Raw genomic sequence first — 57671 nt, 5'->3', positions numbered from 1 at the left:
CCTTCTCGAGCTCGAAGTAGCTGTAGCCGGCATGCCACGGGATCTGCGGCGGCGCGACCGGCATGGCGCGCAGCATTATGCCCGGCAGCTGCAGCTGGACCAGATCGCGGATTTTTGAGACTGGTGCGATCTTCATCTGGGCCGGGAAATGGGTTTGCAGGTGTTCGCCTGGCACGTTGGCTTTTACCGCCAGCACGAAGCCAAACTCACGCACCATGCTGGTTTCAGGCACCGTGGCGATGTTCAGGCCATGAGAGCGCTCGTTAAGCGGCAGCTGGATCGCGTGGTCTTCCATCACCAGCGACAGTCCCTGACGCAGCATCAGCATCAGTTTGCTGAAGCAGTTTGCCAGATCGTCATGATCGTAAATCGGCAGCACGCTTTCCGCGGTGCGTTGCGAAGTCCAGGTGGTGAGCTCGGTGGCAAACGGCAGCCAGCTGCGCCACAGCGTTTCCGGGTGCACCAGCGGGAGGGTTTTTAAATGAGACACCTCACCCAGATGACGGTTAACCAGCGACAGCAGCGTAAACTCGATCATTTCAGAGGTGTTGAAGCGGCCGGGCTGGCGCAGACGACCGCCAATCTGCTGGCTGCGCTGCACCAGCAAGCCGTGCAGATCGTTAATCATGCTGTAGATCTGCGGGCTGTTGTTGGCGTTCAGCATCGGCGGGATGTAGCTGTTATCGAGCCGCACGTGGTTGTCGTTACGTTTCTCAGCCACAAACGCCACGCCGATGGCGGTCCATTCAGCGGTGAGATCTTTTTCCAGCATCAGGGTCAGACGCAGGCGGCCAAACTGGACGGTGGCATCCCCCACCGACATGGCGTTATCGTCTTCCACCTCTTGCTCGAACGCGATAAAGCGCGCCAGTGAGGCTGGCTCTTCGCTAAAAATCACCTCTTCTTTCTCGCCACGACGAACCGGCAGCGCGAGCACCACCTTTTCATTGGTGAGGTTGTCAGGAATTTTCAGCGGCACAGGACCGTTGCGCCCGTTACGCACCTGGAAGAAGGTGCCGTCCGGCAACAACCCGCTGCAGTAGCTCAGGGCAATGCATCCCTGGCGAAGCATCGCTTCATCCAGTTCAACGTCGAGAAAGCCCCACAGATAAGAACGCTGCAGCGCACCCCATTCACGAACATGGTTGAGCAGATAACTTTCAGTCCGCTGAAAATGGTGTGGACGCAGGAACATGCCTTCGGTCCAGACGACCTTTTCTGCTTTGGTCATGATGATGTGTTTCCTGTTATGAAGCGCGTTACTGGCTGATGACCCGAATGCCGTTCACGTCGAGAAAGACGTTGGCCTGAAGCTCATCTGCGGACCATTTCCAGAACTGGTAGATATGATTTTCGCCAGGCACAGGCAGAGGGAGTGAAACGCGCCATTTTTTGCCATCCAGCATCTGATATTCCGCCATCACACCGATGTAGCGGGCCTCCGGAGAGCTTTGCCCGCTGAGGGTTTTAGACAGTTGTCCCGGCATCAGGAAGAAAACATCGCTGTTCAGCAAATTCGCGCCAAGCGTGGCTGACGCGTTGTTTTGCAGGGAGTAGAAGTCGCTGGACATAAAATCCGCATCGGATTTCAGCAACAACACCCGAACCTTAAGCGGCGCAGATTCATTGATTTGTGGATGGGCCTGAAACTGCAGATTGTAGCGGGAAGGGTCGCTGTGTGAAGACGACGTACAACCACTGACAAGGGCGAAAACCACCGCGTAAAAGAGTAACCACAGCGTATGAAAATTTTTATTATTCATAAAAATGCGCTCATGACGCCGTTAGTTCAGGATCCAGGTACCGTTAGCGCTGTCTTTGCAGGCTTTGCTGTTACCATCGACATCAACACAGGTCGCTTTTTTACGCACCTTAGGACGAATGGCCTGTTTACGCACGGCAGCTTCATACTGATCGGCTTTAATCACGGCACGCATCGGGACGTAACCAATCAGCTGATCGTTACCTTCATCGGCAAGCGCCATCCAGTAGTGTTCAACCTGCCCCAGCACCACGTACGTTTTTCCGGTATCGAGCGTGCGGATAACCTTGCCGCCAAAGTCAGGACGGCTCATCAGGGAGGCCGGATACATGGCACGATACGGTGCGTTGACCGGCGTGAACTCCGTCGGCGGCGTCACCGCATGACGGTGGGTTAAGGTCACGCCGTTGACCTGGCTGGTCTCGATCGTATCGTCATTGATCACAGGTTTCTGCGGCGCTTTACAGCCCGCCACCGCCATTACAAACAGAAGTGAAAACAGTACGCGCATTTTCATATGCTTTTCCGTAGCGATATTTCGATGATGGAGAAAAGGGGATGGAGTTTGACTTAAGTGCTATTGTTAAAATAGCCAGGATAATTTCGGGGCGTTACTGGTTTACGGGCATAGCTACCGCACGAGCCCTTCAGAATAAGGCCCTGTGTCTTCCTGACATATTTTGACAAACGGTAAACAAGTTTACATGAGCTTCGCATCAATTCAATATTTACCGCCACGGAAGTGGTGGTTAATGAAGCAGTCGGAAAATTATAGGATTAATCTGATCAAATGGCGTGAAATGTCTTACATGCGCTTATTTCCCCACCAACGCTCATTCTAATACACTGTTTTAAAAAGGAAAAACACCAAAAGAGAACCAGTTTCATTAACCCAATACGGCTATTATCGCCACTACCATAATTAGTAGAATTCCCGTATTCGTGATGTCAGAAAAATATATCGACGATGAATTATTTGTTGCACTAACAGGGCATCTTTAATATTTAACGCCATTCGCGATCGCCATTCAGACATTTCCTTTATGCTGCGCGGCGTTAATTTCACAGCTCAAAATAAGTTATATTTCATGTTGTGATAATTCACCACTTAGACATAAATTATATCCATTAATCATTAAGCCCGAGTAAACCTTTCCGGCTTTATCTCCAGTGAAAAATGCGCTTCATCCCAGGCCGGGCGTGATGAATGGCTTTTCCCTACCCTCATCTGTTTCATTCGAAATTTTAATGATGCTACATCCGCCGTGCTCGTTGCCATTTATCGCACCTACCGCTTGATAGATAAGATTTATTATTAAAATGATAAAATTTCGTTATAATTTCTTTAAATCTTTAAGCAACACGTCAGATAATCCACTGAATTAAATAACATTTTAGATAAGTCATTTTGCAGTGCCGCCTCACCTGCGTGAGCCGGGCGTCATTGCTGTTACTTATTGCCATTTCAGTGGTTTTCGTGATGCCGCCGTTGTAAGACTGAACAGATCAGGAGTTGGTATGAACAAGAAAAGACGCTCTGTACCCGGTATCAGACATTATGCGGGTCCTGCCGGAGGCTGGGGCGCGTTGAAGGCCACTGCCATCGCGGTACGTACCCAAATGGATACCTTTGATGCCCCGGCGACGCTGCTGCGCACCAATCAACCTGACGGTTTTGACTGCCCGGGCTGCGCGTGGCCTGATAAAGAACACAAATCAACGTTCCAGTTTTGTGAGAACGGTGCCAAAGCAGTGACCTGGGAAGCGACCACCAAACGCGTGACCCCGGCGTTTCTGGCCGAAAACAGCGTCACCTCGCTGCTGGCAAAATCGGACTTTGAACTGGAAGGATACGGTCGGCTGACGCATCCCCTGCGCTATGACAGGGAAAGCGACACCTTCAGGCCTGTGGAATGGGACGAGGCGTTTCAACGCATTGGCGAGGTGATGCGCGGGCTCGACCCGGACCAGGTTGAGTTCTATACCTCCGGACGGGCGTCGAACGAAGCGGCGTATCTGTTCCAGCTGTTTGCCCGGGAATACGGCACCAATAACTTCCCCGACTGCTCGAATATGTGTCATGAAGCCACCAGCGTCGGTTTGCCACGTTCGATTGGCATCGGCAAAGGCACCGTCTCGCTGGACGATTTCGACAAGACTGAACTGGTGATCTCCATCGGCCATAACCCCGGCACCAACCATCCGCGCATGATGGGCACCCTTCATGAGCTGTCCCGGCGCAATGTGCCAATCATCGTTTTTAACCCGTTACGCGAGCGCGCGCTGGAACGTTTTGCGGATCCGCAGAGCGTGATTGAAATGGCGACCTACGGCTCCACGGATATCGCTTCAACCTATTTCCAGGTGAAGGCCGGGGGCGATGCCGCCGCGCTGAAAGGTCTTGCCAAACATCTGCTGGAAATGGAGGCCGAACGCGGCGGCGTGCTCGACCATGCCTTTATTGCGGAACACACCCAGGGCTTTGAGGCGTTTGCCGCGGATATCGCACAAACCCGCTGGGAGGATATTGAGCGCGAGTCGGGTCTGAGCCAGGCAGCGCTCAAAAAGGTCGCCGGGGCCTATGCGAAATCGAATGCCACCATCATTACCTACGGGATGGGGATTACCCAGCACAATAAAGGGACGGCCAATGTCCGCCTGATCGCTGACGTGCTGCTGCTGCGCGGCAATATTGGCAAACCCGGCGCGGGAATATGCCCGCTGCGCGGCCATTCAAACGTGCAGGGAAACCGCACCGTCGGGATTAGCGAGAAGCCCACACCGGCCTTCCTGAACCGTCTGAAGGAGGTGTTCGGTTTTGAGCCGCCATCTCACCATGGGCATGACGCGGTGCAGGCGACGCAGGCGATGATCGACGGCAGGGCAAAAGCGCTTATCTGCCTCGGCGGTAATTTTGCGGTGGCGATGCCCGACCATGAACGCGGTTTTCCGGCGATGGGCACTCTGGATCTGAGCGTCCACATCGGCACCAAGCTGAACCGTACGCATCTGCTGGTGGGTAAAGAGACGTTTATCCTGCCTTGTCTGGGTCGTACCGAGCTGGATATGCAGGCAACCGGCCGTCAGTCCATCACCGTTGAAGACTCGATGTCGATGGTGCATGCCTCTTCCGGCAAGCTGAAACCCGCCTCACCGTTGCTCCGGTCTGAACCGGCTATCGTCGCCGGTATGGCGAAAGCGACCCTGCCGGCCACGCGCGTGGACTGGATGACGCTGGTTGAGGATTACGACCGCATCCGCGATCTGATCGAGCAGACCATTCCAGGCTTTGAGCACTATAACGCGCGGATCCGCGTTCCCGGCGGTTTTCGGATGCCGCTGCCGCCAACGCAACGTATCTGGCCAACGGCGACGGGAAAAGCGATGTTCTCGGTATTCGACGGTGTTCACGAGAACGCCAGCGGTGAGGGTGAGCACGTTCTGCGCCTGATCACCCTGCGCAGTCACGACCAGTACAACACCACCATTTACGCCCTCGACGACCGCTATCGTGGCGTGTTTGGTCGCCGCGACGTGCTGTTTATGAACGAGGATGATATGGCGCAATCAGGGCTGGAACACGGCGACCGGGTGGATATCGAAACCGCCCTGCCCGGCAGCGTGCAGCGTCTGGAAGACATCACCGTGGTGGCGTACAGCATCGCCCCGGGCTCTGTCGGCGCCTACTACCCGGAGGCCAACGTACTGGTCCCGCTCAATTATCTGGACAAGGACAGCGGTACGCCGTCTTATAAATCGGTTCCGGTTCGCATCACCCTGCGCTCAAAAGAGATCCGCATGCTGTAACGCCGTTCGCGCAGAGAAAAAGATGGATATTAAACAGTTAAAATATTTAATCGCACTCGACGAGACCCGGCACTTTGGTAAAGCGGCCGCCCAGTGCAACATCACCCAGCCGACCCTCTCCATGCGTATCCGCAACCTGGAGGAGGAGCTGGGGCTGGTGCTGATTGTGCGCGGACAGCGCTTTGAAGGGTTTACGCCGGAGGGGGAACGCATTCTCGCGTGGGCTCGCGCGCTGCTGGCGGCGCACGACGGGTTACAGGCGGAAGCGTCGCTGTGCAAAGGCCAGGTGGTGGGTGAATTACGCCTGGGGATGGTGCCGCTGGCGAGCGTGGATCCGATGATCTTCATTCGCCTGCTGACGCAAAAATACCCGGAGCTGACCTACAGCCTCTATTCCATGTCCTCGGCGCAGATTGCCGATGGCGTCAGCCGCAACCAGCTCGAACTGGGGATTTGCTACCTGAACAGCATCGACACCAGCCTGTTCGACATTATCCAGTTGCCCAAAACGAAGATGGGCCTGCTGCACGACACCCGCCATTTCCGGTTAAGCCAGGAGAGACTGACCTGGCCCGATCTGACGGCGTTTCCGCTGGGGTTTCTGACGAAGGGGATGCACTACCGGGCGCATATGGAGGCCAGCTTCCAGTCTGCCGGCATCGAACCGACGTCGGTGTTTGAAAGCGACTCCACGTACCAGATCATTCAGGCGGTTCAGAGCGGCGTGTGCTGTGCCGTGATGCCGCTGAACAACGGGCTGGAAGAGTTGAACAGCCATTTCAGGATAGTCCCGATTGCCGACGCGGATATCGAGGCCCCTGTCGGCCTGATTATGCGCCGACAGAAACCCGTCTCCTCGCTGGCGCTGCGCTGCTTTAACGACGCGCAGGGGATTTTTCAGTCGGACAGTACGGCGTAAGCCTGACGCGTCACCACGCTAAAACCGCCGATCAACACCGCGTCGCAAACGGCCCGGTGTGCTGGTGAACTCACCAGCGCGTGGAGCGCATCGCGAATGGCGTTCAGGGTTTCAGGCGAGGTGTGATGCGAGGTGATGAGCGGCAACCCAGGCGTCAGGGGGGTGCGGTCAATGACCGCCAGCCCCGCAAGCCGTTCCGGCTCGTGATGCTGGAGCAATGCCCAGGTAACGCAGTCGATGGCCGCGATATCCCCTGCCCCGCGTTTGACCTCAATCAGCGACTGGCGATGGCTGCCGCTAAAGGACGTTTGCGCGAAAAACGGGCCGTCCTTCACCAGGGGAGCCACTTTTTTTCGCAGCGCATGATAGCCGGACTGCGAGTCGGCCGAATTACAGACCGCCCGGCGTCCGCGAAAATCAGCCAGCGAGAGATGCCGATCCTCCGCACGCACCGCCAGCACGCTGCGGTACTGATACCCTTCACAACCGGGTGCCGTGTAGTGAAAACAGCCAACCACCTGCACGTCAGGGAGCCGCGTGACCAGCGGATAACCACAGGTCTGGCTGAGAATAAGCCCGGGCTGTTGCCAGTGCGTCAGCAGTTCAGACTCCGGCCAGTCCGGGTCACCCTCGACGGGCACACCGCGCGCGGCCAGCAAACCTTTTACCGTCCGCCTGAGCGCGCGGGTGTCAGCGCGATCTACCGCGTACATGGGAAACGCCAGCAGGTTACTCATACTTCTCCCCTTGTTGAGCTCCGGGATGAACGGTGACATCGACGGGCGCGGCCCAGAACTGACGTAACCATTCGCCATAGCCCCTGACGAGAAAACCGTGGTTTCGCTCCCGGTACGCCTCCCGGTTCTGCTGGTAGATACGCTTCAGCGCGTACCAGGGGACGCCAGGTAAATCATGGTGTACTGAATGGTAGTTGAGATTTAAAAACAGCATCCGCCAGAACAGCCCGGCCTCGTTGATGACGGAGCGCGCGAACGGGTCATCGGCCGCACGGTGTTCGTAAAACGATCGGACCTTGGTCAGCGCCAGCGCCGGATAACTGACCGCCAGCACAAACCAGACGGGGGAAAAACCGACGTGCGTCATCCAGGCGAAGAGTGCCGCCAGCAGCGTGATGTGAACCAGCCACATCGTCATCGCCCGAAGCTGTAGATAACGAAACGCCGCGACGGCGCTGCCCAGCGTCTGCAGAATATCCAGCAGCGGCGCCAGCAGCAGCCGTCCGGCAAAGGTGTTTCGGGCGCGGATCGCATGCTTCTGCCAGGGGGAAAAGCGCGCCCAGCTCTCCTTGGTAAAATAGTACGACTCCGGATCATCCACCGGATGGGTCAGGCTATCGTGCCGGTGGTGGGCCAGATGAGAATCCCGGTACAGGCCATACGGATACCACACCGCCAGCGGGAGCGTGCCAAACAGCTGGTTAAGCCAGGCAAAACGCGTGGGGTGTCCGTGGATCAGTTCATGCTGCAGGGACATGTACCAGGCGGTAAACCCTGTCAGCAGCAGCGTGGCGGGCAGCAGGCCGAGCGTTTGCCAGAACGCCAGCGTGGCAAACCAGCCCGCATAAATCGTCACGATCAACAGCCAGGTGGGCAGTTCGCTTCGCCACAGAAATCCCGATGCGAGATGGTGGATTTGATTGCGTTGTTGCGGATGTAAATAGAGGGAGCTTCGTTTACCCATTCCTTCAGACGCCGTTTCGCCAGAGACAGTGCCCTGACGATCGGGGATAACATCTGAAATCACAAACAACTTAAATCGCTTTGCTTTGCCAGAAACGTGAAGTGCGGGCGCACTTGACTTATTTTGTAATAAAGGTACTTTTCAGGACATGAAGAAGATCCTGATTATTGTTCCTGACGGCGGCATGCTGTTTGAAGCCGCCGGTATCGCCGACATTCTGATGCAGGCCAACCGGCTGCACCCGGAAGGACTGGCGAAGCCCTGCTATCGCATCATCATTGCGACCACCCAACCGCACCAGGTGATCCACGGCCAGTCCGGCCTCAATCTGCTGGCGGACTATCGCCTGCCGGACCTGGATCCCCGTGAGCCGCTGGATACCATCATCATTACCGGTCGCGGGGTGAACGAGCAGGAGAGCCTCGCCGTGGTGGACTGGCTGCATCTCGCCGCCCCCCATGCGCGGCGGATCGCCTCCATTTGCGGCGGTGCGATGCTGCTGGCCCAGAGCGGCTTGCTGGACGGTCGTCGCGCGACCACCCACTGGCGGCTGCTGGAGACCATGCAGGCTCAGTACCCGTCAATCCGGGTCGAAGGCGGCCCGCTGTATATTCAGGACGGTCCCATCTGGACCTCCGGCGGCGTGAGTTCCGGGTTTGATCTGACCCTGGCGCTGGTGGAAGACGACTACGGATTTACCCTCGCCCGCGACGTGGCGCAGGATATGGTGATGTATCTGCGCCGCCCCGGAGGGCAGCTGCAGTTCAGTCGCTACAACCTGCAGCAGCCCGGCACATCGGGTCCGATAAGCGAGCTGCAGGCCTGGATGCTGCAGAACCTCACCGCCGACCTGTGTGGAAACTCTGGCTGAAAAAGCGGCGATGAGCCCGCGCAATTTCACCCGCGTATTTACCCGTGAGACGGGCGTCTCGCCTGCCCGCTACGTGACCGAAGCGCGTCTGGCCGCGGCCCGCCAGCTGCTTGAGCAGACCAGCGATCCCCTTGAGCGCATTGCTGAGCAAAGCGGGTTTGGCACCAGTATCAATTTGCGGCGCGTGTTCGAGAAACAGCTCCACCTCACCCCGGGCGAGTATCGCCAGCGATTTCACTGCCGGAAAATGGCGTAATCTGATCCTTTTTTGTCGTTTACGCCATCCCGCCTGAGGCCTACAGTGACTCCAGACAACAGAGATAAGGAGTGCACCATGGTTAAGGTCGGTATTAACGGTTTCGGCCGTATCGGACGTAATTTCCTGCGCGCGGCGCTGGGCAACCCGGATCTGCAGATTGTGGCTATTAACGATCTGACGGACAGCAAGACCCTCGCCCATCTGCTGAAACATGACTCCCTGCTGGGGAAACTGCCCGCTCCCGTTGAAGCGGCCGACGGCGCGCTGCAGGTCGACGGACAGCGGATCACCGTATTCAGCGAACGCGATCCGGCGAATATCCCGTGGCGTGATGTCGGCGTGGACGTGGTGATTGAGGCCACCGGCTTCTTTACGGAACGGGAAAAAGCGGCGGTACATATCACCCACGGTGGCGCAAAACGCGTCATTATCTCCGCCCCCGGAAAGAACGACGACCTGACGATTGTTATGGGCGTCAATCATGACCAGTACGATCCCGCCCGGCACGTTGTGGTGAGTAACGGGAGTTGCACCACCAACGGTCTGGCACCGGCGGCTCAGGTGCTGCATCAGCAGTTCGGGATTGAGCATGGCCTGATGAACACGACGCATGCCTACACCAACAGCCAGGCGCTGCACGACCAGCCAGAGAAGGATCTGCGCGGCGCGCGCGCGGCGGCGCTGTCGATTGTGCCTTATTCCAGCGGCGCGGCGAAAGCGCTGGGGAAAGTGATCCCCTCCCTGGACGGTAAGCTGACCGGGTATTCCCTGCGCGTGCCGGTTCCAGTGGTGTCGATTGTCGACTTAACGGTGACGCTGAGCCGTAACGTGACCGTCGAAGAGGTAAATGAGGCCTTCCGCCACGCGGCCGCCAGTGGCCCGCTGAAAGGTATTCTGGGGTACAGCGATGAACCGCTGGTCTCCAGTGATTACCAGGGTGATCCGCGCTCCTCAATTATTGACGGGCTTTCCACGCTGGTGATTGGCGGGAATATGGTGAAAATCCTCGCGTGGTATGACAACGAATGGGGATTCTCAAACCGTCTGGTGGATCTGGCGGTGTGGATGGATAAGAAAGGGTTGTGAGTCTTGAGCCGGGTGGCGTTAACGCTCACCCGGCAAATTCATCACTCCGCCTTAACCTTCACGCCCATAAATACAATCACCATCGCCGTCACCAGCAGGAAACCGCTGCCGGCGAAGACGCCTGTGGCACCGTTGAGATCAAACACCGCCCCGCCACCGGCCGCACCGGCGCTTATCGCCAGCTGGATTGAGGCGACCAGCAGCCCCCCTGCACTTTCGGCTTCATCCGGTACGGTGGTAGCAAGCCAGGTTGACCAGCCCACCGGAACCAGACCAAAGGCAAAGCCCCACAGCGCAACCAGTAAGCCGTCCAGCATGGCCAGATGACCAAACGCCACCATGGTCAGCGCCAGTACGCCCATGGCGAATGGCACCAAAGCGAGCGTCAGATGCAGATTGCGTGACAGCAGATGCCCGGCAACCGACGTCCCCAAAAAGTTGGCGATACCAAAGCCCAGCAGGATCAGCGAGATACTCTCCACGCCCACCTGACCAACCGTTTCCAGGAACGGACGCAGGTAGGTAAAGAAGGCAAAGTGGCCGCTGAAGATCAGGATGGTCGCCAGCATGCCGCCGATCATCCCCGGACGACGCAGCACACGGAACAGCGTCCCAAGACTGCCGCTGCTCTCAGGTTTCATGGAGGGCAGCACCCACAGCTGCCACAGCAGCGCCAGCATGCTCGGCAGAATGCAGAGAATAAACACGTTGCGCCAGCCAATCAGGCTGCCAAGATAGCTGCCCAGCGGCGCCGCGACCACCGTGGCAATCGATACGCTGGAGAAGATCACCGCCAGCGCCTTCGGCACTTTATCGGCAGGAACCAGACGCATCGTCGTGGCCGTCGACATCGCCCAGAATCCCCCGATGGCAATTCCCAGCAGCAGGCGTCCCATCAGCAGGACGTGCAGCGTGGGCGCAAAGGCCACCAGCAGACTGGAGATAATTTGCAGCACCGAGAAAAACATCAGCACCCAGCGGCGGTCGATACTCTTGGTCGCCGGAGTAATCAGCAACCCGGTGACCAGCGCCACCAGCGCGGTGGCGGTTACCGCCTGCCCGGCCATCCCCTCGGTGACGCCCAGGCTTGCGGCCATTGGCGTTAACAAACTGGCGGGCAGAAATTCTGCCGTGATCAAACCAAACACGCCCAGCCCCAGTGAATAGACGGCCCGCCAGGCGGGTTTTGCAGGCGCAACAGCCTCTCTCGCCGCGACACATGAACTCATCTGTTGATCTCCCGTTATGAAAATGTGACAACTGTCGCAAAAGCATAGAGGGTTCACCGTGGACGATCTATGACATATAATCTCCACTTATTGATTATTCGTCCGGAGTTTTGCCATGACCGCTCAGTCCCCCGATCTGATCAGCGAACTTTTGCACGGCATGCGCTTGTCGGGCGTGAAATATCGTCGCATTGAAGCCAGCGCGCCGTTCGGAGTGGCGTTCCACCAGGCCCCCGGCCGAGCGCAGTTTCATTTCGTCAGCCGCGGCAGCGCCCTGCTGCGTATGGAGAGTGGCGCAACGTTTACCTTAAGCAGCGGTGATGCCCTCTTTATTCCGAATGGCGACGCACACGCCCTGCTGTCGGACGAACAGGCCACCCTCACCCCGGTCACCGCGTTTCCCAGCGAGCCCATCTGCAGCTCAGTTTGCGCGATCACCTGCGAGCCGTGTCCGGACAGCGATAACACCATCATCTTTAGCGGCTGTATGGATTTTGAACTGGGCGGGATGCAGCCGCTGATCAAAGCGATGCCGGAGGTGATGATGGTCAGCCGGCTGATGTCCACGTGGCCGGAGATCCACCCGCTGCTGGCGGCGATGGAGCGTGAATCCCTGACGCGTCAGGCCGGTTTCGCCGGGATCCTCGCGCGCCTGGCTGACGTGGTGGCGGCATTAATCGTGCGCGGCTGGGTGGAAGGCGGCTGTGGGAAAGCCACCGGCTGGGTGCAGGTCCTGCGCGACCCGCGTCTGAGCCGGGCGATCTACGCCATGCACCAGCAGCCGGGGCTGAACTGGAGCGTGGCGGATCTGGCGAAAGAAGCCGGCACCTCCCGCTCCGTGTTTGCAGAACGCTTTCTGGCGGCGACGGGAACCACGCCGGCCAGATATCTCAGCGAGCTGAGAATGCGGCTGGCCATTCAGTATATTCGCCATGAGAACCAGCCTATTGAAACGGTGGCGCTGCGGCTGGGGTATGGATCGCTCGCGGCGTTCAGCCGGGCGTTTAAGCGGATTATCGGCCATGCGCCGGGGATACTGCGGGAAGCCAGCCAGACCCCGGAAGAGGCCTGACCGGCGTACGGCATCAGAAATAGTATTTAAAGCGCACGCGTCCGCCGTAGCGATCGTCGCTTCGGTCATCGCCATCGTTCGGATGTGCTTCCACCCAGGAAGCATACGCGCCAAGATAGATGTTGAAATTCTTCATCTGCATCACGTTAGGGATCAGGTATGACGCATGAATGGTGTGAATATCATAATCCCCGGGATCGGTCACCCAGCAGTCGCTGTCGCAGTCCGCGTCGAAGTTTGCGGTGTTGAAATTGTCGATCTGGTTATGCGCGTAGATATAGCCCAGTTCGAAATTGCGCCATAAGCCATTCACACCCGCGGTGAAATCCGTCTCATCTGTGGCATCCATGTAGGCGGTATTCAGGTTCGCCACGATCCCGTCATCCGGATCGGTTTTTTGCCCGTTCCACGTCATGGTGAAACCGTAGCCGGTGCGGTCAGACTGGTCTATCCATTTTCCTGACGCATCACGGTAGCGATAGGCGTTGTTGACGAGGTTGCTCTCCATCGCGATGGCCGTCGAGAAGTTCCCTTCCTGCCAGGCAATGACCGGCCGGACATAGGCGACGTTTTTATCGTTATCCAGGTCCACACCGTGATACTGCTGGTCCACAAACAGTGAACTGCCATCTTCCAGCAGGGTGTTTACCTCGAGATACCAGTTACCCAGCGTTTTGCTGAGCAGGAAGTTACCGCCGCTGTCGCTACGCCCGCGCCCCTCTTTCATCATGTAGATGTAGCCGTAGCCATCGCTGTAGAGATCGTTGGCGGTGTTGCCGGAATATTCAACGAAGGTATCTTGATTAAGCGGGAACATGTCATACGCTTCGAAGCGGCCCACTTTCACCTTCCAGTCGTTTTCTGTGCCAAAGAAGAAAACGGCATCATCGAGGTTCATTTTGCCCGTTAAGTCAGCCAGCGGCTGCACGGAGAAGCCGGCGAAATTGCCGTTTGCCATCCGTTTATAGCCGTCAAAACCTAACAGCAGACGCCCGTTAATATCCCAGCGTTCATGGCTGCCGGGCGCCCAGTCTTTGTTGGCCGTCGTTTTCATGGAAGTTAAACTGCCGGTCTTGCTGGCTGCGTCCATATTGAATTCAACGTCGCCATAAAACTTAATATCACCGTAGCCGGATAACGTCAGCTTCGGTGCCGCTTGTGCTGTCGCAGGCTCCGTCGCTTCCACCACAACCGGATTTGCGACGGCGACCGTCTGCTGCTGTTTTTCCAGCACCTGAATTTGTGCCTCCGCCTTTGCCGCCCGGCTTTCGGCCTTTTCGAGACGCGCCTCCAGTTGCGCCAGTTTATCTTCCAGACGCTGGGTATCGTTTGCTGCCATTGCTCCGGTAGTACAAAACGCACTGACAATGAGTGCAAGGGTTTTCACTTTCATCGACTCCATCCTCGTGAGTTAATCATTATTTCCTGACGGACACAGAGAACCTCACCGATAATTCGCATGAATTATCGGCTTACTACTGAAAGCATTAAGAGTTAGCGAATTCGCCTTTATTTAAATCATTCACCACGCCATTCATGACGTTTTCCGTTAATTTATAAAACTTAATGGAGAAAGCAGTGAGTAAATAAAAGAGAGAGGGAATCAAGGTAAACAGCAGAATGACGCCCTGAACGGCGGATTCCGATTGTACCGTGCTGCTGGATTCATAATTGTACCAGGCCAGTACCCAGCCCAGAATAGCACCGCCGACCGCCACACCTAATTTAATGACGAATATATTGGCCGCAACATTCATACCTGTAATTCGACGCTGAGTTTTCCATTCACCGTAATTATTTGCATCGGTGATCATCGACCACTGCAGCGCGCCATTACCGCCCTGTACAATCTGAATAAGAATGTGGGCAATTAAGGGAATAACCCAAAATTCCAGCGGCAGCCAGAAACAGGCCACGCCTAACGCCGCATTCAGAATATTGATCCAGAACGAGAGTTTGACCTTGCAAAAACGGGTGCCAAACGGCTGTGCCAGTACGGAGCCCAACATCGAAGCCAGCATCCCACCCAGCATAAAGTACGAGATGATGTCTGCCCCTTTGTTCAGGACGGTATTGACGTAATAGACCACCGCGCCACCGCGGATCACCACCGCTACCAGCATCATAAAGTTGTAGATGGAGAGAATACGCCACTGATCGTTACGAAAGAGGATCTTAACGTCACGGGCAATGTTGAGATTCTCCTCTTTGATGGGCTGCACCCGCTCTTTGGTGGTGACAAAACAGACAATAAACATCAGGCAGCCGATCGCGCCGAAGAGCGCCATCGCCACCTGAATACCTGTTGCTCTGTCGCCCGGGTAGAGGTAATCAGCCAGGGGCAGAATGAGGGCGGTGCCAAGCGCACCGCCAATCGGGGTGATGGCAAAACGCCAGGACTGCAAAGAGAGGTTTTCGCGTGGGTCGGACGTTAGCGCCGCCCCCAGGGAGCAATACGGGATATTAATGGCGGTATACATCAGGGTCATAAATATATATGCGCCGACGGCATAATAAATTTTTCCGGTTTCGGTAAAATCCGGAATGGAATAAACCAGCACGCAACTCACCGCAAAAGGAACGCATATTGCCAACAGCCAGGGACGAAAACGGCCCCAGCGCGTGGAGGTTGCATCAGCAATTGCGCCCATAATCGGGTCGGTAATCGCATCTAATAAACGCACCAGAAGAAACATGGTTCCCATGACGGCCGGGGGTAATCCATAGATATCCGTATAGTAATACGCCAGAATGGCCACCGATGAGTCAAATACTATATGACTCGCTGCATCGCCCAGGCTATAGCCTATTTTCTCTTTGACCGGAATTTTCTCTGCAATTGACATCGCGTGACTCCTCATTTATGAAACCGGTTTCTTTCGTAGCGACAATTTCGCCTGAGAGCCATGCGGCGATCCATTATGTTTTTTCACCTCGAACTTATGTTTTTTGCTTTATGTGATCGTGATAATTAAAAGAAAGCGTTCGTCGGGCACATTCTGTGCAACGGATCGCACTTTATTTTCTTTGCCGTTAGATATTCACAAAATCAATATTCCAGCGCGTCATACCGCGCGTGAAACGCAACGGTAAATAGTCTGGATTTGTACAAAATGCGATGTTCGGCACGCGAAGCGCGGCATATTCGACTAAGGTTTTCTGGTGATTGATGACAGCGTAACTGCTGCTCAGTGAAATAAGGAGAAGCACCAATGATAATCCCTCAAAAGCTGCGCCCTCGCCTCTTACCTGTGGTTCTGGGCAGTGCGCTGCTCGCGGTGGCCGCTTCTGGCTACGCGGAAGAGATGAACGCAGGCCAGACGAATTCACCGGATATTTTGCTCGGGCCCCTCTTCAGTGATGTTCAGAGCGCCAAACTCTTTCCCGATCAAAAAACCTTTGCCGACGCGGTGCCAAACAGCGATCCCCTGACAATCCTTGCCGACTACCGTATGCAACGTCGTCAGTCCGGGTTTGACTTACGCCATTTCGTCGAGGTGAACTTTACGCTGCCGGGTGAAGGAGAAAAATATGTTCCGCCCGCAGGACAAAGTTTACGTGAGCACATTGACGATCTCTGGCCGGTGCTGACGCGTACCACCGACAAAGCCAGCAATAAATGGGATTCCCTTCTGCCGTTACCGAAGCCGTACGTTGTGCCTGGCGGACGTTTCCGTGAGGTCTACTACTGGGACAGCTATTTCACCATGCTAGGCCTGGCGGAGAGCGACCACTGGGACAAAATCAGCGATATGGTGGACAACTTTGCGTATGAAATTGACACCTTCGGGCATATTCCCAACGGCAACCGCAGCTATTACCTGAGCCGCTCCCAGCCGCCGTTCTTCTCGCTGATGGTTGAACTGCTGGCGACCCACGACAGCGATGCGCTGAAGAAATATCGTCCGCAGATGGAAAAAGAGTATGCCTACTGGATGGATGGCGTCGACGCCCTGCAACCCGGGCAAGCCAACAAACGCGTGGTGAAGCTGGATGATGGCGCTATCCTCAATCGCTACTGGGATGACCGCGATACGCCGCGCCCGGAATCCTGGCTTGATGATGTGAATACCGCCAAAAGTAACCCGAACCGTCCTGCGACCGAGATCTACCGTGATTTGCGTTCCGCTGCGGCCTCGGGCTGGGACTTTAGCTCCCGCTGGATGGATGACCCGCAAAAGCTCGCCACTATCCGGACCACCAGCATCGTGCCCGTGGATCTGAACGCCCTGATGTTCAAAATGGAAAAACTGCTGGCCCGGGCAAGCCAGGAGAGTGGCGATGCCGCCAGCGCAAGCAAATATGAGGCGCTGGCAACGGCACGCCAGAAAGCCATCGAGAGCCACCTGTGGAATGATAAAGAGGGCTGGTACGCTGATTACGATCTGAAGAGCAAGAAGGTACGTAATCAGCTCACCGCCGCGGCCCTGTTCCCGCTTTATGTGAAGGCCGCGGCGCAGGATCGTGCCGATAAAGTCGCAGCGGCAACCTCATCGCGCCTGTTACAACCGGGCGGGATTGCGACCACCACCGTCAACAGCGGCCAGCAGTGGGATGCACCGAACGGCTGGGCTCCGCTACAGTGGGTGGCCACGGAAGGATTGCAGAATTACGGACAAGATAAGGTCGCGATGGACGTGACCTGGCGCTTCCTGAAGAACGTTCAGCATACGTACGACCGCGAAAAGAAACTGGTCGAGAAGTATGACGTGTCGACCACCGGTACTGGCGGCGGCGGTGGAGAGTATCCGCTTCAGGATGGCTTCGGCTGGAGCAACGGCGTGACGCTGAAGATGCTGGACCTGGTATGCCTGAAAGAGAAACCGTGCGACAGCGTGCCGGAGAACCGGTCTGCAGCGAATGACGAGGTTGCGCCAGCAAAAGCTACGGCGCAGTAACGTGTCTTGCCGGGTGGCGGCTACGCCGCCCGGCCTACATTTTGCCCTCAAAGGGCTTTGCTCAGAAACTGTAACTCGCCCCTAACTGATACGTCCGGTCACGCCCAATCCAGCAGTTTGTTGCGTCGTAACAGGTGAGCGTCTCTTTGTTGGTGATGTTCTGCGCGCTGGCTTTAAGCGTTAGCCCCGCAAGCGACGGCAGGATTTCGCCCATCCGGTAAGAGGCCGACAGATCGTACTGCGTGGTCCCGCCCAGTTTACCCGCATCGTTAGCTGGCGAAATCTCCATGGAGCCAGTGTAACGCGCCCCCGCACCCAGCATCAGCCCTTTCAGCGGCGTGTTTTCAAAGGTGTAATCTCCCCAGAGGTTAAAGGCATTCTCCGGCACCTGCGTCGGGCGTTTGCCCTGGTATTTATCATCTTCGGTATTGATTGCGTGGGTGTAAGCATAGTTGGCAATCAGCGTCAGATTATCCGTCGGACGGCTGACGACCGAGAGCTCTGCCCCTTTGGATTCCACCTCACCGGTCTGGCTGTAATTCAGGAACCCCGGATCGGAGGTGACGACATTTTTCTGACGGATGTTAAACACCGACGCCGTCAGGGTGGTGGCATAATCGGCCAGCAGGTATTTCACCCCACCTTCCACCTGTTTGCTGGTGGTCGGTTTCACCTCTTTCGCCGTGAGCGTTCCCTTCGGCGACACCGGCGCAAAGCCTTCGGAATAGCTGATAAACGGTGAAATCCCGTTATCGAAAGCGTAAAGCGCGCCCAGACGTTTAGTGACGCGATCCTGGGATACCCATGCCTTGTCGCCGTTCTGCAGGTAATTGGTGGTAACGGAGCGATAATCATCGTAGCGCAGGCTGGCCAGCAGATTTAAGCCGCCAAACGCGACCTGATCCTGCAGGTAATAGCCATTCTGCTGATAGCTCAGACGGTTTTTCTGGGCGGTATAAAGCCCCAGCGCGTTTTCATGGATCTGCGAATAGTCAGGATCGCGCATATCGATACCCGGCGTGGCCGTCGCATACCGGTAGTGGAAGTGGGAGTTCAGCTTCTGATAGTCAAACCCGGCCAGCAGGTGATGTTCCCAGTCGCCCAGCGCCACGGTTTTAGTGACCTGGTTATCGATGTTGAAGCTTTGCAGATCTTCATCCGTGGTATAGGCAAAGCGGTTGAGCTGATAGACCTCGCTTCCCGTGCCCGTTGCATAGACGCTGCGTTGATGCGTGTCGACGTCGAAATAGCGTGCCTTCTGGTTAAAGCCCCAGCCGCTGTCAAACGCGTGTTCAAAGCTGTAGCCCAGCATCCACTGCCGCTGCTTAAACCCGCTCCACTCATCGCCGGCGTAATCGCGCTTGCCCGCGTATTTCGAGCGCAGGTAAGAGAGCGGCAGCGGGTTCGATGGGGTCAGACCTGGGCTGTTCTGCGCCAGCGCATCCACGGTAAGGCGGGTTTTGCTGTCGGGCTGCCAGGTGACAGACGGGGCAACGAGGTAGTTTTCATAGCGGGTGGTGTGCGGCTGATCGTCATTTTCCGTCGCTTTGCCCAGCAGTCGGTAGTTCCAGTCGCTGCCGGCAATCTGCCCGGTTGAGTCAAGATAACCCTCTTTCAGATTGCGGTTGCCGGTGTTGAAGCCGAACTCGGTTCGGGCCTCCCGCTGCGGCTTTTTACTTTGAATATTCACCAGCCCGCCCGGCGAGGCGCCGCCGTAGAGCACCGATGAAGGGCCTTTCAAGATATCCACGCTGTCAATCAACAGCGGATCGATACGGGCCTGGGTATTGCCGGTCACGTTGTAGGGCAACTGCAGCCCGTTGTAGAACTCCTGGTCGACGGTAAAGCCACGAATTTTATATTCGCTCAAATAGGAGGTATTCCCCCGCACCTCCGTCGAGACGCCCGGCGCATAGCGCAGAATTTCATTCACCGAATTCGCGTGACGCTTTTCAATTTCCGGGGCAGAGAGGGTCGTGATGACCTGCGGCGTTTTACTTTCTGCCACGGCCGATTTCGTGGCGCTGTTTGTCCAGGCCGGCAGCGCGCTGCCCTGCTCTGAGCCCGTGACGACGATGGTTGATTCTTCGGCAAACGCCTGAACCTGTAATGCCAGCGTGATAGCGCCTGCCAGGGCGCATAGCGTAAAACGTGAGGTATGCATAATGTCGTCTTGTTCTTGAATGCAATTCGGAACGACAATTATTATCATTTAGATTAACAAATCAATATTCAGGCAAAAAAAACGGCCCTCCGCAGAGAGCCGTTTCCGTTAATTTATGCTCGTCGCAGTAACCTGAATATGCCCAGCACCACAATGGCGCCCACAACAGCGACCAGAAAACTGTGCAGGTCAAAACCACTTATGTTGCCGCCAAAGCCAAACATCGTCGCCAGCCAGCCGCCCACAACCGCACCAACGACCCCGAGTACGCAGGTCAAAATAAAGCCGCCGCCGTCGTTTCCCGGCATGATCAATTTCGCGATAGCGCCAGCAATAAGACCGAAGATAATCCAGGCGATGATACCCATAGCGATGCCCTCTTGCAGGTTTAACGCATGCGCAGAAAACCTTCTGCGCAGCTAACTTAAGTATAGGTCATCGCCAGAAAACCATTTTCATCTCACCGACTTATCTTTGCGTAAGCCGAAAAAAAACTCACCGGTTTGTATTAAGTTTCATTGCAGCGTGCCGATAACGCTAAGACAGTCTGTCATTTATCAAGGAGCCATCCGGCGTGAGTCATTACAGTGAGCAGTTCCTCAAGCAAAATCCGCTGGCTGTATTAGGGGTATTACGCGACCTGCAAAAAGGCGAAGTGCCGCTGCGCATCAGCTGGTCGAATAATCAGTTCATCAGCAAGATCCTGGACGCCTCGCAGGAGCGGCTGGTGATTGATTTAGGCAGTCAGGAGTATGAAAACCGTGCGGCGCTGAAAGCGGAGAATCTCGCGGTGATGGCCGAAACCCAGGGAGCTAAAGTGGAGTTTGTCCTGTCGCGACTGGAACTGCGCGAATACCAGGGACTTCCGGCCTTTGTGACCCCGCTTCCCTCCAATCTCTGGTTTGTTCAGCGTCGTGAATATTTCCGCATCAACGCCCCGCTTCATCCCGCCTATTTTTGTAAGGCCAAAATGCCGGACAAAAAAGAGATCCGCTTCCGTCTCTTCGATCTGTCGCTCGGCGGTATGGGCGCACTGATGGATACGCCGAAACCTGACGGACTGGTAGAAGGCATGCGGTTTACACAAATCGAACTGGATATGGGTGGCTGGGGTCGCTTTTATTTCGACGCGCAGTTGATTGCTATCAGCGATCGCACCGTTGTGGACAGCAAAAATGAAACCATCACCACTCCGCGTCTGAGTTTCCGTTTCCTCAACGTCGGCCCCGGTGCAGAGCGTGAGCTGCAGCGCATTATCTACTCGCTGGAGCGAGAGGCGCGGGAGCGCGCCAATAAAATTCTGTAAGGAAAATCGGGCAGCGTGACCGCCGCCCGTCTGCGGCATTACATGGCATCCATCGCTTTCTGTACTTTCCAGATATAACGAGGCGCCTGTGGTGCCGGGTGATTTTTCACCACATGCTCAAAGAATTCGTCTTTGTCCATGCCGTTAATCTCTTCTATCGCCTCTTTTCGGTCTGATGAGAAGGTCCTGAGCAACGCGCCGGCACCGTTGACGTAAGAAACCACCAGCGCGTACTGCATCACATCCGGATCCTCAATGCCCTTCAGCACGCCATGTTCCATAATGCTCAGATAGGCTGTGCCCATTGAAATGTTGCGCTCCGGGTTCTTCAGCTCGCTGGTTGACGGCTGGCCGCTCCAGCCCATATAGCGGTACACTTCTCTCCCCGCCGTTGACGCTTTAAGCTGCATCAGCCCTACCGCGTTGGACTTGCTGACAAGCGTGGGGTTACCGCCGGACTCCACCGCAATAATCGCCGTGATCAGACGCGGGCTGACGCCCCAGGCCTTCCCGGCTTGTTCACTGATCGGCATCCACTGCATCGCCCGCTTCACCGGCACTTCCGGGTTCCACGGCGGATTTTGATAATCATGCTTTGAACTACAGCCAGCGAGCAACACAATCAAAAAAGCAAACCATCTTAATTTCACGTCATCTATCCTTATAGCCGGTCATCGCGGTGCGCCGCCCTTGAAGCAGGCAGCGTATAAGCGGCATGATATAGACAATTAGTTTCTCATTCAGCAAGGAATTGCCATGTCTCAGTTTCATCTCATCGCGCCATCCGGCTACTGCATTAACCAGGACGCGGCACAGCGGGGCGTTCAGCGTTTGCTGGCGTCCGGCCATCAGGTAGAAAATCAGACGATTATCCCCCGCCGCCAGCAGCGTTTTGCCGGCACGGAGGCGCAGAGGCTGAATGATATCAACAGCCTGGTGAACCTGAAGGGTGCAAACCAGATCGTTCTGGCGGTACGCGGCGGATATGGCGCGAGCCGTCTGCTGGAGAGTATTGACTGGCAGGGCCTGGCGCAGCGTCAGCAGCAGGATCCGCTGCTGATCTGCGGCCACAGCGATTTCACCGTCATCCAGCTTGGGCTGCTGGCGCTGCATAACGTCATTACCTTCAGCGGCCCGATGCTGGCCGGTAACGTCGGTGCGCCGGAGCTGGATGCGTTTACCATGGACCATTTCTGGCGCGCGCTGCGCAATTCGACCTACAGCGTGGAGTGGCAAGGCAATGGGCCGCACTGGGAGTGTGAAGGCCAGCTCTGGGGCGGCAATCTGGCGATGCTGGTCTCGCTCATTGGCACGCCGTGGCTGCCGCACATCGAGGATGGCATTCTGGTGCTGGAAGATATCAACGAACATCCGTTCCGCGTCGAGCGCATGCTGTTGCAGCTTTATCATGCCGGTATTCTTGAGCGCCAGTCCGCCATTATTCTGGGCAGCTTTAGCGGCGCTGCGCCTAATGATTATGACGCGGGTTACACCCTTGAGACCATGATCGACTTTGTTCGCTCGCGGCTGGATATTCCGGTCATTACCGGGCTGGATTTCGGTCATGAGCAGCAAACCGTCACCCTGCCGCTGGGGGCGCACGCCTCCCTGATTCATAATGATTCGGGCAGCCGGCTCACCCTCAGCGGCCATCCTGTCATAAAGGCATAAAAAAGCCGTCAAACCCGCTTAATAAAACGCTGTTGCCGTGGTTAATATGTTAGGGTTTTAGTAACAGCGTTAACATTGAGGTGGGAGTAAGAGAACATTGGATGCCGCAGCGATAATCAGTCTTTTCATTCTGGGTTCGGTCCTTGTAACCAGCAGTATTTTATTAAGTTCATTTTCATCGCGTCTCGGCATACCTATTCTTGTTATTTTCCTTGCCATCGGCATGCTGGCTGGCATTGATGGCATCGGCGGTATTCCTTTCGATAACTACCCTTTCGCCTATATGGTGAGTAACCTCGCACTGGCCGTGATCCTGCTTGACGGCGGGATGCGCACCCAGGCGAGCTCCTTCCGCGTGGCCTTAGGACCTGCACTGTCGCTGGCAACCGTCGGCGTGTTGATAACCTCAGGCCTCACCGGGATGATGGCCGCCTGGCTTTTCCATCTCAATATCATGGAAGGACTGTTGATTGGCGCTATCGTCGGCTCAACCGATGCGGCAGCCGTGTTCTCCCTGCTCGGTGGTAAAGGACTTAACGAACGCGTGGGCTCCACGCTTGAGATTGAATCCGGCAGTAACGATCCGATGGCGGTGTTTCTCACCATCACGCTTATCGAGATGATTCAGCAGCACGAAAGCGGGCTGAGCTGGATGTTTGCGTGGCATATCCTGCAGCAGTTCGGCCTGGGGATACTCATCGGCCTGGCGGGAGGGTATCTGTTACAGCAGACCATCAACCGCATATCGCTGCCGCTGGGACTCTATCCGCTGCTGGCGCTGAGCGGCGGCATTCTTATTTTCGCCGTCACCACAGCGCTGGACGGTAGCGGCATTCTCGCCGTTTATCTGTGCGGGTTCCTGATGGGCAACCGCCCTATCCGCAACCGTCATGCCATTTTGCAAAACTTCGACGGACTGGCCTGGCTGGCGCAGATCGGCATGTTCCTGGTGCTGGGGCTTCTGGTGACGCCCTCGGACCTGCTTCCCATCGCCATTCCTGCGCTGCTGTTGTCGGCGTGGATGATCTTCTTCGCCCGTCCGCTGTCGGTGTTTGCGGGGCTGCTGCCGTTTCGCGGCTTCAACATGCGCGAGCGCGTCTTTATCAGCTGGGTGGGCCTGCGCGGCGCGGTGCCGATTATCCTTGCCGTCTTCCCGATGATGGCCGGTCTGGATAACGCCCGGCTGTTCTTTAACGTGGCGTTCTTCGTGGTGCTGATTTCGCTGCTCTTCCAGGGAACGTCCCTCGGGTGGGCGGCGAAAAAAGCCAAAGTGGTGGTACCGCCGGTGGGCTGGCCGGTGTCCCGCGTCGGGCTGGACATCCACCCGGAAAACCCGTGGGAACAGTTTGTCTATCAGCTCAGCGCCGACAAATGGTGCGTGGGTGCCTCACTGCGCGATTTGCACATGCCCGCCGACACGCGGATTGCCGCCCTGTTCCGCGATAATGTCCTGCTGCACCCGACCGGCAGCACCCGTCTGCGCGAAGGGGACATTCTGTGCGTGATAGGCCGCGAGCGCGACCTGCCCGCGCTGGGCAAGCTGTTCAGCCAGTCGCCGCCGGTGGCGCTGGACCAGCGTTTCTTCGGCGATTTTATTCTGGAAGCCAGCGCCAAATTTGCGGATGTGGCCCTGATTTACGGTCTGGATGAGGGGGCTGAAGACGGTGATAACCAGCAAACGCTGGGCGAAATCATCCAGCAGCGGCTTGGCGCGGCCCCGGTAGTGGGTGACCAGGTGGAGTTTGCCGGGATGATCTGGACAGTTGCCGAAAAAGAAGATAACGCGGTACGGAAAGTCGGCTTGAGGCCGAGGGAAGAGGACGTGGAGTAGTTTTTTTGCCGGGTGACGGCTTCGCCTTACCCGCCTACAAAACCCTCGAACGTAGGCCGGGTAAGCGTTAGCGCCACCCGGCGAACTCAAGTTACACCGTCACAACAGGCACTCTCGGTGCCAGCGCGCACATCAGTTCATACCCTACCGTCCCCGCCGCGGCGGCCACGTCATCAATTTTGATTTCGTTACCCCACAGCTCGACCGGTGAACCGATGCCCGCCTGCGGGCATGGCGTCAGGTCAACGGCCAGCATATCCATCGATACGGTGCCCACCGTTCCCGTGCGGACGCCATCCACCCATACCGGCGTCCCGGTCGGGGCGATGCGCGGGTAGCCGTCAGCATAGCCGCCTGCCACAATACCAATCCGCTGCTCACCCGTCGCCCGGTAGCGGCTGCCGTAGCCCACCGTGTCGCCGGCCTTCAGCGTCTGTACGCCAATGATTTCACTGCGCAACGTCATCACCGGCTTCAGGCCGCTGTTGGCGATATCCTGCCACTGGCCCGAGGGCGATGCGCCGTACAGTACGATCCCCGGACGCACCCAGTTGTAATGCGCCTCAGGATGCCACAGGGTCGCTGCGGAGTTTGACAGCGAGCGCGGGCAGTCCAGCCCCTCTGCAGCCTGCTCAATACGGACCATGGCATCAGCAATGCCGTCCGGTTTTTCCGCATCGGCAAAATGGGCCATCAGCGTCATTTCACCCACGTTCTTCAGGGCGCGCAGCTGCTGCCAGACGGTATGTACCCGCTCAGGCTGGAAGCCCAGGCGGTTCATGCCGCTGTTCACCTTGAGATAAATATCCAGCGGCGCATGGAGCTTCGCATCCTGAATCGCCTTAATCTGCCAGTTGCTGTGAACGCTGGTGGTCAGCCGGTACTTATCCAGCAGCGGCAGGTCGTCGGCATGGAAGAACCCCTCCAGCAGCAGAATGGGCCCTTTCCAGCCGCGCTCGCGCAGCAGAATGGCCTCTTCCAGATTCAGTAACGCGAAGCCGTCGGTGGCGCTCAGCGCGCTCCAGATACGGTCAATGCCGTGGCCGTAGGCATTGGCTTTCACCACCGACCACACGCGGGCGCCAGGTGCTGCCCGGCGAACAATCTGCAGGTTATCCTTCAGGGCCTGCAGGTTCAGCTGAGCGAGAACAGGACGGGACATGACAGCTCCTTAGTTATGCGCGCCGTGCAGGTGCTGTGGACGCGAAGGCGTAAACCCCGACTGATAGCGTGCTGCACTTAAATCGTCAAACGGAATTGCCGGCGTGCGCCCGGAGATCAGATCGCTCAGCAGCTGGCCCGAGCCACAGGCCATCGTCCAGCCAAGCGTACCGTGTCCGGTATTGGTCCACAGGTTTTTGTATGGCGTGCGTCCGACTATCGGCGTGCCATCTGGCGTCATTGGACGCAGACCGGTCCAGAAGGTTGCCTGCTCAACAAAACCGCCGCGCGGGAAGAGATCGCCCACCACCATCTCCAGCGTCTCACGGCGCGGCTGCAGCAGTTCGGTGTTAAAGCCGACAATCTCCGCCATGCCGCCTACGCGGATGCGGTTATCAAAGCGGGTAATGGCAATTTTGTAGGTCTCATCCAGAATGGTCGACACCGGCGCCCCGCTCTCCTCTTTCACCGGAATGGTCAGCGAGTAGCCCTTCAGCGGATAAACCGGAATATCGAGAATGCCTTTCAGCATCGCGGTGGAGTACGAGCCAAACGCCATGACGTAGGCATCGGCTTTGATCACCTCTTCACCACACTTCACGCCATAAATTTTTTCCCCTTCCGACAGCAGTTTGTCGACAGAGGTGTTGAAGCGGAATTTCACACCCGCCTGCTCGCACATTTGCGCCAGACGCTGCGTAAAGAGCTGGCAGTCACCGGTTTCGTCATTCGGCAGACGCAGACCGCCCGTCAGTTTATGCGCCACTTCCGCCAGGGCCGGTTCAACCTGTCCGAGCTGGCTGGCTTCCAGCAGCTGATACGGTACGCCGGCATCTTCCAGCACGGCGATGTCACGGGTCGCATTTTCGTACTGTTGCGCCGTGCGGAACAGCTGCAGCGTCCCGCCCTGTCGACCTTCATACTCGATCCCGGTCGATGCGCGCAGCGCTTTCAGGCAGTCGCGGCTGTATTCCGCCAGGCGCACCATGCGCCCTTTGTTCTCCATATAGTGGCGGGTGTCGCAGTTGCGCAGCATCTGCCACATCCACTTGAGCTGGAACTGCGTGCCGTCAAGGCTGATGGCCAGCGGCGCATGGCGCTGGAACATCCATTTAATCGCTTTCAGCGGAACACCCGGAGCCGCCCACGGCGCCGCATAGCCCGGGGAGATTTGCCCGGCGTTCGCCGCGCTGGTTTCCAGCGCAGGGCCTGGCTCACGATCGATAACGGTGACGTCATGTCCCGCCTGACTTAAATACCAGGCGCTGGTTACCCCAACGACACCACTTCCCAGTATGACAACATGCATAGCCACTCCATTATGCGCAAAAGAACAATCTTCTAATTACAGATTGATAACCTAGTTGAAAATATTATTCAACATACGACTTTTTTATGGTGACTTGCCTCACACATCCCCCAGCATCAGGGGATAGGGCTAATTTGGGATCTCCTGCTGCGCGTTATTTTTAGCCAGCATAATATGCTGAGAGATACCGTTTTTTTGCCGTATCAAAAACGCGAAATCGCAAAGAAAAAATTTCTGCCCCAGCACGCTTTTTAACACGTTGATCTATGCTTGAAAGGAGGCTCTCCAGACAGAGAGAGCACCCACAACGAGGGCGCGCTAATGGCTACTATTGATTCCCTGAACAAGGACAACACACGTCTGAGCGATGGACCCGACTGGACCTTCGAGCTGCTGGATGTCTACCTCGCCGAAATCGACCGGGTCGCGAAGCTGTATCGCCTGGATACCTATCCCCATCAGATTGAAGTCATTACGTCCGAACAGATGATGGACGCCTACTCCAGCGTCGGGATGCCAATTAACTATCCGCACTGGTCGTTCGGTAAAAAATTCATTGAAACGGAGCGGCTGTATAAGCATGGCCAGCAGGGGCTGGCGTATGAGATTGTTATAAACTCCAATCCGTGTATCGCCTATTTAATGGAAGAGAACACCATTACCATGCAGGCACTGGTGATGGCACACGCCTGCTACGGGCATAACTCTTTTTTCAAGAACAACTACCTGTTCCGCAGCTGGACGGACGCCAGCTCCATCGTCGATTACCTCATCTTCGCGCGTAAATACATTACCGACTGCGAAGAGCGCTACGGCGTGGACGAAGTGGAAAAACTGCTCGACTCTTGCCACGCGCTGATGAACTACGGCGTTGACCGCTACAAACGCCCGCAGAAAATCTCCCTGCAGGAGGAGAAAGCCCGGCAGAAAAGCCGCGAAGAGTATCTGCAAAGCCAGGTGAATATGCTGTGGCGTACCCTGCCGAAGCGTGAGGAGGAGAAAGCGGTCGCCGAAGCGCGTCGTTATCCGTCTGAACCGCAGGAAAACCTGCTCTATTTTATGGAGAAGAACGCCCCGCTGCTGGAGTCGTGGCAGCGTGAGATCCTGCGCATCGTGCGCAAGGTGAGCCAGTATTTCTACCCGCAAAAGCAGACCCAGGTGATGAACGAAGGCTGGGCGACATTCTGGCACTACACCATTCTCAACCATCTTTACGACGAGGGAAAAGTCACCGAGCGGTTTATGATGGAATTCCTCCACAGCCACACCAACGTGGTGTTCCAGCCGCCCTATAACAGCCCATGGTATAGCGGTATCAACCCGTATGCGCTTGGTTTTGCCATGTTCCAGGACATTAAACGTATTTGTCAGTCGCCAACCGAAGAAGACAAGTACTGGTTCCCGGATATCGCCGGCTCTGACTGGCTGGAAACGCTGCATTTTGCGATGCGTGACTTTAAGGATGAGAGCTTTATCAGCCAGTTTATGTCGCCGAAGATCATGCGTGATTTCCGCTTCTTCACCGTGCTGGATGATGACCGTAACAACTACCTGGAGATTTCAGCGATCCACAACGAAGAGGGTTACCGGGAGATCCGCTCTCGCCTCTCTTCTCAGTACAACCTGAGCAACCTTGAACCGAATATTCAGGTATGGAATGTGGATTTGCGCGGTGACCGTTCCCTGACGCTACGCTATATTCCGCACAATCGCGCGCCGCTGGATAAAGGGCGCAAAGAGGTGCTGAAGCATGTGCATCGCCTGTGGGGCTTCGACGTGCTGCTGGAGCAGCAGAATGAAGACGGGAGCGTCGAGCTGCTGGAGCGTTGCCCGGCGCGGTTGAATACGCTGTAGTTTTTTTGCCGGGTGGCGGCTACGCCTTACCCGGCCTACGGGTTTTGTAGGCCCGGTAAGCGAAGCGCCACCGGGCGAAAAAAAACCTCTCATACGAGAGGTTTTTTATTTCAGCGGCTCTGAATCGCTAAATCACCCGGCAGGGTTTTCTGCATCCGGTGCCAGATTTCACCGGAATCGTGGCCGTAGCGACGCACCGTTTCATAAACCTGATCGTGCAGGCCTTCGGAACAGAGCTTGCTCAGTTTATGGTAGAAACCCAGCGCCAGGCTACGTGCCTCAGGGTTGGCAAAGTAGTGGCGGCCGATGCGGGTATAGAGCCCTTTCATACCGTTAAGGATAAGACCGTATACCGGGTTGCCGGAGGCGAACGCCAGACCGCGAAACACGTTGTAATCGAGGGTGGCAAACGCGTCGGCGTGATCTTCCACCTCGTTCGCGCTGGCCAGCACCGCAAGGGCATCGTCCGGGTGCTGACGAAAAGCCGTGCGAATAAAGATCGTCGCGATGTTGGTGCGAACGGAGAGCAGATTATCAATGAGCTGCGGCACGCTTTCATGATCGAGGCGCGCCAGCGTTTCAAGAATATTCAGCCCGGAGGTTTCCCAGAAATTGTTTACTTTTGTTGGCTTACCGTGCTGGATCGTCAACCAGCCATCGCGCGCCAGCCGCTGGAGCACTTCACGCAGCGTGGTGCGAGTGACGCCAATCAGTTCAGAGAGTTCGCGTTCAGCAGGAAGAATGGACCCCGCAGGGAAACGATTATTCCAGATGCTTTCAATGATGTACTCTTCCGCGAAACCCGCCGGGCTCTGCGCCTTAATGACCATAGTGAGATTTCCATTACACAGCTTTAGCAAATTGGACTCATCATACCAGAGGCACGCAGTGGCAGGTAGCGCGGCAACGAGAGAAAAGAGGGATCACCGTTTCATTTTTGTGAAATTTACAATGCGCGCTGATCCGCGTCCGGGCCGTGATTTTTGCGTATACTGATGTTTTGTCTTACTTGACGGGGAAGGACGTCTGTCGTGGAAATTTCTTTTGGTCGCGCACTGTGGCGCAATTTTTTAGGCCAGTCTCCTGACTGGTACAAACTGATACTTCTGGTGTTCCTGGTTGTTAACCCTCTCCTCTTTTATGTGAACCCGTTCGTTGCCGGGTGGCTGCTGGTGGCGGAATTTATCTTCACCCTGGCGATGGCGCTGAAATGTTATCCTCTGTTGCCCGGCGGCTTGCTGGCGTTTGAAGCCGTGGTTATCGGCATGACCCGCGCGGAGCACGTCAAAGCGGAGCTGGCGTCAAATCTTGAAGTGCTTCTGCTGCTGATGTTTATGGTGGCGGGCATCTACTTTATGAAACAGCTGCTGCTGTTTATCTTCACGCGTCTGCTGCTCAGCATTCCGTCGAAAATGTTCCTCTCGCTGGCGTTTTGCCTGGCGGCTGCCTTCCTGTCAGCCTTCCTGGACGCGCTGACGGTTGTCGCGGTGGTGATAAGCGTCGCGGTGGGATTCTACGGAATCTATCACCGTGTCGCTTCATCTCGTCCGGGCGAGGATCTGCAGGATGACAGCCACGTCGAAGCGCATAACCGTGAAGTCCTGGAACAGTTTCGCGCCTTCCTGCGCAGCCTGATGATGCATGCCGGCGTCGGTACCGCCCTGGGGGGCGTTATGACGATGGTGGGTGAGCCGCAAAACCTGATCATTGCCAAAGCGGCAGGCTGGCACTTCGGCGATTTCTTCCTGAGAATGGCACCGGTGAGCGTACCGGTGCTTTTCTGCGGTCTGGCGACCTGTCTGCTGGTGGAGAAATTTCGCCTCTTTGGTTATGGGGCGCAACTCCCGGAGCCGGTGCGCCAGGAGCTGCATAAATTCGATCTTCAGAGCCGAAGCCAGCGGACGCGCCAGGAGACGCTGCGTCTGATTGCCCAAGGGATTATCGGCGTCTGGCTGATTGCGGCGCTGGCGCTCCATCTTGCCGAAGTGGGACTGATTGGCCTGTCGGTCATTATTCTCGCCACCACCTTTACCGGCGTGACCGATGAACATGCCATCGGTAAAGCCTTTACCGAAGCCTTGCCGTTTACCGCCCTGCTGGCGGTATTCTTCGCCGTCGTGGCGGTGATTATCGACCAGCACCTGTTCGCGCCGATTATAGCCTTTGTTTTACAGGCCGCACCGGACGCGCAGCTCTCGCTGTTTTATCTGTTTAATGGCCTGCTCTCGTCGATCTCCGATAACGTCTTTGTCGGGACGGTCTACATCAACGAAGCCAAAGCCGCCATGGAGCAAGGCGTCATCAGCGCCGGTCAGTTTGAGCTGCTGGCCGTGGCGATCAATACTGGCACCAACCTGCCGTCGGTGGCAACGCCCAATGGCCAGGCCGCTTTCCTGTTCCTGTTGACCTCTGCCCTCGCGCCACTCATACGGCTTTCTTATGGCAGGATGGTATGGATGGCGCTGCCCTATACGCTGGTGCTCACGTTCGTGGGATTGCTTTGTGTCAAAATTACCCTCATTCCCTGTACGCAGTGGATGATACAAGCGGGTATACTTGCGGCGCAGTAAAACAGGTATCAGTGGCGCGATAAATGAATTAGTTTACAATGCGCTTTCTAAGCATGTTCCAGGGAAATGATTATGTTGAGATTTTTAAACCAGTGCTCCCGCGGTCGCGGAGCGTGGTTGTTAATGGCCCTGACCGCCTTTGCGCTGGAAATGGTCGCGCTGTGGTTCCAGCATGTTATGGGGCTCAAGCCTTGCGTGCTTTGTATTTACGAACGCTGCGCCCTGTTTGGCATTATGGGTGCAGGCCTGGTCGGCGCCATTGCGCCGAAATCGCCGCTTCGTTATGCCGCGATTGCGATCTGTCTGTACAGCGCCTGGAAAGGGCTTGAACTCTCCTGGCAGCACACCATGATGCAGCTGCATCCGTCACCGTTTATGACCTGTGATTTTGCCGCCCGCTTCCCGAGCTGGCTGCCGCTGGATAAATGGCTGCCACAAGTGTTTGTTGCATCCGGTGACTGCTCCGTTCGTCAGTGGGAATTCCTGACCCTGGAGATGCCGCAGTGGCTGGTGGGTATTTTTGCCGCCTACTTCGTCGTGGCGCTGCTGGTGTTGATTGCTCAGCCGTTCAAACCGAAGAAACGCGATATTTTTGGAAGGTAAACGCAAAACGGCAACCTCGGTTGCCGTTTTTAGTGTTTGCGCCCTCTCCCGTGGGAGAAGGTTGGGCTGAGGGCATCAGGCCGCACAGACACAAATAAAAAAACCGCCTCGGCGGTTTTTTTTTATTATCAACGGGTCGGGTGATTCATGATGTGGTCTTCCCAGTCACGCACCTCGGACTCTTTCACCGCAATGTGGCGTACTGAGATACGTTCGCCGTGCATCGCCGCTTTTGAACCGGTGAGCAGCGGATGCCATGCCGGCAGATCTTTCCCCTCCGCCAGCAGGCGATACGCACAGGTATGCGGCAGCCATTCAAAGGTGGGCAAGTTCTCACGGGTTAACTTGATGCAGTCTGGCTCGAACTCGAAGCGGCGCTCATAGTTGCGGCACTGGCAGGTTTTAATGTTTAACTGCTTGCAGGCCACGTTGGTGAAGTAAATTTCGTCCGTGTCTTCATCCATCAGCTTGTGCAGGCAGCACTGCCCGCAGCCGTCGCACAATGATTCCCATTCCGCGTCAGTCATGTCGTCGAGAGTTTTGCTTTGCCAGAAAGGGATGTCGTTCATCGGGATGTCCACACGTCAAAAGAAAGCGCACCTTATAACGAGTCTGGCACGTTGTTGCAAGTTTTGCCGCCCTCTTCGGGCGGCAAAGTGGGATTACAGCACGCGGGTTTTCAGCGACAGGCCGTTAAAACCGACTTCGAGTTCATCACCGCTCGCCAGTGGGCCTACGCCTTCAGGGGTACCGGTCAGGATCACATCCCCCGGCTTCAGGGTAAAGAAGCGGCTCATGTAGGCAATCAGTGGCACAATCTTATGGATCATGTCTGCCGTGGTGCCCTGCTGGCGGATCTCGCCGTTAATCTTCAGGCTGAGCTCTGTGTTCTGCGGATCGTTGGTAAATTCGCTCACCGGAATAAACGCCGAGATGGGGCAGGAATTATCAAACCCTTTGGCTTTTTCCCACGGCTGCCCGGCTTTCTTCAGCTTGCCCTGGACATCGCGCAGGGTCAGATCCAGCGCCACGCCGTATCCGGCAATCGCTTTCTGCACATGCTCTTCAGAGGCCTGTCGCAGCGTCGCGCCAATCAGCACGGCGAGTTCAACCTCGTGATGCACCGAACCAAGCCCCTGCGGCAGCGCCAGCGGCTGGCGGATATCGCACAGCGCCGTTTCTGGCTTGATGAACAGGACCGGCTCTTCTGGCGTCGCGCTGCCCATCTCCTGGATATGTTTGGCATAGTTGCTGCCCACGCAAACCACTTTGCTGACGGGATAATCCAGTAATGCCCCTTGCCAGTTATGATGTTGATACATGGTCGACCCCTAAACGGTTGATGTGTTGTGCCCGAAAACAGTTGAGGCTATTTTTTCCCGTTCGCCTCAAGATGCTGTTTTAATAAATTCTCGGGTGGCGGTGGAAGCTGTAAATAATAGCCTTGTTCGGCTAATGCCGTTTTCACTTTATCCAGATCGGCATTCACCAGTTTCTTACGACCATCGAGCGGCAGCAGCATCACCAGCTGTGGTCGGCCAAAGTTCTTCATTAATTCTTCAGGCACGCGTGAAAAATCGTCTTTCTTTTCGACATAAAGATAGGTCTGGTCACGGCTTGTACTTCTGTAGATCACACAAAACATGTTTTTACTCTGAATTAATGGGTGGTTGCTTGCCTCAATATACTCCTGACTATAACATGCCTGATACTCTTCGGAATATCGCAGCGAGTGGTTGCGGTTAATAGCAAATTGAGTAAGGCCAGGATGTCAAACACGCCCATCGAGCTTAAAGGCAGTAGCTTCACCTTATCAGTGGTACATTTGCATGATGCAAAACCCGAGGTTATTCGTCAGGCGTTAGAAGACAAAATCGCCCAGGCTCCCGCCTTTCTGAAACACGCCCCTGTTGTGATCAATGTCAGCGGTCTTGAGGCGCCGGTTAACTGGAAGCTTCTCCAGCAGGCGGTCTCCTCTACCGGACTGCGTATTGTGGGCATCAGCGGCTGTAAAGATCCCGAGCTGAAAGCGGAAATCGACCGTGCGGGGCTGCCGCTTCTGAATGAAGGCAAAGAAAAAACCCCGCGTGCGGCACCCGTTGCAGTCGAAACGCCCCCTCCTGCGGTGCAAAACGTTACAACCATCACAAAAACGCGAATGATTGATGTGCCGGTTCGTTCCGGTCAGCGCATTTATGCGCCAAACTGTGATCTAATTGTTACAAGCCACGTCAGCGCTGGCGCTGAGCTGATTGCAGATGGCAATATTCACGTTTACGGTATGATGCGTGGACGTGCGCTCGCCGGGGCAAGTGGCGATCGGGACGCGCAAATTTTTTGTACTCATCTGACGGCGGAACTGGTCTCCATCGCAGGTGAATATTGGCTGAGCGACAAGATCCCAGCCGAATTTTATGGCAAAGCGGCTCGCCTGCTTCTGGCAGACGACGCGTTGACCGTTCAACCGTTGAATTGATCCCTTTTTAACAAGGAATTTCTATGGCACGCATTATTGTTGTTACTTCGGGTAAAGGAGGCGTTGGCAAGACCACCTCCAGCGCGGCCATCGCTACTGGTTTGGCCCAGAAGGGAAAGAAAACCGTCGTTATCGACTTCGATATCGGTCTGCGTAACCTCGACCTCATCATGGGATGTGAGCGTCGCGTCGTGTATGACTTCGTTAACGTCATTCAGGGCGATGCCACGCTGAACCAGGCGCTGATTAAAGACAAACGCACCGAGAACCTCTACATTCTCCCGGCTTCTCAGACGCGTGACAAAGACGCCCTGACCCGCGAAGGGGTGGAAAAGGTGCTCGACGAGCTGAAAAAAATGGAGTTCGACTTCATTGTCTGCGACTCCCCTGCCGGCATCGAAACCGGTGCCCTGATGGCGCTCTACTTCGCCGATGAAGCGATCATCACCACCAACCCTGAAGTGTCATCCGTGCGTGACTCAGACCGCATTCTGGGGATCCTCGCCTCTAAATCCCGTCGTGCGGAAAATGGCGAAGACCCGATTAAAGAACACCTGCTGCTTACCCGCTATAACCCGGGTCGCGTGAACAAAGGTGATATGCTGAGCATGGAAGACGTGCTGGAGATCCTGCGCATTAAACTGGTGGGCGTTATCCCGGAAGATCAGTCCGTGTTACGCGCCTCTAACCAGGGTGAGCCCGTGATCCTGGATACAACGGCAGATGCAGGTAAAGCGTATGCTGATACTGTTGACCGTCTGCTGGGAGAAGAACGTCCTTTCCGCTTCATTGAAGAAGAGAAGAAAGGTTTCCTCAAACGCCTGTTCGGAGGATAAGTTATGGCATTACTGGACTTTTTTCTCTCGCGGAAAAAGAACACCGCCAACATCGCAAAAGAACGTCTGCAAATTATCGTTGCGGAGCGTCGTCGTAGCGACGCCGAGCCTCACTACCTGCCGCAGCTGCGTAAGGACATCCTGGAAGTGATCTGTAAGTATGTTCAGATTGACCCGGAGATGGTGACGGTGCAGCTGGAACAAAAAGACGGGGATATTTCGATTCTGGAGCTGAACGTGACGCTCCCGGAAGCGGAAGAGTCCCGTCCGTAGGTTTGTCATTTCGTAGCCCCGGTAAGCGCAGCGCCACCGGGGGAATATGCCGGGTTATCACCCGGCATATTTTTTATCGCGGATAACCTTCCAGCAGCGTATTCAGGCGATCGGCCATCAATTCCCCGCGCCAGCCCGCCATCATTTCCGGTAAGCCATTCTGCGGCTTCAGCTTCCAGTGCCAGTTCAGCAGCTGATTAATCTGTCGGCGTGATGCGAGCAGTTCAGCACTCAGCTTGCTTTCCGTAGCAACGGCCTGAACCAGGGCTTTAATGTCCTTGAACGCCTTGCGGTAGCCCGGCATATCCATCAGATTCAGCAGCGGTTCCGGCAGCTTATCGTCAGGCAATTCCTGCGCTTTCGCTACCAGCGCCAGCAGGGTTTTACCGTGGAAACGGATCTCACTGCCCGAAAGCCCAATGCTGTCCAGTTCGCCCAGGCTGCCCGGCATATAGCGTGCCACCGCCCAGAGATGCTCTTCGCGCACCACAAAGTTAACCGCCAGATCGCGCTCGCGCGCTTTACGCAGACGCCAGTCCGCTAACAGCTGCAGGCAGGCCAGCTGACGCGTACGCAGTTGCCACGCGTTGCTGATATCGCGCCAGGCCTCTTTCGGGTCCACCACTTCCTGGCGACGCTGCTGGGTCATACGGCACTCATCCAGCGCGGCAGGCAGCCAGCCAGAGGCTTCCGCCTCTTTCATCAGCTGTCCGGCAATCGGCAGCAGGTAAAACACGTCTGCCGCCGCATATTCCAGCTGACGCTCGGTAAGCGGACGCGCCAGCCAGTCGGTACGGGATTCGCTTTTATCCAGCGTCAGCCCCGTGTACTCCTCCACCATGGCGGCAAAGCCCCATGAGAGAGGACGATTGCTGAACGCGGCAAGGATCTGCGTATCAATCAGCGGCTGGGGCATGATGCCAAAGGTGTTCAGAAAGACTTCCAGATCTTCACTGCCTGCGTGCAGGTATTTGGTCACGGCGGTATCGAGCAGCAGATCGCGCATCGGCGTCCAGTCGGTAATACCAAGAGGGTCAATCAGCGACACGTGTTTACCGTCGTACATCTGTATCAACCCCAGCTGCGGATAGTATGTCCGGGTACGGACAAACTCGGTATCCAGGGCAATGGCAGGAAAGTCGCGCGTCACTTCGCACAGCGAAGCCAGCTCGTCATTGGTCGTGATCATCTGGTAATTCAAAACGGGTTCTCTTTTGTTTGCGCCCATAAAAAACGCCGGCTTAACCGGCGTCTGGGCGATTAGCGTGAAGCTCAGGCCTTATTGTCTACTTTGCCACGGGCTTCGTCACGTAATTCTCGTCGTAATATCTTTCCGACGTTGGATTTCGGCAGCTCATCGCGGAATTCAACCAGTTTCGGCACCTTGTAGCCCGTCAGTTGACGACGACAGAACGTGACCAGTTCTTCCTCGGTGAGAGAAGGATCTTTCTTGACCACAAATATTTTGACCGCTTCACCGCTGCTGCCGGAAGGCACCCCGACGGCCGCCACTTCGAGTACGCCGCTGTGCTGCATCACCACGTCTTCGATCTCATTCGGATAGACGTTGAAGCCGGAGACCAGGATCATGTCTTTCTTACGATCGACAATGCGCAGGAAGCCCTCTTCGTCCATCACCGCGATATCGCCGGTATGGAGCCAGCCGTCTTTGATGATTTCGTCGGTGGCATCAGGACGCTGCCAGTACCCCAGCATGACCTGAGGACCTTTGACGCACAGCTCGCCCGGTTCACCCGGCGCGACTTCATTATCGTTATCATCGACCAGTTTGGCCTCCGTGGACGGCACAGGCAGACCAATACTGCCGCTGTGATAGTCGATATCATGCGGGTTCACGCTGACCAGCGGCGCACATTCCGTCAGACCGTAGCCCTCCAGCAAATACTGCCCGGTGAGCTTTACCCAGCGCTCAGCGACCGCCTGCTGAACCGGCATGCCGCCGCCCGCAGAGAGGTGCAGCGAGGAGAAGTCCAGCTGCTGGAACTCTTTGTTGTTCAGCAGCGCGTTAAACAGGGTGTTTACCCCGGTCATGGCGGTGAACGGGTATTTCGCCAGCTCTTTCACCAGCCCCGGAATATCGCGCGGGTTCGTAATCAGGACGTTCTGGCCACCGAGCTCAATAAACAGCAGGCAGTTCATGGTCAGTGCGAAAATGTGATACAGCGGCAGCGCGGTAATGACCAGCTCTTTGCCAGGATGCAGCAGCGGCCCGTAAGTGGCATTCACCTGCTCAAGGTTCGCCAGCATGTTGCGGTGGGTCAGCATCGCCCCCTTGGCCACGCCGGTGGTACCGCCGGTGTATTGCAGGAACGCCAGGTCTTCCGATACCAACTCCGGCTTAACGTACTGCATACGGTAGCCCGCATGCAGGGCACGGCGGAATGAGATGGCATCCGGCAGGTGGTATTTTGGCACCAGACGTTTGATGTATTTAACGACAAAGTTAACCAGCGTGCCTTTGGCGGTGGAGAGTTGATCCCCCATACGCGTCAGGATGACGTGTTTAACCTGGGTTCTGTCGACCACTTTTTCCAGCGTATGGGCAAAGTTGGAGACAATCACAATTGCAGCCGCGCCGCTGTCGTTCAGCTGATGCTCCAGCTCGCGCGGGGTATACAGCGGGTTGACGTTGACGACGATCATCCCGGCACGAAGGATACCAAACAGCGCCACCGGGTATTGCAGCAGGTTTGGCATCATCAGCGCGACGCGGTCCCCTTTTTGCAGCCCCAGCCCTTCCTGGAGATAAGCCGCAAACGCCCGGCTACGCTCCTCAAGCTTACGGAACGTCATCACCTCGCCCATATTCACAAATGCGGGCTGGTCCGCGTAGCGCCTTACCGAGTGCTCAAATAATTCCACCAGGGATTGATAACGGTCAGGATTGATCTCCGCAGGCACATCTGCGGGATAACGGTTAAGCCAAACCTTTTTCAATGCATCACCTCTGAACTGAGTGTTCGTCGTCATCACAACCCCGATAATAAACAGTTTGTTAACATTATATTAACTCAGCGTACCAGTTTATTAATTGTCCAGATTTAAGGTTGCGAAGCGCGTCACTCTTTTTTTTCGTTGTAGCCGTAAAAAAACAGAGACAGCGGCTGAGCCGCTGTCTCTTTTCTAACAATAACAGTAAGTTACTCAGTAACGATGGTCTGTACCTGTGCAGGTCCCGGGTTATACCAGCCCCAGCCAGGGTAGCCGTAACGGTAAGGGTGTGGACCCCACATCCACGGGTCGATCGGCTGAGGCGGCATGATCACCTGCTGTGCCAGCCGCCAGCGTTTATAGCCGTTAACCTGCATGGTCATAAATTTATACGGCGTATTACCGACTTTGCCCTGCACCGCGCCGGTTATCGGCCCGACGACGGTCACCAGCTGTCCGCGAAAATCGACCGGATCGAGGAAACCACTGACGTCCGCATAGATACGTCCGCGTGAGGCCTCACCCAGCACAGGGCGTGCGCCGCTGTCCAGGGGAACGGTCGCAATCTCCAGACGGGTTTTCCCCTGCTGGTTTTGCACATCAATCACTTTCCCGCCGAAGCGCGCTTCCTGCCCGACGTAGAGCTCAGGGGCATTCATCACCCGCACCAGATCCTGCTGTGGTGTCGGGCTGGAGCCCTTAATCGCATCAGGAACGGAAACGCATCCGCTCAGTGCTATGGCAACAGCGCCTGCCATAAAAAGGCGTACTACTTTAGTCTGAACCGCCATGATGCGACTCCTTTTTCTCAGTTCCTGTTACTGAGATTCACTCGCGGCCCGGAAGTTTCTTCCATGCGACGGTGTTTCGCAAATAAACCGGCTCCGCGTGTTCCACGGCGACGGTTTTTCCTGCTGCAAGCAGCTGGCTGGCAATGGGAAGCATATCTTCTGCCGCAGGCAATAGCATGTTGCCGTCTACCAGCGTCACCCCGGTATCCTTCGCCATCTCAGGCCACGCAGGCCAGCCCGTGCCGACGGTCGCCCACTCACCGGAGAGCTGTTTCAGTCGTTCGGTCACCGCTTCCGGCTTAAGTACGGCTTCCGTCTCTTCACCGTGCCACACGCCCTGCTCGTCGCGAGTGTATTCGGCCCAGTAAACTTCGCCCATGCGGGCGTCAATCGCGGCCAGCACGCGGGTGGCCCCGGTCATACGCCAGGCACCCTGCGCCATGGTGGCGAGGGTAGAGACGCCAATCATCGGCAGCTCAGCGCCCAGCGCCAGCCCCTGCGCAATGCCAATGCCAATACGCACGCCGGTAAAGCTGCCCGGGCCACGGCCAAAGGCCAGCGCGTCGAGGTCAGTTAAGGCGGTATTGCTCCGGGTTAAGATCGCTTTAACCAGGGGCAGAATGCGCTGGGTGTGTTCCCGTGGGCACTCTTCGAAATGAGCAGAAACAGCACCGTTGTTCAACAGAGCAACAGAGCAAGCCTCTGTTGCGGTATCAATAGCCAGAATTCGCATCAGTCGTCGCGCTCTCGCAAGGGTCAGTCACAAAATGGCGCGCATCTTAGCACACTCCGGGGTAAATTACTCCGCCGTTGGGTTTGCCAGGAAACGCACCGCGCGTTTTATGTCCCGCGTCCGCGGTGCGGGCGGCAGGCTGGCGAGGAAGGTTGCGCCGTACGGGCGCATCACCAGTCGGTTATCACAGATGACCAGCACGCCGCGATCGGTGACGTCGCGGATCAATCGCCCTACCCCTTGCTTAAGGGTGATCACCGCGTCCGGCAGCTGTACCTCGTCAAACGGATCGCCGCCGCGCAGGCGGCAGTCTTCCATCCGCGCCTTCAGCAACGGGTCGTCCGGGGAGGTAAACGGCAGCTTATCGATGATCACAAGCGACAGGGTGTCTCCGCGTACATCCACCCCTTCCCAGAAGCTGCTGGTGGCCACCAGCAGAGCATTACCGGCGCTGACGAACTGCTGCAGCAATTGCCCTTTGCTGGTTTCTCCCTGCAGCAGTACCGGCAGGGTCATGGTGGCACGGAACTGCTCAGCGAGGTCGCGCATCATGGCGTGAGAGGTGCAAAGCATAAAGCAGCGGCCGTTGTTGGCCTCGATCATCGGTTTTAGCATTGCCGCCAGGTGTCGCGCCGCACCCGGCTGGTTTGGCAGCGGAAGATTACGCGGCACGCAAAGCAGCGCCTGTTTTTCGTAATCAAACGGGCTGGGTAGCAGCAGCGACTCCGCCTGTTCAATGCCAAGCCGTTCCGTGAAGTGATGCAGATCGTCATTCACCGACAGGGTTGCCGACGTGAAGATCCAGCTGCCAGGCTTTTGCGCCATCACCTCTTTAAATTTATCCGCCACCGTCAGCGGTGTGAGCGCCAGCGTGAAATGGCGCGAGGTGCATTCATACCAGTAGCTGAACCCCGGCTGGTTAATCTCTTTTAGCCGTTTGAGCCGCCCGCGATAGAGCGTGGCGCGCTCGAATGCGGCATCCAGCAGCGCGGAACGGCCAAGCGACAGTTTCGCGACGTCGTAGCAGAGCTCCAGGGCGTCATCGAGCAGCAGCAACGCGCGCTGGATATTTTTATCTGCCAGCAGCTCGCGCAGGTTCCCGCGATAGCCCGGCTCGCCGAGCTGTAACCGGAAGTCCTGCGCGCTTTGGGCCAGGCGATCGGCACACTTCTGCAACTGCTGGGTATCTTTTAATTCGGTGCGGTAAGCGATGGTGAAATCTTTCGCCAGATCCAGCAGCTGGCGGCTGGAGAGCGACTGGCCAAAATACTGGCTGGCGATATCCGGGAGCTGGTGGGCTTCATCAAAGATCATGACCTCCGCCTCCGGGATCAGCTCACCAAAGCCGCTGTCCTTGACCACCATATCCGCAAGAAACAGGTGATGGTTGACCACCACCACATCGGCATCCATCGCCGTTTTGCGCGCTTTCACCACAAAGCAGTCTTTGTACAGCGGGCAGTCGCTGCCGAGGCAGTTGTCGTTGGTGCTGGTCACCAGCGGCCAGGCCGGCGAGTCTTCCGGCACGCTCGCGCAGGTGCTGATATCCCCCTCTTCCGTCTGGTTGGCCCAGGCGCGAAGGATAATGACGTCGCTCAGGGTCTGCACCGGCAAATCGCCGCCCGCCAGCGCCTGTTGCTCAAGACGCTCGAGGCAGAGATAGTTAGAGCGCCCCTTCAGCAGCGCCAGCCGGCCTTTGTATTTCAGCGCTTTTGCCACCGTCGGCAAATCCCGGCTGTAGAGCTGATCCTGCAGCGCTTTCGAGCCGGTCGAGATGATCACCTTTTTTTTCGCCCGCAGCGCGGGAGCAAGGTAGGCGTAAGTTTTCCCCGTACCGGTTCCGGCCTCCACCACCAGCGGCTGCGCCTTATCAATGGCCCGCGCCACGGCATGTGCCATCTGCCGCTGAGGTTCACGCGGTTTGAAGCCGGGAATGGCTTGTGCTAACTGACCTTCAGGGGAAAAATCGTCTGCCACGTTGCTCTCTCACTGTATTTTTGCACAGGGATTATGTCAGCCCATCCTCTCCAGTGCCACCCCAAATAGTGACGACGACGGAACAATATGGCAGTCTTGCGGCCTGATGACGAAAAATAACGAGGAAACGTTTATGACAATTGTGCGCATTGATGCCGAAGCCCGCTGGTCTGATGTAGTCATTCATAACCAGACGCTCTACTACACCGGCGTACCGGCGAATCTGGATGCGGATGCGTTCGAGCAAACGGCGAACACCCTGGCGCAGATCGATGCGGTGCTTGAAAAGCAAGGTAGCGACAAATCGCGCATTCTGGATGCGACGATTTTTCTGGCAAACAAAGATGATTTCGCGGCCATGAACAGAGCCTGGGATGCCTGGGTGGTGGCGGGTCACGCGCCTGTACGTTGTACCGTACAGGCCACGCTGATGAAGCCGGAATACAAGGTAGAGATTAAGATTATCGCGGCTGTGTAGGCCGGTTACTCTTCCTCTTCATCCTCGAAACGCGCCACGATCCGCTCGCCGGTATGGGTGGCGCGAAGTTCTTCCGCCACCTGGGAAATGGCCTGCCCGCTGCTCATCCCCTGGGACATCAGTTCCTGAATTCGCTCAACCGCTTTCTGCTGTTGCTCGTGGCTCAGAGAAGGTAAACCTGCAAACATCGTCAACTCCTGCTAAATTATTCGCGCTAATTATTTCACGCTGCCCGGTAGTATGCCACACATGAACATGCGCTTGCCCACTGTTATTACCCTGCCCTGGCGTACTGACGCCGCTGAGTTCTGGTTTGCCCGTCTGAGCCATCTTCCTTTTGCGATGTTGCTGCATTCCGGCCATGCGGATCATCCCTATAGCCGCTTTGATATCCTGGTCGCCGATCCGCTAAAGACGCTGACGACCCATGACCTGCCGTCCACGGACGATCCGCTGCTGCGGCTTCAGGAGGCTATCGATGCGCTGGGCTTGTCTGCCCTGCCGAATCCCGATCTCCCCTTCCAGGGTGGTGCGCTGGGCCTGTTTGGCTACGATCTGGGCCGTCGCTTTGAAACGCTGCCCTCGGTGGCGAAAGCGGATATTCCGCTGCCGGATATGGCCGTAGGGCTTTATGACTGGGCGCTGATTGTCGACCACCATAAGCAGGTGGTCTCTTTGCTCAGCCATTCGGATGTCGACGCGCGCCTGGCCTGGCTGGAAGCGCAGCAGCCTGCCGCCGCGCCGGATTTCCGCCTGACCTCTGACTGGCGTTCAAACATGACACCCGAGGCATATGCAGAAAAATTCGCCCGCGTGCAGGCGTATCTGCAAAGCGGCGACTGCTATCAGGTAAATCTCGCCCAGCGTTTCCAGGCAACCTATGAGGGCGATGAATGGCAGGCTTTTACCCGCCTTAACGCCACTAACCGGGCACCATTCAGCGCCTTTATCCGTCTCGAACAGGGGGCCATTGTCAGCCTGTCGCCTGAGCGCTTTATCCATCTTGCGGAGGGCAACATTCAGACGCGGCCGATTAAGGGCACATTGCCACGCCTTGCCGATCCCGATGCTGACCGCCAGCAGGCGGAAAAACTGGCCGCCTCACCGAAGGACCGCGCTGAAAACCTGATGATTGTCGATCTGATGCGCAACGATATTGGCCGGGTGGCCGTGCCGGGCAGCGTGCGGGTGCCGGAACTGTTCGTCGTCGAGCCTTTCCCGGCGGTCCATCATCTGGTCAGCACCATTACCGCGCGGCTGCCGGCCGCGCGGACGGCCTGCGATCTTCTGCGCGCCGCCTTCCCGGGCGGCTCGATAACCGGCGCACCGAAAGTGCGGGCGATGGAGATTATCGATGAGCTGGAGCCCCACCGCCGCAACGCCTGGTGCGGGAGTATTGGCTACATCAGCCTGTGCGGCACCCTGGATACCAGCATTACTATCCGCACGCTGACCGCCTGTAACGGAAACCTTTACTGTTCGGCTGGCGGCGGCATCGTGGCCGACAGCCAGGTCGATGCGGAATATCAGGAAACCTTTGATAAAGTTAACCGTATTCTGAAACAACTGGAGTAACCACGGGTGGAAAAAGAGAACCTGACGCTGGATGCCTTTTTATCGCGCTTTCAGCTATTACGGCCCCAGGTCAACCGCGAAGCGCTGAATCAGCGCCAGGCGGCGGTGCTGATCCCGGTCGTGCGGCGTGCACAGCCGGGCCTGCTGCTCACCCAGCGCTCTGCCCATCTGCGCAAACACGCCGGTCAGGTCGCTTTTCCTGGCGGCGCCGTCGACAGTTCCGATGCCTCGCTGATTGCCGCCGCGCTGCGGGAAGCGCAGGAAGAGGTGGCGATTCCGCCGGAGGCGGTAGAGGTCATTGGCGTGCTGCCGCCTGTCGACAGCGTCACCGGCTTTCAGGTCACGCCGGTGGTGGGCATTATCCCGCCGGACCTGCAGTATCATGCCAGCGTGGATGAAGTCTCCGCCGTGTTTGAGATGCCGCTGGAAGAAGCCCTTCGGTTGAGCCGTTATCATCCGCTGGATATCCACCGCCGGGGTCATGACCATCGGGTGTGGTTGTCCTGGTATCAGCATTATTTTGTCTGGGGCATGACGGCGGGCATTATTCGTGAACTGGCGTTGCAAATCGGCCTGAAGCCTTGACTATACTTTACATTCCACCTTCTTTTTCCTGGTTTGCGATCTGCGTCGCGCTATTAGCAAAACCCATCGTCAACCATTAGTTTAATTCATGTGAATAGTTAAGCCGAGGTCGGTGTTCCCTCTTACACTATGCGCAGTTATAACATCGTTACTGGAACCCCGGTAACCCTGTCAGGAGTGTGAAAGTGATTAGTATATTCGACATGTTCAAAGTGGGAATTGGCCCTTCGTCTTCCCATACTGTTGGCCCGATGAAGGCCGGTAAACAGTTCGTCGATGATCTGGTCGAAAAAGGATTACTGGAAAGCGTTACCCGTGTCGCCGTGGATGTTTACGGCTCACTGTCATTGACGGGTAAAGGCCACCACACCGATATCGCCATTATTATGGGTCTGGCAGGCAATATGCCGGATACCGTGGATATTGATGCCATCCCGGCATTCATCCGCGACGTGGAAACGCGTGGCCGTCTGCTGCTGGCAAACGGCCAGCAGGAAGTTGACTTCCCGCAGGATGACGGCATGCGTTTTCGCAGCGACAACCTGCCGCTGCATGAAAACGGCATGACCATTCACGCATTTAGCGGTGAAAAAGAGATTTACAGCAAAACGTACTACTCCATCGGCGGTGGTTTCATCGTGGATGAAGAGCATTTTGGCAAAGACAGCGTCGGCGACGTCAGCGTTCCGTATCCTTTCAAATCCGCAACCGAGATGCTCGGTTACTGCAAACAGACCGGTCTGTCGCTGTCCGGCATGGTGATGCAGAACGAACTGGCGTTGCACAGCAAAAAAGAGATTGAAGACTATTTTGCGAACGTATGGCAAACCATGCGCGCCTGTATCGATCGCGGGATGAACACCGAAGGCGTGCTGCCGGGTCCACTGCGCGTACCGCGTCGTGCCTCTGCCCTGCGCCGTATGCTGGTGACGACGGACAAGTTCTCCAACGACCCGATGAACGTGGTCGACTGGGTGAATATGTTTGCCCTGGCGGTTAACGAAGAGAACGCCGCCGGTGGCCGCGTCGTGACGGCGCCGACCAACGGCGCGTGCGGAATTGTTCCGGCCGTGCTGGCCTATTACGACCACTTTATTGAACCCGTGACGCCAGACATCTACATCCGTTATTTCCTGGCGGCAGGTGCCATCGGTGCCCTGTACAAGATGAACGCGTCTATCTCTGGCGCTGAAGTCGGCTGTCAGGGTGAAGTGGGTGTCGCCTGTTCTATGGCGGCGGCGGGTCTTGCAGAGCTGCTGGGTGCAAGCCCTGAGCAGGTCTGCGTGGCGGCAGAAATCGGTATGGAACACAACCTCGGTCTGACCTGTGACCCGGTCGCGGGCCAGGTGCAGGTGCCGTGTATCGAGCGTAACGCGATTGCGTCGGTGAAGGCCATCAACGCCTCACGTATGGCGATGCGCCGTACCAGCGAACCTCGCGTATCGCTGGATAAGGTGATTGAAACTATGTACGAAACGGGCAAAGACATGAACGCGAAATACCGCGAGACGTCCCGTGGTGGCCTGGCCATTAAGGTGCAGTGCGACTAATACTGCCTTTCGCCCATCTGCAACGGATGGGCGAAATTTCCTCTTCATTCTCGTCTCCTCCCGCTTTCCCCACTACACTTTCACAGTTGCGTCCGGCTTTTGTGGCTGGTGGCTTATCAGGCGTTCGTTCATGCAAACTGCGCAGACGATCATTAAACACTATCGCCGAAAACGCGTTATCGTCTGCGTGACGATTGCGCTCCTGACGCTCATCCTGACGTTGGGCGTTCGCTTTATTTCACAGCGCAATGTTAACCAACAGCGGATCCTCGCGTTTACCAGCCATACCGTTCGTGCCCTTGATAACGTGCTGCTCGCTTTAGATAAGCGCCGCAACGTGCTGCAGCCACTGGTGGGTCAGCCTTGTCAGCAGGCGCACCTGGCCCTGAGAAAGCAGGCCGCCATTTTGCAGACAGTACGCTCTATCGCCCTGGTTAAAGACGGTATCCTCTACTGCTCGAGTATTTTCGGCAGCCGCAATGTGCCCGTGCGTGATTTCCTGAGGGAACTCCCCGCCAGCGCGGCGAAGCTCATTTTATCGACTGACCAGTGGCTGCTTAAGGGCAGCCCGATACTGATCCAGTGGTTTCCGGTCTCTCAGGACGGGGAAGATGGCATCATGGAGATCATCAATATCGACCTGATCACCAAAATGATCCTCGAACCCCAGCGCCCGCTTATCAATGACGTGGCGCTGACCGTGGGCGATCGTTTTTTGCGTTACGGCCAGCGCGTCACCGACAGCCTGTCATTTGATGAGGAGGGCTCGATTGTCCAGCAGTCCTCATCCCGACATCCTTTCACCATCACGATCAGCGGGCCGGGTCCCGGCGAACTGGCCCTGAAAAGTCTCCCCGCCCAGCTGCCGCTGGGGCTCATACTTAGCCTGCTGTTGGGCTATCTCGCCTGGCTGGCCACGGCAAACCGGATGAGCTTCACGTGGGAGATCGATATGGGGATTGCCTCGCGGGAATTTGAACTTTTCTGCCAGCCGCTGATGGATGCCCGTACCCAGAAGTGCACCGGCGTTGAGATCCTGCTGCGCTGGAACAATCCCCGTCAGGGGTGGATCTCCCCGGAAGTGTTTATTCCGCTGGCAGAAGAACATAACCAGATTGTCCCCCTGACCCGTTATGTGATCGCCGAAACCGTACGCCAGATAGGTTACTTCCCGGCAAGCGCGGGTTTTCACATCGGCATTAACGTCGCCGCCAGCCATTTTCGTCGCGCGGTATTGCTGCAGGACCTGAACCGTCTGTGGTTCAGCGCCAACCCTCAACAGCAGCTTGTGATCGAATTAACGGAACGGGACGCGCTGCTGGATGCGGACTATCGCATCGTGCGCGAGCTGCATCGCAAAGGGGTGAAGCTCGCCATTGACGATTTTGGTACCGGAAACAGCTCCCTCTCCTGGCTTGAGAAGCTGCACCCGGACGTGCTGAAAATTGACCAGTCCTTTACCACCGCCATCGGTACTGATGCCGTGAATTCAACGGTGACGGATATCATTATTGCGCTGGGTCAGCGGCTGAATATCGAACTGGTTGCAGAAGGGGTTGAGACGGAGGAGCAGGCACGATATTTACGCCGCCATGGCGTTCCTGTCCTGCAGGGGTTTTTCTATGCGCGGCCGATGCCGCTACGGGACTTTCCGGACTGGCTGGCGGGAAGATCTCCCCCGCCAGCCCGCCATAACGGGCACATTGTGCCCTTAATGCCGCTGCGTTAAGCAGGCTTACTCATCTTCGTCGTGGGCAGATTGTTCTTTAACAATGCGGACCATATCAACGCGATAGTCGTTGGCTTCGACAATCGTGATGTGCAACGGCGGCAGCTCAATCACATCGCCGACACGCGGGATTTGCCCGTTAACGGCGATAACCAGACCGGCAACGGTCGCGATGTCTTCTTCATCGTTGACCACGTTTTCCAGCCCCAGCGTGTGCGAGAGCGCGTGCAGATCGGTGGTCCCTTTCACCAGCCAGCCATCGCCATCGGCAACGATCTCCGGGGTTTCGTCCTCGTCCGGGAATTCACCGGCTATGGCTTCCAGCACGTCCAGTGGCGTGACCAGCCCCTGCACCACCCCAAACTCGTTGGTGACGATAACAAAGCTGCCACGCGCGCGGCGAAGCACCCCGAGCAGGTTGATCGGGTCAAGCGTTTCCGGTACGACAATCGCCGGCGATGCCGCCGCAACGGCTTCGACATTGACGCCCTCTTCCAGGGCCACCAGCATCTCTTTCGCCCGCACGACGCCGATGATCTCATCCAGCTCACCACGACACACCGGGAACAGGCTGTGCGGGGAAGAGAGCAGCTGCTGGCGAATTTCATCCACACTCAGGTTAGCATCGACCCAGCTGATCTCTCCGCGCGGAGTCATGATCCCGCGCAGTGACCGCGAGGCCAGGGAGAGCACGCCGTTAATCATGTAACGTTCCTGTTCCACAAACGCCCCTTCCGGGACCGGAACCGGGTTATGGTTTTCGGAATCAGACTGAACGTTCACCTGACGACGGCCGCCCATCAGACGCAGAATGGCATCTGCGGTACGGGCACGCAGCGGCTGACTGGACTGCTGCTTAATAAAGTTACGGCGCGCAATCTGGTTGAACAGCTCGATCAGGATCGAGAAGCCAATCGCGGCGTACAGGTAGCCTTTCGGAATATGGAAGCCAAAGCCTTCGGCCACCAGGCTCAGACCAATCATCAGCAGGAAGCTCAGGCACAGTACCACCACCGTCGGATGCTGGTTCACGAAACGCGTCAGCGGTTTCGAGGCCAGAAGCATGACCGCCATCGCAATGACTACCGCGGCCATCATCACCGGCAGATGGTTCACCATGCCGACCGCCGTAATCACCGCATCCAGCGAGAACACTGCATCAAGCACCACGATCTGCAGCACTACCACCCAGAAGCTGGCGTAGCCTTTACCGTGCCCATCATCATGCTGGCGGTTTTCCAGCCGCTCATGGAGCTCTGTTGTCGCTTTAAAGAGCAGGAATATCCCCCCGATCAGCATGATCAAATCACGGCCGGAGAAGGTGTAATCCATGACGGAGAAGAGCGGTTTGGTCAGCGTGACCATCCAGGAGATGACGGACAGCAGGCCCAGTCGCATGACCAGCGCCAGCGAGAGACCAATCAGGCGCGCTTTATCACGCTGTTTTGGCGGCAGTTTGTCCGCGAGAATGGCGATAAACACCAGGTTATCGATACCGAGAACAATCTCCAGCACCACCAGCGTGAGCAATCCCACCCAGATTGACGGGTCCATTAAGAATTCCATGACAAGCTCCTGCTAAAGGAATGACGAAACGGTGCCCCACGCAATGTGGGCAAAACAGAGGCAGACAGCGTTGATACGTGGCGAGGATCGCCGGTGAAAAAGGCGCGAGATGGCCTGAAAGATGACTGACGTCGGTGACGGTCCATATAGTGGGCTATAGCCCTATACTCCTGAACAAGTAAACGGAGACTAAACATATCAGAGACAATATGTTTTTAGCAAAGATTTACGTTCCTTTGCAAAAACGCGAAAAGACGAAATATGTGTTGAGTAATTTCTGATTTTCGAAACCTAAATTACGGATCTTCATCACATAAATTATTTTTTCACTATCTAAAATAATTCGCGGAAGTCTTAGTTTTTTAACTCTAACCCTTATCTGAATCGATTCGGTTCGCCAATACGATTCTCAGTACGTCTGCCTGGCAGGCGTATTAATGATAATAAAAGGAGGTAGCAAGTGACCATTGCTATTGTCATAGGCACACATGGTTGGGCTGCTGAGCAGCTACTCAAAACGGCAGAGATGCTGTTGGGCGAGCAGGAAAACGTCGGCTGGATCGATTTCGTTCCCGGTGAAAACGCCGAGACGCTGATTGAGAAGTACAACGCTCAACTCGAGAAGCTGGATACCAGCAAAGGGGTGCTGTTTCTCGTTGATACATGGGGCGGCAGTCCGTTCAACGCTGCCAGCCGCATTGTCGTCGATAAAGAGCATTATGAAGTTGTCGCCGGGGTCAATATCCCGATGCTGGTGGAAACCTTCATGGCACGCGACGACAATCCATCTTTCGATGAACTGGTGGCTCTGGCCGTTGAAACCGGCCGCGAAGGGGTGAAAGCCCTGAAAGCACAGCCGGTTGAAAAACCCGCCCCTGCGCCTGCTGCGGCACCGAAAGCGGCAGCGCCAGCAAAACCGATGGGGCCGAACGATTACATGGTCATCGGCCTGGCGCGTATTGATGACCGTTTAATCCATGGCCAGGTGGCAACACGCTGGACCAAGGAGACCAACGTTCGTCGCATTATCGTGGTCAGTGACGAAGTGGCCGCCGACACCGTTCGTAAAACCCTTCTCACGCAGGTTGCTCCTCCTGGCGTTACCGCGCACGTCGTGGATGTCGCCAAGATGATTCGCGTTTACAACAACCCGAAATACGCGGGCGAACGCGTGATGCTCCTGTTCACTAACCCGACAGACGTTGAGCGCATTGTTGAAGGCGGCGTGAAAATCACTTCCGTGAACATTGGGGGGATGGCATTCCGTCAGGGCAAAACGCAGGTCAACAACGCCATTTCAGTCGATGCGAAAGATATCGAGGCATTTAACAAGCTGAATGCGCGCGGTATTGAACTGGAAGCCCGTAAGGTTTCCACGGACCCGAAACTGAAAATGATGGATTTGATCGGCAAAGTTGGGAAATAAGCCCGCGCCGGTTTTTCACATAATGCTTATGTAATAGGAGAAGTACAATGGAGATTACCACTCTTCAGATTGTGCTGGTGTTCATCGTCGCGTGTATTGCGGGTATGGAGTCCGTACTTGATGAATTTCAGTTCCACCGCCCTCTGGTGGCCTGTACGTTGATTGGTGCCGTTCTGGGTGACATGAAAACCGGTATCATCATCGGTGGTACCCTGGAAATGATCGCCCTGGGCTGGATGAACATCGGTGCGGCGGTTGCGCCTGATGCCGCGCTGGCGTCCATTATTTCTACCGTTCTGGTTATTGCCGGTCATCAGAGTATCGGTGCCGGTATCGCCCTGGCGATCCCACTGGCCGCAGCAGGCCAGGTACTGACCATCATCGTGCGTACGATCACCGTGGCCTTCCAGCACGCAGCGGATAAGGCGGCCGAAAACGGCAACCTCACGGCGCTCTCCTGGATCCACGTATCGTCCCTGTTCCTGCAGGCGATGCGTATCGCCATTCCGGCCGTGATCGTCGCGATTTCTGTGGGGACCAGCGAAGTTCAGGGCATGCTCAACGCCATCCCTGAAGTGGTCACCAGTGGTCTGAACATCGCGGGCGGTATGATCGTGGTTGTCGGTTATGCGATGGTCATCAATATGATGCGCGCAGGCTACCTGATGCCGTTCTTCTACCTCGGCTTCGTGACCGCGGCATTCACCAACTTCAACCTGGTTGCACTGGGTGTGATTGGTGCAGTGATGGCGATTCTCTACATCCAGCTCAGCCCGAAATATAACCGCGTCGCGGGTGCCCCAGCGCAGGCTGCTGGTAACAACGATCTCGATAACGAACTGGACTAACAGGTGAGCGAAATGGTTGATATGACAAAAACTACCACCGAGAAAAAACTCACTCCGGGTGATATTCGTGGCGTGTTCATCCGTTCTAACCTGTTTCAGGGTTCATGGAACTTCGAACGTATGCAGGCGCTCGGTTTCTGCTTCTCCATGGTGCCGGCGATCAAACGCCTGTACCCGGAAAATAACGAAGCCCGCCGTCAGGCGATTAAGCGTCACCTAGAATTTTTTAACACTCATCCGTATGTCGCGGCTCCCGTTCTGGGCGTAACGCTTGCGATGGAAGAGCAGCGTGCGAACGGCGCAGAGATTGACGATGGTGCCATCAACGGTATCAAAGTCGGTCTGATGGGTCCGCTGGCAGGCGTGGGTGACCCTATCTTCTGGGGTACCGTTCGTCCGGTCTTCGCGGCGCTGGGTGCTGGTATCGCGATGAGCGGCAGCCTGCTTGGCCCACTGCTGTTCTTCATTCTGTTCAACGCCGTGCGTCTGCTGACCCGTTATTACGGCGTGGCCTACGGCTACCGTAAAGGGGTGGACATTGTTAAGGACATGGGCGGCGGCTTCCTGCAGAAACTGACTGAGGGGGCATCCATCCTCGGCCTGTTTGTCATGGGGGCGCTGGTCAACAAGTGGACGCACGTGAACATCCCGCTGGTGGTGTCGACCATCACGGGCCAGGATGGTCAAACCCGTGTGACCACCGTGCAGACCATCCTCGACCAGCTGATGCCTGGCCTGGTGCCGCTGCTGTTAACCTTCGCCTGTATGTGGCTGCTGCGTAAAAAAGTGAACCCGTTGTGGATTATCGTTGGCTTCTTCGTCATCGGTATCGCGGGCTACGCTGTCGGTCTGCTGGGTCTGTAATACAATGCGTTAACCGCCGGGGGCATGCCCCCGGCTTTTTTTATCTGGAGGATGAATGGCTGTCACGGACATCGTACTGGTTTTATTTATTGTTGCCCTTCTGGCTTACGCGATCTATGACGAGTTCATCATGCCCCGCCGCCACGGCGAGACGCTGCTCTCCCTTCCCCTTCTGCGACGCGGACGCGTGGATGCGTTTATCTTCGCGGGTCTGATCGTCATTCTGATTTACAATAACGTTACCAGCCATGGTGCAATATTAACCACATGGTTATTATGTGCGCTGGCATTAATGGCGATTTATCTGTTCTGGATCCGCACGCCAAAAATCATTTTTAAATCCCGTGGGTTTTTCTTCGCCAATGTCTGGATAGAATATAACCGTATTAAAGAGATGAATTTATCCGAAGACGGTGTGCTGGTGATGCAATTAGAACAGCGCCGCCTGCTTATTCGGGTGAAGAATATTGACGACCTGGAAAAGATATACCACTTACTTGTTAAAACTCAGTGAGTTAGATATATAGCATCGGCTATATTCTGTGTCTGATTCGCACACGAAATATAGCCTGAGCTATATCCCAACCGTTAATTTGATCGCTTTTTTTAACGTTATTTTCACGCTTAAAGACAAATGAAAATCGTTATCAATCATCAGTCTAAATAATGCTTCTTCATTGTTGTTTTATATTCTCAAAATATGTTAAGGTTGCGCCCGTCGTTGGGGAGTAGCCGATTTCCTGTGCGCAGGAAATGTGCGTGTCAACATACTCGTTGAAAAACGTGGCACGTACGGATCGCTATCAGCACATTTTCTGTGCAGTGCGATCAGGCGAGACCATAGATACATCAACTGCTGTTTACTGGGGGCAGTGATGTGTCATATGGATATCCCCGGTCTGGACGCTGTTATGAATATCTCCGCTACGATCCTTCTCGCTTTTGGCATGTCCATGGACGCGTTTGCTGCTTCCATCGGAAAAGGCGCCACGCTTCACAAACCTAAATTCTCAGAAGCCCTGCGTACCGGTCTCATTTTTGGCGCTATCGAAACGCTGACTCCGCTTATCGGCTGGGGCCTGGGCATGCTCGCAAGCCAGTTTATATTAGAGTGGAACCACTGGATTGCGTTTGTCCTGCTGGTATTTCTCGGCGGTCGAATGGTGATTGAAGGTTTTCGCGGTAGTGATGATGACGCCGAGGAGCCTCAGCACCGCCACGGATTCTGGCTGCTGGTCACGACGGCCATCGCCACCAGCCTGGATGCGATGGCCGTCGGCGTCGGTCTGGCATTCCTGCAGGTCAATATTATCGCCACCGCGCTGGCCATTGGCTGTGCCACGCTGATTATGTCCACGCTGGGCATGATGGTCGGACGGTTTATCGGCCCGCTGCTGGGTAAACGCGCCGAGATCCTGGGGGGGATTGTGTTAATTGGCATTGGCGCCCAGATCCTCTGGGCACACTTCGCTGGTTAATCTTCGCGCTGCCAGATGTGGATACTGAAATCCGTCTGGCAGCGGAATGTGGACTGCGCCGCTAGCGTTTCCCACACCTCCGGTTTTGCCCGCCACGCGAACGGCGTCATCTGCAACAGCGCGCTGGCCTCTTCTCCCTTCAGCGTCATCTCATACGCGACGGTTTGCGCCTGCTTCAGGGCAAAACCGGCCAGCTGTTCTGAATGGGGAGCATGCAGACGCACCTCATCGTAGATTAGCCCCTTCAGCTCTATCAGATGACGCGGTCCTGGCGTCACGGTAACCACCCATCCGCCAGGCTTCACTACGCGCGCCAGTTCCTCGGCCTTACAGGGCGCGTAAATGCGCACAACCGCGTCCATGCTGGCATCGTCAAACGGCAGCCGGTGGCTGGACGCCACACAGAACGTCACGTCAGCGTAACGCTTTGCCGCCGCGCGAATCGCCACTTTCGATACATCCAGACCGAAGGTCTGCGCGCCCTTCTCACGTGCAATCTCCGCAAACCGTGCGGTGTAGTACCCTTCCCCACAGCCGATATCGAGCAGGGCGGTTGCTGAGCCAGCGAGGATGTCATTCAGTGTATGTGCGACCGTCTCACGCAGCGGCAGATAATGCCCGGCATCAAGAAACGCACGGCGCGCCTGCATCATCTCTGCGCTGTCGCCTGGATCGCGGGAGCGCTTGTGCTGCACCGGCAGAAGATTTACGTAGCCTTCTTTCGCCATATCAAACTGATGCCCCTGCGGACAGGTATAACTTTTATCTGAACGCGTCAGGGCCGCGTGGCAAAGGGGACAACTGAAGGACATGGTGACTCCGGAGCATAATCAAAGGGCGAAGTGTACCGCTATTCGCCCTGGTTATAAACGCCCGGTTAGCGCATAACGATCAGGTGATCGGAGCCCGCCGGTAAGCCGTCAGGTTTCACATTTTCCAGACGTAGCACGTTACCCATAATCTCGCTGAAGACGGGAGCAGAGACGGCCCCCCCATAGTATGCCCCGTTTTGCGGGTCGTTAATCACCACCACCAGGGCAAAGCGCGGATCGCTGGCAGGAGCAACGCCCGCGGTGTAGGCGACGTATTTATCGACATATTTTCCGCTATCATCAATTTTCTTTGCCGTACCGGTTTTCACCGCTACCCTGTAATCGCGCACGGCGGCCTTCACCCCGCCGCCGCCGGGTAGCGCGACGCTCTCCATCATGTGCTCTACCTCATGCGCAATCTCTTCTGGCATAACGCGGTGGCCCATAACGGGGGGATCAATACGGGTAATGGAAAGAGGACGCTCAAGCCCGAAGCCACCAATGGTGGCGTAGACGTGCGCCAGCTGCAGCGGCGTGACCATCAGCCCGTAGCCGAAAGCAAAGGTCGCGCGGTCGAGCTGGCTACAGTATTTACGCTGCGGCAACAGTCCCGCGCTCTCCCCCGTCAGGCCAAGCTCGGTTGGGGTGCCAAAACCAAAGTTTCGATAGGTGTCGAGAAGATGCTGGACCGGCATTGCCAGGGAGAGGCGGGACACGCCTGTGTCGCTCGATTTTTGCAGAATGCCTGTCATGGTCAGTTCGGGATAGTAACCGACGTCGCGGATACGATGCCCGTCAAGGGTGTACGGGTGCGTGTCAATCACGCTGTCCGGCTTGACCAGCCCCTGCTGCAGGGCGGTCATCAGCACCAGCGGTTTGACGGTCGAACCAGGTTCGAACGTATCGCTGATCGCACGATTGCGAAAATCGTTTATTGTCGCCCCTTCCCGGTTATTGGGGTTGAAATCCGGATAGCTGGCCATGGCGAGTATTTCCCCGGTGGGGATATTTATTAATACGGAGGCGCCTGACTCGGCCTTATTCCAGACCACGGCATTATCGAGTGCATCTTCGGTGATGGTTTGCAGCCGCTCGTCAATACTCAACTGGATGTTATGCGCCGGTACAGGGGCAACTTCTGTCAGGTTTTCAACCACGCGACCATAGCGGTCTTCCCTCACCTGCCGCACCCCTGCCTTGCCGGTCAGTTGCGTATTGAAGCTCTTCTCTACACCTTCAATGCCCTGCCCGTCGATGTTGGTGAAACCAATCAGGTTCGCGGCCACATGGCCGGCCGGATAAAAACGGCGGGACTCATCGCGTAAATTAATGCCGGGCAAATTCAGTTTGTCGATCCACTTTGCCTGCGCGGGATCCACCTGGCGGGCCAGGTAAATAAAACGCCCCTGGGGATTGGCGTTGATGCGTGCCGAGAGGGTATCCAGCGAGAGATGCAGCGCGTTCGCTAACGCCTGCCAGCGTTCATCAACGCCGACGCCTCCTTTTGCCAGCACCGTTTTGGGATCGGCCCAGACGGCCCGGACGGGCACACTCACCGCCAGCGGACGACCTTCGCGATCCATTATCATGCCGCGCGGCGCATCAATCGCCAGCTGACGGAGGGAGCGCATATCTTCCTGCTTCACCAGATTGTCAGGCTTGACGATTTGCAGCCAGGCAACGCGGCCCAACAGAAACGCCAGACTACAAAAAATCGCCAGACAGAGCAGAGCAAAACGCGCCGGGGTGAAATTTCCGGCGGCCGTTATCAATTTCTTTTTCACCTGTACCCCAGGGCTGTAAAACAACGCCCTGATTTAACGGGAAAAGCCGGTAAGAAGGTGGCAAAACAGTGCTACGAACCTCGCAGCTTTGCAACAAGTTACTAACAAGGCCGCAGATCGTAATATTTTGAAAGATAAGGGACATAAAAAAGCCCCGCGTGATGCGAGGCTTTATATCTGAGATTGAAACGCGGCGCGTTTCAGTCAGCAGCGGTTCGATCAGATAGCAGTTACGTTAACTGCAGCAGGGCCTTTCTGGCCATCCTGAATTTCGAACTCAACGTTCTGGCCTTCAGCCAGAGTTTTGAAGCCGTTACCCTGGATTGCAGAGAAGTGTACGAACACGTCTTTGCTGCCGTCAGCAGGAGTAATGAAACCAAAACCTTTAGACTCGTTGAACCACTTAACTTGACCTTTAATCTTTGCCATTTGCAAAATTCCTTAGAGTGTTTTCTTAGCCCGCAGGCATTAACTGAGATAAAACTGAGACATTACTGCATGAGGCACTAATATAAGGTTCGGCAGAGAAGCGGTATTCAACGACAACGTGTTTACTCAGGACTTCTTTACTGAAAATGCCACACATAAACAGAACTGTACCTCGTTTGACCCAAAACGTGTTATCACACACAATGTTTAATATGGCAAGCCATTTTTAAACATGTCTCGATCCGCCGCACAAATTCGAACAGTGCCTGCCAGGTTCTGCACAATTATGCGCATCGCGAACAGACAGCCCTGCTACGTTACAAAGCCCCAGCGCTGCTCTCACAGTCGCTGTAATCTAAGACATTTTTAACATAGCTCAATCATTCCAAAGCGTCCAGCGAACGGGAAAAGAAATCTTACGCAATGATTGAGTTAG

Annotated in this window: 51 protein-coding genes, 3 pseudogenes and 1 riboswitch (1 of these 55 running past the window's edge); of the genes and pseudogenes, 25 read left to right on the top strand and 29 right to left on the bottom strand. The window is 56.2% G+C overall.

What is annotated here, in order from left to right:
* The 3 genes in view from tssK to C5687_RS12210 are tightly spaced (at most 28 nt apart) and all read right to left on the bottom strand, a layout consistent with a single transcriptional unit that may run on beyond the window.
* A protein-coding gene (gene tssK, locus C5687_RS12220) for a type VI secretion system baseplate subunit TssK (protein WP_047958914.1) crosses the window boundary here: on the bottom strand, nucleotides 1-1231 show its 5' portion. 113 nt of this gene lie to the left of the window's left edge; only the first 1231 of its 1344 coding nucleotides appear in the window; the start codon lies at nucleotides 1229-1231; the stop codon falls past the left edge of the window.
* Between the two features lie 28 nt (nucleotides 1232-1259).
* The gene (gene tssJ / locus C5687_RS12215) at nucleotides 1260-1763 is read right to left on the bottom strand and encodes a type VI secretion system lipoprotein TssJ (RefSeq protein WP_047958915.1); all 504 of its coding nucleotides are present in this window, start codon (nucleotides 1761-1763) and stop codon (nucleotides 1260-1262) included.
* Between the two features lie 21 nt (nucleotides 1764-1784).
* The gene (locus C5687_RS12210; protein WP_025756852.1) at nucleotides 1785-2279 is read right to left on the bottom strand and encodes a hypothetical protein; all 495 of its coding nucleotides are present in this window, start codon (nucleotides 2277-2279) and stop codon (nucleotides 1785-1787) included.
* A gap of 1001 nt (nucleotides 2280-3280) precedes the next feature.
* On the opposite strand from C5687_RS12210, the gene C5687_RS12205 reads away from it, so the two are divergent.
* Nucleotides 3281-5569, top strand: coding sequence for an FdhF/YdeP family oxidoreductase (locus C5687_RS12205; RefSeq protein WP_104557014.1), 2289 nt, complete (start codon nucleotides 3281-3283; stop codon nucleotides 5567-5569).
* A 22-nt stretch (nucleotides 5570-5591) separates the two neighbouring features.
* Complete coding sequence (locus C5687_RS12200) at nucleotides 5592-6488, top strand: LysR family transcriptional regulator (protein ID WP_104557013.1); 897 nt, start codon at nucleotides 5592-5594, stop codon at nucleotides 6486-6488.
* Here C5687_RS12200 and C5687_RS12195 read toward each other — a convergent pair.
* Nucleotides 6467-7225, bottom strand: coding sequence for a phosphate/phosphite/phosphonate ABC transporter substrate-binding protein (locus C5687_RS12195; protein ID WP_104557012.1), 759 nt, complete (start codon nucleotides 7223-7225; stop codon nucleotides 6467-6469). The genes C5687_RS12200 and C5687_RS12195 overlap by 22 nt on opposite strands.
* Nucleotides 7218-8189: a fatty acid desaturase gene (locus C5687_RS12190; protein WP_104557011.1), complete on the bottom strand. Its 972-nt coding sequence runs from the start codon at nucleotides 8187-8189 to the stop codon at nucleotides 7218-7220. The genes C5687_RS12195 and C5687_RS12190 overlap by 8 nt, the downstream gene beginning before the upstream one ends.
* A gap of 148 nt (nucleotides 8190-8337) precedes the next feature.
* Between C5687_RS12190 and C5687_RS12185 the strand changes: the two are divergent.
* Together C5687_RS12185 and gap are read left to right on the top strand one after the other, a co-directional pair.
* Nucleotides 8338-9316 (top strand): annotated as a pseudogene (locus C5687_RS12185) (GlxA family transcriptional regulator).
* Between the two features lie 78 nt (nucleotides 9317-9394).
* Nucleotides 9395-10405 carry a type I glyceraldehyde-3-phosphate dehydrogenase gene (gap, locus tag C5687_RS12180; RefSeq protein WP_025756858.1) on the top strand — a complete coding sequence of 337 codons (1011 nt, stop codon included), beginning with the start codon at nucleotides 9395-9397 and terminating at the stop codon, nucleotides 10403-10405.
* Between the two features lie 41 nt (nucleotides 10406-10446).
* On the opposite strand, the gene C5687_RS12175 is transcribed toward gap, so the two are convergent.
* Entirely contained in the window at nucleotides 10447-11634 is a 1188-nt protein-coding gene (locus C5687_RS12175; RefSeq protein ID WP_104557010.1) for an MFS transporter, read from the bottom strand.
* A gap of 115 nt (nucleotides 11635-11749) precedes the next feature.
* On the opposite strand from C5687_RS12175, the gene C5687_RS12170 reads away from it, so the two are divergent.
* Nucleotides 11750-12706 carry an AraC family transcriptional regulator gene (locus C5687_RS12170; RefSeq protein WP_104557009.1) on the top strand — a complete coding sequence of 319 codons (957 nt, stop codon included), beginning with the start codon at nucleotides 11750-11752 and terminating at the stop codon, nucleotides 12704-12706.
* Nucleotides 12707-12719: 13 nt separating this feature from the next.
* Here C5687_RS12170 and C5687_RS12165 read toward each other — a convergent pair whose 3' ends face one another.
* Both C5687_RS12165 and C5687_RS12160 read right to left on the bottom strand, forming a co-directional pair.
* Complete coding sequence (locus tag C5687_RS12165) at nucleotides 12720-14099, bottom strand: carbohydrate porin (RefSeq protein ID WP_104557008.1); 1380 nt, start codon at nucleotides 14097-14099, stop codon at nucleotides 12720-12722.
* 94 nt (nucleotides 14100-14193) lie between these two features.
* Nucleotides 14194-15552, bottom strand: coding sequence for a glycoside-pentoside-hexuronide (GPH):cation symporter (locus tag C5687_RS12160; RefSeq protein WP_059386819.1), 1359 nt, complete (start codon nucleotides 15550-15552; stop codon nucleotides 14194-14196).
* Between the two features lie 366 nt (nucleotides 15553-15918).
* Between C5687_RS12160 and C5687_RS12150 the strand changes: the two genes are divergently transcribed.
* Complete coding sequence (locus tag C5687_RS12150; RefSeq protein WP_104557006.1) at nucleotides 15919-17604, top strand: alpha,alpha-trehalase; 1686 nt, start codon at nucleotides 15919-15921, stop codon at nucleotides 17602-17604.
* Between the two features lie 61 nt (nucleotides 17605-17665).
* On the opposite strand, the gene C5687_RS12145 is transcribed toward C5687_RS12150, so the two are convergent.
* A complete protein-coding gene (locus C5687_RS12145; RefSeq protein ID WP_104557005.1) occupies nucleotides 17666-19768 on the bottom strand; it encodes a TonB-dependent siderophore receptor in 2103 nt (700 codons plus the stop codon).
* Nucleotides 19769-19881: 113 nt separating this feature from the next.
* Nucleotides 19882-20136 carry a GlsB/YeaQ/YmgE family stress response membrane protein gene (locus C5687_RS12140; RefSeq protein ID WP_008502662.1) on the bottom strand — a complete coding sequence of 85 codons (255 nt, stop codon included), beginning with the start codon at nucleotides 20134-20136 and terminating at the stop codon, nucleotides 19882-19884.
* A gap of 206 nt (nucleotides 20137-20342) precedes the next feature.
* Here C5687_RS12140 and ycgR point away from each other — a divergent pair, with 206 nt between their 5' ends.
* On the top strand, nucleotides 20343-21074 hold the full coding sequence (gene ycgR / locus C5687_RS12135) for a flagellar brake protein YcgR (RefSeq protein WP_025756866.1): 732 nt from the start codon (nucleotides 20343-20345) through the stop codon (nucleotides 21072-21074).
* A gap of 38 nt (nucleotides 21075-21112) precedes the next feature.
* Here ycgR and emtA read toward each other — a convergent pair whose 3' ends face one another.
* The gene (emtA, locus tag C5687_RS12130; protein ID WP_025756867.1) at nucleotides 21113-21724 is read right to left on the bottom strand and encodes a membrane-bound lytic murein transglycosylase EmtA; all 612 of its coding nucleotides are present in this window, start codon (nucleotides 21722-21724) and stop codon (nucleotides 21113-21115) included.
* Nucleotides 21725-21830: 106 nt separating this feature from the next.
* Here emtA and ldcA point away from each other — a divergent pair, with 106 nt between their 5' ends.
* Both ldcA and C5687_RS12120 read left to right on the top strand, forming a co-directional pair.
* Nucleotides 21831-22745 (top strand): muramoyltetrapeptide carboxypeptidase, encoded by a 915-nt coding sequence (ldcA, locus tag C5687_RS12125; RefSeq protein ID WP_104557004.1) that lies wholly within the window; start codon nucleotides 21831-21833, stop codon nucleotides 22743-22745.
* 97 nt (nucleotides 22746-22842) lie between these two features.
* On the top strand, nucleotides 22843-24576 hold the full coding sequence (locus C5687_RS12120; protein WP_104557003.1) for a potassium/proton antiporter: 1734 nt from the start codon (nucleotides 22843-22845) through the stop codon (nucleotides 24574-24576).
* On the opposite strand, the pseudogene C5687_RS25375 reads toward C5687_RS12120, so the two are convergent.
* From C5687_RS25375 to C5687_RS12110, 3 genes and pseudogenes are all read right to left on the bottom strand, one after another.
* Nucleotides 24514-24666 (bottom strand): annotated as a pseudogene (locus C5687_RS25375) (hypothetical protein); the annotation flags it as partial. The gene C5687_RS12120 and the pseudogene C5687_RS25375 sit on opposite strands and share 63 nt — an antisense overlap.
* 1 nt (nucleotide 24667) lies before the next feature.
* Nucleotides 24668-25738, bottom strand: a complete 1071-nt coding sequence (gene dadX / locus C5687_RS12115) for a catabolic alanine racemase DadX (protein WP_025756870.1) — start codon at nucleotides 25736-25738, stop codon at nucleotides 24668-24670.
* A 9-nt stretch (nucleotides 25739-25747) separates the two neighbouring features.
* Nucleotides 25748-27046: a D-amino acid dehydrogenase gene (locus C5687_RS12110; protein WP_104557002.1), complete on the bottom strand. Its 1299-nt coding sequence runs from the start codon at nucleotides 27044-27046 to the stop codon at nucleotides 25748-25750.
* Nucleotides 27047-27367: 321 nt separating this feature from the next.
* Here C5687_RS12110 and C5687_RS12105 point away from each other — a divergent pair, with 321 nt between their 5' ends.
* Entirely contained in the window at nucleotides 27368-28900 is a 1533-nt protein-coding gene (locus C5687_RS12105; RefSeq protein WP_025756872.1) for a SpoVR family protein, read from the top strand.
* 110 nt (nucleotides 28901-29010) lie between these two features.
* Here C5687_RS12105 and fadR read toward each other — a convergent pair whose 3' ends face one another.
* Nucleotides 29011-29730, bottom strand: a complete 720-nt coding sequence (gene fadR, locus C5687_RS12100) for a fatty acid metabolism transcriptional regulator FadR (RefSeq protein WP_025756873.1) — start codon at nucleotides 29728-29730, stop codon at nucleotides 29011-29013.
* A gap of 201 nt (nucleotides 29731-29931) precedes the next feature.
* On the opposite strand from fadR, the gene nhaB reads away from it, so the two are divergent.
* Nucleotides 29932-31470 carry a Na(+)/H(+) antiporter NhaB gene (gene nhaB, locus C5687_RS12095; protein WP_047958930.1) on the top strand — a complete coding sequence of 513 codons (1539 nt, stop codon included), beginning with the start codon at nucleotides 29932-29934 and terminating at the stop codon, nucleotides 31468-31470.
* A 72-nt stretch (nucleotides 31471-31542) separates the two neighbouring features.
* Entirely contained in the window at nucleotides 31543-32073 is a 531-nt protein-coding gene (gene dsbB / locus C5687_RS12090; RefSeq protein WP_104557001.1) for a disulfide bond formation protein DsbB, read from the top strand.
* Nucleotides 32074-32201: 128 nt separating this feature from the next.
* Here dsbB and C5687_RS12085 read toward each other — a convergent pair whose 3' ends face one another.
* The 3 genes from C5687_RS12085 to C5687_RS12075 all read right to left on the bottom strand — a co-directional run bounded on the left by C5687_RS12085 (nucleotide 32202) and on the right by C5687_RS12075 (nucleotide 33718).
* Nucleotides 32202-32642 (bottom strand): YcgN family cysteine cluster protein, encoded by a 441-nt coding sequence (locus C5687_RS12085; RefSeq protein ID WP_032672443.1) that lies wholly within the window; start codon nucleotides 32640-32642, stop codon nucleotides 32202-32204.
* A gap of 93 nt (nucleotides 32643-32735) precedes the next feature.
* Nucleotides 32736-33395 (bottom strand): fumarylacetoacetate hydrolase family protein, encoded by a 660-nt coding sequence (locus C5687_RS12080; protein ID WP_059386812.1) that lies wholly within the window; start codon nucleotides 33393-33395, stop codon nucleotides 32736-32738.
* A gap of 47 nt (nucleotides 33396-33442) precedes the next feature.
* Complete coding sequence (locus C5687_RS12075; RefSeq protein WP_025756878.1) at nucleotides 33443-33718, bottom strand: YcgL domain-containing protein; 276 nt, start codon at nucleotides 33716-33718, stop codon at nucleotides 33443-33445.
* Nucleotides 33719-33841: 123 nt separating this feature from the next.
* On the opposite strand from C5687_RS12075, the gene minC reads away from it, so the two are divergent.
* Genes minC through minE form a run of 3 tightly spaced genes read left to right on the top strand, consistent with a single transcriptional unit; the run spans nucleotide 33842 to nucleotide 35658 of the window.
* Entirely contained in the window at nucleotides 33842-34549 is a 708-nt protein-coding gene (gene minC, locus C5687_RS12070; protein ID WP_025756879.1) for a septum site-determining protein MinC, read from the top strand.
* A 23-nt stretch (nucleotides 34550-34572) separates the two neighbouring features.
* Nucleotides 34573-35385: a septum site-determining protein MinD gene (minD, locus tag C5687_RS12065; protein WP_013096144.1), complete on the top strand. Its 813-nt coding sequence runs from the start codon at nucleotides 34573-34575 to the stop codon at nucleotides 35383-35385.
* Between the two features lie 3 nt (nucleotides 35386-35388).
* Complete coding sequence (gene minE / locus C5687_RS12060) at nucleotides 35389-35658, top strand: cell division topological specificity factor MinE (protein WP_008500504.1); 270 nt, start codon at nucleotides 35389-35391, stop codon at nucleotides 35656-35658.
* A 73-nt stretch (nucleotides 35659-35731) separates the two neighbouring features.
* Here the strand turns inward: minE and rnd are convergent, their stop codons facing one another.
* From rnd to C5687_RS12035, 5 genes are all read right to left on the bottom strand, one after another.
* Nucleotides 35732-36859 carry a ribonuclease D gene (gene rnd, locus C5687_RS12055; RefSeq protein WP_088244435.1) on the bottom strand — a complete coding sequence of 376 codons (1128 nt, stop codon included), beginning with the start codon at nucleotides 36857-36859 and terminating at the stop codon, nucleotides 35732-35734.
* A 71-nt stretch (nucleotides 36860-36930) separates the two neighbouring features.
* A complete protein-coding gene (fadD, locus tag C5687_RS12050) occupies nucleotides 36931-38616 on the bottom strand; it encodes a long-chain-fatty-acid--CoA ligase FadD (protein WP_146086280.1) in 1686 nt (561 codons plus the stop codon).
* A gap of 203 nt (nucleotides 38617-38819) precedes the next feature.
* Nucleotides 38820-39401, bottom strand: coding sequence for a Slp family lipoprotein (locus C5687_RS12045; RefSeq protein WP_059386810.1), 582 nt, complete (start codon nucleotides 39399-39401; stop codon nucleotides 38820-38822).
* A gap of 37 nt (nucleotides 39402-39438) precedes the next feature.
* Nucleotides 39439-40134: a tRNA (adenosine(37)-N6)-threonylcarbamoyltransferase complex dimerization subunit type 1 TsaB gene (gene tsaB / locus C5687_RS12040; protein ID WP_104556999.1), complete on the bottom strand. Its 696-nt coding sequence runs from the start codon at nucleotides 40132-40134 to the stop codon at nucleotides 39439-39441.
* Nucleotides 40135-40200: 66 nt separating this feature from the next.
* The gene (locus C5687_RS12035; protein WP_047958934.1) at nucleotides 40201-42111 is read right to left on the bottom strand and encodes a DNA repair helicase YoaA; all 1911 of its coding nucleotides are present in this window, start codon (nucleotides 42109-42111) and stop codon (nucleotides 40201-40203) included.
* 133 nt (nucleotides 42112-42244) lie between these two features.
* Here C5687_RS12035 and C5687_RS12030 point away from each other — a divergent pair, with 133 nt between their 5' ends.
* Nucleotides 42245-42589 (top strand): RidA family protein, encoded by a 345-nt coding sequence (locus C5687_RS12030; protein WP_029742004.1) that lies wholly within the window; start codon nucleotides 42245-42247, stop codon nucleotides 42587-42589.
* Nucleotides 42590-42594: 5 nt separating this feature from the next.
* Here C5687_RS12030 and C5687_RS12025 read toward each other — a convergent pair whose 3' ends face one another.
* On the bottom strand, nucleotides 42595-42777 hold the full coding sequence (locus tag C5687_RS12025) for a YoaH family protein (protein ID WP_025756884.1): 183 nt from the start codon (nucleotides 42775-42777) through the stop codon (nucleotides 42595-42597).
* A gap of 61 nt (nucleotides 42778-42838) precedes the next feature.
* On the opposite strand from C5687_RS12025, the gene pabB reads away from it, so the two are divergent.
* From pabB to C5687_RS12005, 4 genes are all read left to right on the top strand, one after another.
* Complete coding sequence (gene pabB / locus C5687_RS12020; protein ID WP_104556998.1) at nucleotides 42839-44164, top strand: aminodeoxychorismate synthase component 1; 1326 nt, start codon at nucleotides 42839-42841, stop codon at nucleotides 44162-44164.
* 6 nt (nucleotides 44165-44170) lie between these two features.
* The gene (locus tag C5687_RS12015; protein ID WP_025756886.1) at nucleotides 44171-44749 is read left to right on the top strand and encodes a CoA pyrophosphatase; all 579 of its coding nucleotides are present in this window, start codon (nucleotides 44171-44173) and stop codon (nucleotides 44747-44749) included.
* A gap of 185 nt (nucleotides 44750-44934) precedes the next feature.
* Nucleotides 44935-46299, top strand: a complete 1365-nt coding sequence (gene sdaA / locus C5687_RS12010) for an L-serine ammonia-lyase (RefSeq protein WP_025756887.1) — start codon at nucleotides 44935-44937, stop codon at nucleotides 46297-46299.
* 130 nt (nucleotides 46300-46429) lie between these two features.
* Entirely contained in the window at nucleotides 46430-48028 is a 1599-nt protein-coding gene (locus C5687_RS12005) for an EAL domain-containing protein (protein WP_104556997.1), read from the top strand.
* Nucleotides 48029-48034: 6 nt separating this feature from the next.
* Here C5687_RS12005 and yoaE read toward each other — a convergent pair whose 3' ends face one another.
* Entirely contained in the window at nucleotides 48035-49594 is a 1560-nt protein-coding gene (yoaE, locus tag C5687_RS12000) for a CNNM family cation transport protein YoaE (RefSeq protein ID WP_025756889.1), read from the bottom strand.
* 460 nt (nucleotides 49595-50054) lie between these two features.
* Between yoaE and manX the strand changes: the two genes are divergently transcribed.
* The 5 genes from manX (at nucleotide 50055) to mntP (ending at nucleotide 54210) form a co-directional block, all read left to right on the top strand.
* The gene (manX, locus tag C5687_RS11985; protein ID WP_025756890.1) at nucleotides 50055-51020 is read left to right on the top strand and encodes a PTS mannose transporter subunit IIAB; all 966 of its coding nucleotides are present in this window, start codon (nucleotides 50055-50057) and stop codon (nucleotides 51018-51020) included.
* Between the two features lie 47 nt (nucleotides 51021-51067).
* Entirely contained in the window at nucleotides 51068-51868 is an 801-nt protein-coding gene (gene manY / locus C5687_RS11980; protein WP_003859914.1) for a PTS mannose transporter subunit IIC, read from the top strand.
* A 12-nt stretch (nucleotides 51869-51880) separates the two neighbouring features.
* Complete coding sequence (locus C5687_RS11975) at nucleotides 51881-52732, top strand: PTS mannose transporter subunit IID (RefSeq protein WP_006810994.1); 852 nt, start codon at nucleotides 51881-51883, stop codon at nucleotides 52730-52732.
* Nucleotides 52733-52787: 55 nt separating this feature from the next.
* Nucleotides 52788-53246, top strand: a complete 459-nt coding sequence (locus C5687_RS11970; protein ID WP_047958939.1) for a DUF986 family protein — start codon at nucleotides 52788-52790, stop codon at nucleotides 53244-53246.
* A gap of 197 nt (nucleotides 53247-53443) precedes the next feature.
* A riboswitch (yybP-ykoY riboswitch) is annotated at nucleotides 53444-53633 on the top strand.
* Nucleotides 53634-53643: 10 nt separating this feature from the next.
* On the top strand, nucleotides 53644-54210 hold the full coding sequence (gene mntP, locus C5687_RS11960) for a manganese efflux pump MntP (protein WP_025756892.1): 567 nt from the start codon (nucleotides 53644-53646) through the stop codon (nucleotides 54208-54210).
* On the opposite strand, the gene rlmA is transcribed toward mntP, so the two are convergent.
* From rlmA to C5687_RS11940, 4 genes and pseudogenes are all read right to left on the bottom strand, one after another.
* Complete coding sequence (gene rlmA / locus C5687_RS11955; protein ID WP_047958940.1) at nucleotides 54207-55022, bottom strand: 23S rRNA (guanine(745)-N(1))-methyltransferase; 816 nt, start codon at nucleotides 55020-55022, stop codon at nucleotides 54207-54209. The two genes, mntP and rlmA, sit on opposite strands and share 4 nt — an antisense overlap.
* 65 nt (nucleotides 55023-55087) lie before the next feature.
* Nucleotides 55088-56806, bottom strand: coding sequence for a peptidoglycan glycosyltransferase FtsI (gene ftsI, locus C5687_RS11950; RefSeq protein ID WP_104556995.1), 1719 nt, complete (start codon nucleotides 56804-56806; stop codon nucleotides 55088-55090).
* A gap of 219 nt (nucleotides 56807-57025) precedes the next feature.
* Nucleotides 57026-57235 carry a transcription antiterminator/RNA stability regulator CspE gene (gene cspE / locus C5687_RS11945; protein WP_001062678.1) on the bottom strand — a complete coding sequence of 70 codons (210 nt, stop codon included), beginning with the start codon at nucleotides 57233-57235 and terminating at the stop codon, nucleotides 57026-57028.
* A 12-nt stretch (nucleotides 57236-57247) separates the two neighbouring features.
* Nucleotides 57248-57392 (bottom strand): annotated as a pseudogene (locus C5687_RS11940) (DUF2627 domain-containing protein).
* Nucleotides 57393-57671: the final 279 nt, after the last annotated feature.

The sequence above is a fragment of the Enterobacter sichuanensis genome, from assembly GCF_002939185.1.
GTDB classification, from domain to species: domain Bacteria; phylum Pseudomonadota; class Gammaproteobacteria; order Enterobacterales; family Enterobacteriaceae; genus Enterobacter; species Enterobacter sichuanensis.
The sequence above is the reverse complement of the archived record's forward strand: the minus strand, read 5'-3'. Positions and strand labels throughout refer to the sequence as shown.

Bases quoted from the DNA above. Each gene is read 5' to 3' on its own strand.
- tssJ (WP_047958915.1), bottom strand. From the start codon at position 1,763: ATGAATAATAAAAATTTTCATACGCTGTGGTTACTCTTTTACGCGGTG.
- C5687_RS12210 (WP_025756852.1), bottom strand. From the start codon at position 2,279: ATGAAAATGCGCGTACTGTTTTCACTTCTGTTTGTAATGGCGGTGGCG.
- C5687_RS12205 (WP_104557014.1), top strand. From the start codon at position 3,281: ATGAACAAGAAAAGACGCTCTGTACCCGGTATCAGACATTATGCGGGT.
- C5687_RS12200 (WP_104557013.1), top strand. From the start codon at position 5,592: ATGGATATTAAACAGTTAAAATATTTAATCGCACTCGACGAGACCCGG.
- C5687_RS12195 (WP_104557012.1), bottom strand. From the start codon at position 7,225: ATGAGTAACCTGCTGGCGTTTCCCATGTACGCGGTAGATCGCGCTGAC.
- C5687_RS12190 (WP_104557011.1), bottom strand. From the start codon at position 8,189: ATGGGTAAACGAAGCTCCCTCTATTTACATCCGCAACAACGCAATCAA.
- gap (WP_025756858.1), top strand. From the start codon at position 9,395: ATGGTTAAGGTCGGTATTAACGGTTTCGGCCGTATCGGACGTAATTTC.
- C5687_RS12175 (WP_104557010.1), bottom strand. From the start codon at position 11,634: ATGAGTTCATGTGTCGCGGCGAGAGAGGCTGTTGCGCCTGCAAAACCC.
- C5687_RS12170 (WP_104557009.1), top strand. From the start codon at position 11,750: ATGACCGCTCAGTCCCCCGATCTGATCAGCGAACTTTTGCACGGCATG.
- C5687_RS12165 (WP_104557008.1), bottom strand. From the start codon at position 14,099: ATGAAAGTGAAAACCCTTGCACTCATTGTCAGTGCGTTTTGTACTACC.
- C5687_RS12160 (WP_059386819.1), bottom strand. From the start codon at position 15,552: ATGTCAATTGCAGAGAAAATTCCGGTCAAAGAGAAAATAGGCTATAGC.
- C5687_RS12150 (WP_104557006.1), top strand. From the start codon at position 15,919: ATGATAATCCCTCAAAAGCTGCGCCCTCGCCTCTTACCTGTGGTTCTG.
- C5687_RS12145 (WP_104557005.1), bottom strand. From the start codon at position 19,768: ATGCATACCTCACGTTTTACGCTATGCGCCCTGGCAGGCGCTATCACG.
- C5687_RS12140 (WP_008502662.1), bottom strand. From the start codon at position 20,136: ATGGGTATCATCGCCTGGATTATCTTCGGTCTTATTGCTGGCGCTATC.
- ldcA (WP_104557004.1), top strand. From the start codon at position 21,831: ATGTCTCAGTTTCATCTCATCGCGCCATCCGGCTACTGCATTAACCAG.
- dadX (WP_025756870.1), bottom strand. From the start codon at position 25,738: ATGTCCCGTCCTGTTCTCGCTCAGCTGAACCTGCAGGCCCTGAAGGAT.
- C5687_RS12110 (WP_104557002.1), bottom strand. From the start codon at position 27,046: ATGCATGTTGTCATACTGGGAAGTGGTGTCGTTGGGGTAACCAGCGCC.
- C5687_RS12105 (WP_025756872.1), top strand. From the start codon at position 27,368: ATGGCTACTATTGATTCCCTGAACAAGGACAACACACGTCTGAGCGAT.
- fadR (WP_025756873.1), bottom strand. From the start codon at position 29,730: ATGGTCATTAAGGCGCAGAGCCCGGCGGGTTTCGCGGAAGAGTACATC.
- dsbB (WP_104557001.1), top strand. From the start codon at position 31,543: ATGTTGAGATTTTTAAACCAGTGCTCCCGCGGTCGCGGAGCGTGGTTG.
- C5687_RS12085 (WP_032672443.1), bottom strand. From the start codon at position 32,642: ATGAACGACATCCCTTTCTGGCAAAGCAAAACTCTCGACGACATGACT.
- C5687_RS12080 (WP_059386812.1), bottom strand. From the start codon at position 33,395: ATGTATCAACATCATAACTGGCAAGGGGCATTACTGGATTATCCCGTC.
- C5687_RS12075 (WP_025756878.1), bottom strand. From the start codon at position 33,718: ATGTTTTGTGTGATCTACAGAAGTACAAGCCGTGACCAGACCTATCTT.
- minC (WP_025756879.1), top strand. From the start codon at position 33,842: ATGTCAAACACGCCCATCGAGCTTAAAGGCAGTAGCTTCACCTTATCA.
- minD (WP_013096144.1), top strand. From the start codon at position 34,573: ATGGCACGCATTATTGTTGTTACTTCGGGTAAAGGAGGCGTTGGCAAG.
- minE (WP_008500504.1), top strand. From the start codon at position 35,389: ATGGCATTACTGGACTTTTTTCTCTCGCGGAAAAAGAACACCGCCAAC.
- C5687_RS12045 (WP_059386810.1), bottom strand. From the start codon at position 39,401: ATGGCGGTTCAGACTAAAGTAGTACGCCTTTTTATGGCAGGCGCTGTT.
- tsaB (WP_104556999.1), bottom strand. From the start codon at position 40,134: ATGCGAATTCTGGCTATTGATACCGCAACAGAGGCTTGCTCTGTTGCT.
- C5687_RS12030 (WP_029742004.1), top strand. From the start codon at position 42,245: ATGACAATTGTGCGCATTGATGCCGAAGCCCGCTGGTCTGATGTAGTC.
- C5687_RS12025 (WP_025756884.1), bottom strand. From the start codon at position 42,777: ATGTTTGCAGGTTTACCTTCTCTGAGCCACGAGCAACAGCAGAAAGCG.
- pabB (WP_104556998.1), top strand. From the start codon at position 42,839: ATGAACATGCGCTTGCCCACTGTTATTACCCTGCCCTGGCGTACTGAC.
- C5687_RS12005 (WP_104556997.1), top strand. From the start codon at position 46,430: ATGCAAACTGCGCAGACGATCATTAAACACTATCGCCGAAAACGCGTT.
- yoaE (WP_025756889.1), bottom strand. From the start codon at position 49,594: ATGGAATTCTTAATGGACCCGTCAATCTGGGTGGGATTGCTCACGCTG.
- manY (WP_003859914.1), top strand. From the start codon at position 51,068: ATGGAGATTACCACTCTTCAGATTGTGCTGGTGTTCATCGTCGCGTGT.
- C5687_RS11975 (WP_006810994.1), top strand. From the start codon at position 51,881: ATGGTTGATATGACAAAAACTACCACCGAGAAAAAACTCACTCCGGGT.
- C5687_RS11970 (WP_047958939.1), top strand. From the start codon at position 52,788: ATGGCTGTCACGGACATCGTACTGGTTTTATTTATTGTTGCCCTTCTG.
- mntP (WP_025756892.1), top strand. From the start codon at position 53,644: ATGAATATCTCCGCTACGATCCTTCTCGCTTTTGGCATGTCCATGGAC.
- rlmA (WP_047958940.1), bottom strand. From the start codon at position 55,022: ATGTCCTTCAGTTGTCCCCTTTGCCACGCGGCCCTGACGCGTTCAGAT.
- cspE (WP_001062678.1), bottom strand. From the start codon at position 57,235: ATGGCAAAGATTAAAGGTCAAGTTAAGTGGTTCAACGAGTCTAAAGGT.